The 57,671-nt window shown below is 71.1% G+C and carries 46 protein-coding genes and 2 pseudogenes (1 of these 48 only partly in view); 23 read left to right on the top strand and 25 right to left on the bottom strand.

Annotated elements, in window-relative coordinates; translation table 11 throughout:
- The 3 genes and pseudogenes from IE136_RS17155 to IE136_RS35720 all read left to right on the top strand — a co-directional run.
- Positions 1 to 374, top strand: partial view of a GNAT family N-acetyltransferase gene (locus IE136_RS17155; protein ID WP_158993663.1) — the 3' portion only. 154 nt of this gene lie to the left of the window's left edge; 374 of the gene's 528 nt are visible here — the last part of the coding sequence; its start codon lies beyond the left edge, outside the window; the stop codon is at positions 372 to 374.
- 69 nt (positions 375 to 443) lie between these two features.
- Positions 444 to 669, top strand: a pseudogene (locus IE136_RS35725) (transposase); the annotation flags it as partial.
- 17 nt (positions 670 to 686) lie between these two features.
- Complete coding sequence (locus IE136_RS35720; RefSeq protein WP_229818922.1) at positions 687 to 1,295, top strand: hypothetical protein; 609 nt, start codon at positions 687 to 689, stop codon at positions 1,293 to 1,295.
- 431 nt (positions 1,296 to 1,726) lie between these two features.
- Here the strand turns inward: IE136_RS35720 and IE136_RS17140 are convergent, their stop codons facing one another.
- On the bottom strand, positions 1,727 to 2,020 hold the full coding sequence (locus tag IE136_RS17140) for a hypothetical protein (RefSeq protein ID WP_158993655.1): 294 nt from the start codon (positions 2,018 to 2,020) through the stop codon (positions 1,727 to 1,729).
- 221 nt (positions 2,021 to 2,241) lie between these two features.
- On the opposite strand from IE136_RS17140, the gene IE136_RS17135 reads away from it, so the two are divergent.
- Both IE136_RS17135 and IE136_RS17130 read left to right on the top strand, forming a co-directional pair.
- Positions 2,242 to 2,493 (top strand): DUF4158 domain-containing protein, encoded by a 252-nt coding sequence (locus IE136_RS17135; protein WP_373309080.1) that lies wholly within the window; start codon positions 2,242 to 2,244, stop codon positions 2,491 to 2,493.
- Between the two features lie 626 nt (positions 2,494 to 3,119).
- The gene (locus tag IE136_RS17130) at positions 3,120 to 4,139 is read left to right on the top strand and encodes a LacI family DNA-binding transcriptional regulator (protein ID WP_158993653.1); all 1,020 of its coding nucleotides are present in this window, start codon (positions 3,120 to 3,122) and stop codon (positions 4,137 to 4,139) included.
- 109 nt (positions 4,140 to 4,248) lie between these two features.
- Here IE136_RS17130 and IE136_RS17125 read toward each other — a convergent pair whose 3' ends face one another.
- From IE136_RS17125 to IE136_RS17110, 4 genes are read right to left on the bottom strand one after another with little or no spacing between them, the layout of a single operon-like run.
- Positions 4,249 to 5,604 (bottom strand): GH1 family beta-glucosidase, encoded by a 1,356-nt coding sequence (locus tag IE136_RS17125; protein ID WP_158993651.1) that lies wholly within the window; start codon positions 5,602 to 5,604, stop codon positions 4,249 to 4,251.
- 55 nt (positions 5,605 to 5,659) lie between these two features.
- The gene (locus IE136_RS17120) at positions 5,660 to 6,499 is read right to left on the bottom strand and encodes a carbohydrate ABC transporter permease (RefSeq protein ID WP_158995070.1); all 840 of its coding nucleotides are present in this window, start codon (positions 6,497 to 6,499) and stop codon (positions 5,660 to 5,662) included.
- Between the two features lie 28 nt (positions 6,500 to 6,527).
- Positions 6,528 to 7,523 (bottom strand): carbohydrate ABC transporter permease, encoded by a 996-nt coding sequence (locus tag IE136_RS17115; protein ID WP_189600764.1) that lies wholly within the window; start codon positions 7,521 to 7,523, stop codon positions 6,528 to 6,530.
- Positions 7,524 to 7,537: 14 nt separating this feature from the next.
- Complete coding sequence (locus tag IE136_RS17110; RefSeq protein WP_189600763.1) at positions 7,538 to 8,854, bottom strand: extracellular solute-binding protein; 1,317 nt, start codon at positions 8,852 to 8,854, stop codon at positions 7,538 to 7,540.
- Positions 8,855 to 9,049: 195 nt separating this feature from the next.
- Here IE136_RS17110 and IE136_RS17105 point away from each other — a divergent pair, with 195 nt between their 5' ends.
- The 3 genes from IE136_RS17105 (at position 9,050) to IE136_RS17095 (ending at position 12,166) form a co-directional block, all read left to right on the top strand.
- Entirely contained in the window at positions 9,050 to 10,372 is a 1,323-nt protein-coding gene (locus tag IE136_RS17105) for an ROK family protein (protein WP_158993645.1), read from the top strand.
- A 64-nt stretch (positions 10,373 to 10,436) separates the two neighbouring features.
- On the top strand, positions 10,437 to 11,846 hold the full coding sequence (locus IE136_RS17100) for an FAD-binding oxidoreductase (RefSeq protein ID WP_158993013.1): 1,410 nt from the start codon (positions 10,437 to 10,439) through the stop codon (positions 11,844 to 11,846).
- Between the two features lie 53 nt (positions 11,847 to 11,899).
- Positions 11,900 to 12,166: a hypothetical protein gene (locus tag IE136_RS17095; protein WP_158993015.1), complete on the top strand. Its 267-nt coding sequence runs from the start codon at positions 11,900 to 11,902 to the stop codon at positions 12,164 to 12,166.
- Positions 12,167 to 12,339: 173 nt separating this feature from the next.
- Here the strand turns inward: IE136_RS17095 and IE136_RS17090 are convergent, their stop codons facing one another.
- On the bottom strand, positions 12,340 to 14,217 hold the full coding sequence (locus IE136_RS17090; protein WP_229818902.1) for a hypothetical protein: 1,878 nt from the start codon (positions 14,215 to 14,217) through the stop codon (positions 12,340 to 12,342).
- 103 nt (positions 14,218 to 14,320) lie between these two features.
- Positions 14,321 to 14,533 carry a DUF4287 domain-containing protein gene (locus IE136_RS17085; protein WP_158993017.1) on the bottom strand — a complete coding sequence of 71 codons (213 nt, stop codon included), beginning with the start codon at positions 14,531 to 14,533 and terminating at the stop codon, positions 14,321 to 14,323.
- A gap of 276 nt (positions 14,534 to 14,809) precedes the next feature.
- On the opposite strand from IE136_RS17085, the gene IE136_RS17080 reads away from it, so the two are divergent.
- Positions 14,810 to 15,811, top strand: coding sequence for a LacI family DNA-binding transcriptional regulator (locus tag IE136_RS17080; protein ID WP_229818920.1), 1,002 nt, complete (start codon positions 14,810 to 14,812; stop codon positions 15,809 to 15,811).
- Positions 15,812 to 15,913: 102 nt separating this feature from the next.
- Here the strand turns inward: IE136_RS17080 and IE136_RS17075 are convergent.
- Together IE136_RS17075 and IE136_RS17070 are read right to left on the bottom strand one after the other, a co-directional pair.
- A pseudogene (locus IE136_RS17075) lies at positions 15,914 to 17,688 on the bottom strand (glycoside hydrolase family 6 protein).
- Between the two features lie 15 nt (positions 17,689 to 17,703).
- Positions 17,704 to 19,245 (bottom strand): cellulase family glycosylhydrolase, encoded by a 1,542-nt coding sequence (locus IE136_RS17070; RefSeq protein WP_189600762.1) that lies wholly within the window; start codon positions 19,243 to 19,245, stop codon positions 17,704 to 17,706.
- A gap of 272 nt (positions 19,246 to 19,517) precedes the next feature.
- Here IE136_RS17070 and IE136_RS17065 point away from each other — a divergent pair, with 272 nt between their 5' ends.
- The 8 genes from IE136_RS17065 to IE136_RS17030 all read left to right on the top strand — a co-directional run bounded on the left by IE136_RS17065 (position 19,518) and on the right by IE136_RS17030 (position 32,110).
- Positions 19,518 to 22,427 (top strand): glycoside hydrolase family 48 protein, encoded by a 2,910-nt coding sequence (locus tag IE136_RS17065; protein ID WP_158993025.1) that lies wholly within the window; start codon positions 19,518 to 19,520, stop codon positions 22,425 to 22,427.
- A 204-nt stretch (positions 22,428 to 22,631) separates the two neighbouring features.
- Positions 22,632 to 24,140: an arabinosylfuranosidase ArfA gene (gene arfA / locus IE136_RS17060; RefSeq protein WP_158993027.1), complete on the top strand. Its 1,509-nt coding sequence runs from the start codon at positions 22,632 to 22,634 to the stop codon at positions 24,138 to 24,140.
- 162 nt (positions 24,141 to 24,302) lie between these two features.
- Positions 24,303 to 25,553, top strand: coding sequence for an ABC transporter substrate-binding protein (locus tag IE136_RS17055; RefSeq protein ID WP_158993029.1), 1,251 nt, complete (start codon positions 24,303 to 24,305; stop codon positions 25,551 to 25,553).
- A gap of 11 nt (positions 25,554 to 25,564) precedes the next feature.
- On the top strand, positions 25,565 to 26,557 hold the full coding sequence (locus IE136_RS17050; RefSeq protein ID WP_229818901.1) for a carbohydrate ABC transporter permease: 993 nt from the start codon (positions 25,565 to 25,567) through the stop codon (positions 26,555 to 26,557).
- Positions 26,554 to 27,432 carry a carbohydrate ABC transporter permease gene (locus tag IE136_RS17045; RefSeq protein ID WP_158993033.1) on the top strand — a complete coding sequence of 293 codons (879 nt, stop codon included), beginning with the start codon at positions 26,554 to 26,556 and terminating at the stop codon, positions 27,430 to 27,432. Before IE136_RS17050 ends, IE136_RS17045 begins: the two co-directional genes overlap by 4 nt.
- 13 nt (positions 27,433 to 27,445) lie before the next feature.
- Positions 27,446 to 28,012 carry a hypothetical protein gene (locus tag IE136_RS17040; protein WP_158993035.1) on the top strand — a complete coding sequence of 189 codons (567 nt, stop codon included), beginning with the start codon at positions 27,446 to 27,448 and terminating at the stop codon, positions 28,010 to 28,012.
- A gap of 300 nt (positions 28,013 to 28,312) precedes the next feature.
- On the top strand, positions 28,313 to 31,045 hold the full coding sequence (locus IE136_RS17035; protein WP_189600761.1) for an exo-rhamnogalacturonan lyase family protein: 2,733 nt from the start codon (positions 28,313 to 28,315) through the stop codon (positions 31,043 to 31,045).
- A 12-nt stretch (positions 31,046 to 31,057) separates the two neighbouring features.
- A complete protein-coding gene (locus IE136_RS17030; protein ID WP_158993037.1) occupies positions 31,058 to 32,110 on the top strand; it encodes a rhamnogalacturonan acetylesterase in 1,053 nt (350 codons plus the stop codon).
- 32 nt (positions 32,111 to 32,142) lie between these two features.
- On the opposite strand, the gene IE136_RS17025 is transcribed toward IE136_RS17030, so the two are convergent.
- The 3 genes from IE136_RS17025 to IE136_RS17015 all read right to left on the bottom strand — a co-directional run bounded on the left by IE136_RS17025 (position 32,143) and on the right by IE136_RS17015 (position 36,559).
- On the bottom strand, positions 32,143 to 35,022 hold the full coding sequence (locus tag IE136_RS17025; protein ID WP_189600760.1) for a glycoside hydrolase family 2 TIM barrel-domain containing protein: 2,880 nt from the start codon (positions 35,020 to 35,022) through the stop codon (positions 32,143 to 32,145).
- 176 nt (positions 35,023 to 35,198) lie between these two features.
- Positions 35,199 to 35,408 carry a hypothetical protein gene (locus IE136_RS17020; protein ID WP_158993041.1) on the bottom strand — a complete coding sequence of 70 codons (210 nt, stop codon included), beginning with the start codon at positions 35,406 to 35,408 and terminating at the stop codon, positions 35,199 to 35,201.
- Positions 35,405 to 36,559, bottom strand: a complete 1,155-nt coding sequence (locus tag IE136_RS17015; protein ID WP_158993043.1) for a mandelate racemase/muconate lactonizing enzyme family protein — start codon at positions 36,557 to 36,559, stop codon at positions 35,405 to 35,407. The genes IE136_RS17020 and IE136_RS17015 overlap by 4 nt, the downstream gene beginning before the upstream one ends.
- A gap of 370 nt (positions 36,560 to 36,929) precedes the next feature.
- On the opposite strand from IE136_RS17015, the gene IE136_RS17010 reads away from it, so the two are divergent.
- The 5 genes from IE136_RS17010 (at position 36,930) to IE136_RS16990 (ending at position 40,917) form a co-directional block, all read left to right on the top strand.
- Positions 36,930 to 37,700: an IclR family transcriptional regulator gene (locus tag IE136_RS17010; protein ID WP_189600759.1), complete on the top strand. Its 771-nt coding sequence runs from the start codon at positions 36,930 to 36,932 to the stop codon at positions 37,698 to 37,700.
- Entirely contained in the window at positions 37,697 to 38,551 is an 855-nt protein-coding gene (locus IE136_RS17005; RefSeq protein ID WP_189600758.1) for an SMP-30/gluconolactonase/LRE family protein, read from the top strand. Before IE136_RS17010 ends, IE136_RS17005 begins: the two co-directional genes overlap by 4 nt.
- A gap of 128 nt (positions 38,552 to 38,679) precedes the next feature.
- A complete protein-coding gene (locus IE136_RS17000) occupies positions 38,680 to 39,738 on the top strand; it encodes a LacI family DNA-binding transcriptional regulator (RefSeq protein ID WP_158993048.1) in 1,059 nt (352 codons plus the stop codon).
- Positions 39,722 to 40,252 carry a SigE family RNA polymerase sigma factor gene (locus tag IE136_RS16995; RefSeq protein ID WP_158993050.1) on the top strand — a complete coding sequence of 177 codons (531 nt, stop codon included), beginning with the start codon at positions 39,722 to 39,724 and terminating at the stop codon, positions 40,250 to 40,252. The genes IE136_RS17000 and IE136_RS16995 overlap by 17 nt, the downstream gene beginning before the upstream one ends.
- The gene (locus IE136_RS16990) at positions 40,252 to 40,917 is read left to right on the top strand and encodes a hypothetical protein (protein ID WP_158993052.1); all 666 of its coding nucleotides are present in this window, start codon (positions 40,252 to 40,254) and stop codon (positions 40,915 to 40,917) included. The genes IE136_RS16995 and IE136_RS16990 overlap by 1 nt, the downstream gene beginning before the upstream one ends.
- Positions 40,918 to 40,958: 41 nt before the next feature.
- Here IE136_RS16990 and IE136_RS16985 read toward each other — a convergent pair whose 3' ends face one another.
- The 13 genes from IE136_RS16985 to xylA form a co-directional block, all read right to left on the bottom strand.
- Positions 40,959 to 42,092 (bottom strand): pectinesterase family protein, encoded by a 1,134-nt coding sequence (locus tag IE136_RS16985; protein WP_189600757.1) that lies wholly within the window; start codon positions 42,090 to 42,092, stop codon positions 40,959 to 40,961.
- 120 nt (positions 42,093 to 42,212) lie between these two features.
- Positions 42,213 to 43,505, bottom strand: a complete 1,293-nt coding sequence (locus IE136_RS16980) for a pectate lyase family protein (RefSeq protein ID WP_158993056.1) — start codon at positions 43,503 to 43,505, stop codon at positions 42,213 to 42,215.
- On the bottom strand, positions 43,502 to 44,335 hold the full coding sequence (locus IE136_RS16975) for a rhamnogalacturonan acetylesterase (RefSeq protein WP_373309076.1): 834 nt from the start codon (positions 44,333 to 44,335) through the stop codon (positions 43,502 to 43,504). The genes IE136_RS16980 and IE136_RS16975 overlap by 4 nt, the downstream gene beginning before the upstream one ends.
- Positions 44,332 to 45,672 (bottom strand): ABC transporter substrate-binding protein, encoded by a 1,341-nt coding sequence (locus IE136_RS16970; RefSeq protein WP_189600756.1) that lies wholly within the window; start codon positions 45,670 to 45,672, stop codon positions 44,332 to 44,334. Before IE136_RS16970 ends, IE136_RS16975 begins: the two co-directional genes overlap by 4 nt.
- A complete protein-coding gene (locus tag IE136_RS16965) occupies positions 45,669 to 47,240 on the bottom strand; it encodes a glycoside hydrolase family 43 protein (protein ID WP_229818918.1) in 1,572 nt (523 codons plus the stop codon). The genes IE136_RS16970 and IE136_RS16965 overlap by 4 nt, the downstream gene beginning before the upstream one ends.
- A gap of 143 nt (positions 47,241 to 47,383) precedes the next feature.
- Positions 47,384 to 48,223: a DUF6807 domain-containing protein gene (locus IE136_RS16960; protein WP_189600754.1), complete on the bottom strand. Its 840-nt coding sequence runs from the start codon at positions 48,221 to 48,223 to the stop codon at positions 47,384 to 47,386.
- On the bottom strand, positions 48,220 to 49,422 hold the full coding sequence (locus IE136_RS16955) for a Gfo/Idh/MocA family protein (protein WP_189600753.1): 1,203 nt from the start codon (positions 49,420 to 49,422) through the stop codon (positions 48,220 to 48,222). The genes IE136_RS16960 and IE136_RS16955 overlap by 4 nt, the downstream gene beginning before the upstream one ends.
- Positions 49,419 to 50,345, bottom strand: a complete 927-nt coding sequence (locus IE136_RS16950) for a carbohydrate ABC transporter permease (RefSeq protein WP_229818900.1) — start codon at positions 50,343 to 50,345, stop codon at positions 49,419 to 49,421. Before IE136_RS16950 ends, IE136_RS16955 begins: the two co-directional genes overlap by 4 nt.
- Positions 50,342 to 51,301 carry a carbohydrate ABC transporter permease gene (locus IE136_RS16945; protein ID WP_158993064.1) on the bottom strand — a complete coding sequence of 320 codons (960 nt, stop codon included), beginning with the start codon at positions 51,299 to 51,301 and terminating at the stop codon, positions 50,342 to 50,344. The genes IE136_RS16950 and IE136_RS16945 overlap by 4 nt, the downstream gene beginning before the upstream one ends.
- Before the next feature lie 90 nt (positions 51,302 to 51,391).
- Positions 51,392 to 53,140, bottom strand: a complete 1,749-nt coding sequence (gene araD / locus IE136_RS16940; RefSeq protein ID WP_189600752.1) for an L-arabinonate dehydratase — start codon at positions 53,138 to 53,140, stop codon at positions 51,392 to 51,394.
- Positions 53,137 to 54,045, bottom strand: a complete 909-nt coding sequence (locus IE136_RS16935) for a dihydrodipicolinate synthase family protein (protein WP_189600751.1) — start codon at positions 54,043 to 54,045, stop codon at positions 53,137 to 53,139. Before IE136_RS16935 ends, araD begins: the two co-directional genes overlap by 4 nt.
- Before the next feature lie 4 nt (positions 54,046 to 54,049).
- The gene (locus tag IE136_RS16930; RefSeq protein ID WP_158993070.1) at positions 54,050 to 54,691 is read right to left on the bottom strand and encodes a GntR family transcriptional regulator; all 642 of its coding nucleotides are present in this window, start codon (positions 54,689 to 54,691) and stop codon (positions 54,050 to 54,052) included.
- 254 nt (positions 54,692 to 54,945) lie between these two features.
- On the bottom strand, positions 54,946 to 56,115 hold the full coding sequence (gene xylA / locus IE136_RS16925) for a xylose isomerase (RefSeq protein WP_189600750.1): 1,170 nt from the start codon (positions 56,113 to 56,115) through the stop codon (positions 54,946 to 54,948).
- Positions 56,116 to 56,443: 328 nt separating this feature from the next.
- Between xylA and IE136_RS16920 the strand changes: the two genes are divergently transcribed.
- Positions 56,444 to 57,671: FGGY family carbohydrate kinase (locus tag IE136_RS16920; protein ID WP_189600749.1), on the top strand; the 1,228-nt coding region annotated here is incomplete at its 3' end.

The raw sequence follows: 57,671 nt of genomic DNA, 5'->3' as shown, positions 1-57,671 counted from the left end.
GCCTGCTGTCCGGATACCGGGCCGGCACGGTCTGGCCGGGTGTGGTGCTCGCCGACGACCAGGTGATCGGGCAGGTCACCGTCGGAGGCATCCTGCCGCAGCCGCACCTGCGCCGCGGCTCCGTCGGATACTGGATCGCCAGCGTCGCCCAGAATCAAGGGCACGCCGGGAACGCCGTCGGGCTTGTACTCCGGGTGATGACGGACGAACTCGGGTTGCACCGCGCCGAGGCGTCCACCAATCTGGAGAATCTGCCGTCGCAGCGGGTGTTGCGCCGCAACGGGTTCAGTCCGTACGGCGTCGCGCACTCCTCGATCTTTCTCGATGGGAGCTGGCGGGACGGGCTGCTGTGGGAGCGGCTCCTCAGCGACTAGCTGATCATCTCGGAATCAGTCGCTTGTCAGGCTGGGCAGTTGACGTTGAGGGGCGGCAGAGTTGTGTGGGTGCCGGATGATCTTGTGCCTGCTGACCTGTGGGAACGTAGCCCCATTGCTGCCTCCGCGTCCGTCGAGGCGCCGGAGGTATCCCGGTCGGCTGCCGGCGGATGACCGGGCTGCCCTGCGCGGGATCGTTTACGTGTTCCGCAAGGGCGTGAGCGGGGCGGATGTGCCCACGGAGCGGATCGGCTGCAGCGGAGTGACGGCCTGGCGGCGTCTGCGGGACTGGACACACTGGGTGCCCGGTTCATGCCGACGTACTACAAGGTGGCCACCGCAAGTGACGGCACCGTCATCCAAGCGCAGAAGAACTGCTCGGACGGCACTGACGACATCGACCGAGGAGCCTTCGGCGTCGTCCTTGCGGTGCCCGAAAACAACACCTGGTACCAGGGCACCGTCCTGCCGTCGCCGGCCGGCACGGAGCAGCGGCCCATGCTCTGCGCAGTCGTTCCGGCCGAGGGTTCCGCATACTGCAACGCCCACTTCAGCAGCGGTCCCTACCGCGACTCCAACGGCAATTTGGCCGGTGACGACACGGATCCCCACAACCGCTTCCGTCCGAAGCAGGCCGTGAAGATGCGCGAGAACGTCGACACGCTCACTGCCGGCGGTTACACCACCTGCTACGGCGGCGATCTCAACACCACCACGCAGGACGTCAGCTACCTCAGTACCCTCTACACCGGCCATCAGGAGTGCGGGCAGCCGACTCCGGCCTCACCGCACGCCGGCGAGGCCACGGATGGCGGCAACAAAATCGACTACATCTTCGGACCTCAAGGGCCCTCCTACGCCTGCCGTGTCATAGACAGCGGTCTGTCCGACCACAGGATGATCAACCTGACAACCTCCTGAAGCGCCTCCGAGACAACGACCGGACAGCCTCAAGGTCGGGCAGCGCCTCACGTGCCACCCGACCCGCCCCTCCCCGGTCCGATGGGGCCACCCGCCGTGACAGCAGCCGCTTGCCGCCGCCATCGATCACCACGTGGTGGTGATGAGTCTTACCGGCGTCGATACCGGCCCTGATCGCTGTCATGCGCACTCTCCACCGGTCGCCTGCCACCGGGCACCGCAGACGAGTTCGCTGGCCAGTACCTACTCAGCGATCGGATCGCAATTCCCAATCAACAGCCGAGTCCCGGGGGGAGGACAGCGAATGGTGGGAAGCAACGGACCGCGACCACTGAAAGCCACACCCGACACCGTTGGGTAAGTCGCTGCCCCTTTGGGTGACCCTTGCCGACGAGCACATCCGCGGTTGGACCGCCGCCTCGACCAGGTGCTCAGAGGCGCTGCACTGCACGGTACACACGCAGCTTGTGGCGGACGGTCAGGGGCGGCAGGTCGGTCAGGATGAGGCGTCTGGCGCGGTGTCCGGGGCCGACGGCGTGTATGTCGGCGATCGGCCGACCGATGCAGTCGTCGTAGGGAACGACGTCGCCCACCTGCAATTCCCACGGCATCGCCTCGACCGCGACCGTCCCGAGGGGCGGCCGCGGCAGGCTGGCCGCGATGGCCGGCGGGTCGATGGCGAACGTGTTCACAGACCCCGACACGATGATCCACTGGTGCGTCACCCACGCAGCCTTACCCCGCCGACCGGCCCGCCATTCGAAGCTTGTCGCGCCGGTCCGGCCTCCCGCGTTGCCGCAGCGGTCGTGTGGTCACGGACGCTGTGGCAAGGCGGGAGGGGGTGTCACCACATGATGTCCACGACTCATCACCCTCCACGGCCCCAGCTACCGGCTGAAGAACCGGCTCACCGAGCGCGACCCCAGCGTGGCCCGATCACACGCACCTGCCCCGCGTCACCGTCGTCATCCCGCCGGCCTCCGCAGGGCTGTCCCGTGACGTCATCCGTGTCAAGGAGTACCCCGAGCGGTTGAAGACGACGTCCGAGCACGCGTGGGAGGTCCGCGACGCGTACGGCTACCACCCGTTCGAGGACCACGCCCAGGGCCGGAGGTTCCGGGCGTTCCTGCACGGCCGGGCAGGGGATCGAGCTCAACAAGAAGTGCGCGAACGACCCGGTCGACGTCGCCACGGGTGAGATGCCCCCCTCCCCCACTGAGCCGTCCCTCCCGGGCACTCTCCTCTCATCCGCGCCGCACTCATCTCTCCGATTATCGCTACGGCAACTTCTTCGGCCGTAGTGGGGCCTCCATCCTCGACGAGCGTCTGGAACTCGACACGCAGGGCACCGGGGCGATCTGGGCCCGTGAGGACGGCTCCACCCTGATCTGCCCAGGCCTCCCTCCCCCGGCCGACCCCCGGTCCTCCCTCTGGAAGGCCCCCACCCACTTGCTGGCTGACGAAGCTGACCGATCGAAGCCACAACCGGATCGTCCTCTCGCACCGCTCCGACGGCACCCCAACCGCGGTCACCCACGCATAGGCCCTGACGGCCAACTGCCGTCGACCTTCCCCTACGGCATCCACCCGGAAACCGGTGAAAGGATCAGCCGGTACACCAACTCGCAGGGCGCGGCCACCACGTACGTCCCCGACGACCGCCCGCAGGTCACCGCCCAGATCGATCCCTGGGTCACCCCACTCGGTTCGAGTTCGACGCCACCGGCCACCGGCGTCACCGGCGACATGAGCCTGCGCTTCCTCGAGCGGGTGAAGGCGGGTGGCCCCTGCCGATGGGGGCGTCGCCGACGGTAGGGTTCGGGGGTGAACAGGCAGGCCCCGACGTTGGAGGATGTTGCGCGGGAGGCGGGGGTCTCTCGTGCGACCGTGTCGCGGGTCGTGAACGGTGTGCGCAACGTCGATCCCGACATCCAGGAGCTGGTCCGTCACGCGATCGAGCGCACCGGTTACACCCCCAACCGTGCGGCAAGGTCGCTGGTTACCCGGCGAGCGGAAACCGTGGCCCTCGTCGTCTCCGGGGCGGGAGACGCTTTCGCCGCCCGGGTTTTCGCCGATCCGTTCTTCGGCCGTGTGGTGAGCGGCGCCCTGGGGTACCTCCGGGCCCGCGCGATGCACCCGGTGCTGCTGTTCGCCGAATCGCAGGCGGCCAGGAAGCAGGTGGTCGACTACGTGCGGCAGGGCAGCGCCGACGGGGTGCTGGTGGTGTCGATCCTGGCCGACGACCCGCTGCCCGAGATGCTCCTCTCCGCTCGGATTCCGACCGTCCTGTTCGCCCGTCCCGGCCGGACGGCACCGATCAGTTACGTCGACCTGGACCACTACGCCGGGGGCGAGCTGGCCGGCGCTCATCTGTTGGCACGCGGTTGCCGGCACATCACGGCGATCAGCGCTCCATCGGAGCTCCAAGCCGGCCAGGACCGTCTCACCGGGTTCCGCGACGCTCTGGCCCGCGCGGGCCGACGTCCACCCCCGGTCGTCGAGGGCACCTTCACCCTCGACAGCGGCGCGGCGGCGATGTCCACGCTACTGCGGGAGCATCCCCAGGTGGACGGCGTGTTCGCGGCCAACGACCTGATGGCGCAAGGGGCTTGTCAGGTTCTTCGTGAGCTGGGCAAGAGGGTCCCGGAGGACGTCGCCGTCATAGGCTTCGACGACTCGAGCGTCGCGGTGACGTGCCGGCCGCCCCTGACCACCGTGCGCCAACCCGTGGAGGACATGGCCGCGACGATGGCCAGGCTCCTGAACGAGCAGGTCCAGGGTGCGCGTACAGAGCCCAGGACCGTGATCTTCGAACCGAAGCTGGTCGTACGGGCGTCCGCCTGAGGTGACCGGCGGCAGGCCGCCCGTCACCTCAGCCTGTCACTTCCGTGAACCTCCTGCCGGCGCACGCGCGCCCGTCGGCAGGAGCCGCTCCCGCCCTCCGTGCCGCGGGTCAGGCATGGGTCTGGCGGTGGCCTCGGATGATGTCTGCGTACCGGTGTCCGCTCGACTTGATCGTGCGGGTCTGGGTCGGATAGTCGACGTGGACGAGGCCGAAGCGCTTGTCGTAGCCGTAGGCCCACTCGAAGTTGTCCAGCAGCGACCAGGCGAAGTAGCCCGCCAGCGGGGCGCCTTTGCGCACCGCGCGGGCGCAGGCGCTCAGGTGCTGCTCCAGGTAGCGGGCCCGCTCGGGATCGTCGACGGTTCCGTCGGGACGGACGGTGTCGGGGAACGCGGAGCCGTTCTCGGTGACGTACAGCCGGTGCACGCCGTAGTCGTCGGTCAGCCGCAGCAGGAATTCCTCCAGGCCCCCGGCGTCGATCTGCCAGTCCATGCCGGTGCGCGGCACATCAGTCAGGCGGATCTCCCGGGCGTGCGGGACGGGGCCCGTCGGATCGTCCTCGACGGTGACGGGAAAGTAGTAGTTGAGGCCGTGCCAGTCCAGCGGCGCGGAGATCGTCTCCAGGTCGCCGGGGCGCTCCGGCAGTTCGACGCCGTAGAGCCGGCGCATGTCGGTGGGGAAGCCGCGCCCGTAGACGGGGTCGAGCCACCAGCGGTTGGTGTGCCCGTCCATGCGAGTGGCCGCCGCGATGTCCTCGGGCCGGGTGGAGGCCGCCTCGACGGTGGAGTGGTTGGTGACGAGTCCGACCCGGGCGCCCGGCGCCGCGGCGCGGATCGCCTGCGTGGCCAGTCCGTGGCCGAGGAGGAGGTGGTACGAGGCGTGCACGGCGGCGGGCAGGTCGGTGAGGCCGGGAGCCATCCGGCCCTCCAAGTGGCCGATCCACCCGGAGCAGAGCGGCTCGTTGAGGGTGGCCCAATGGGTGACCCGGTCGCCGAGCCGTCCGGCGACAACGGAGGCGTAGGAGGCGAGGTGTTCGGCGGTCTCGCGCGCGGTCCAGCCGCCGCGGTCCTGCAGGGCCTGCGGGAGGTCCCAGTGGTAGAGGGTGATGTTGGGCGTGATGCCGGCGTCGAGGAGGCCGTCGACGAGCCGGTCGTAGAAGTCGAGGCCGGCCGGGTTCACGAGCCCGTCGCCGGCGGGCAGGACGCGGGGCCAGGCGACGGACATGCGGTAGGTGTCGGTGCCGAGCCGCTTCATGAGCGCGATGTCCTCGGGCCACCGGTGGTAGTGGTCGCAGGCCTCGTCGCCGTGGTCGTCGTTGTCGATCTTGCCGGGGGTGTGGGAGAAGGTGTCCCAGATCGACGGTGCCCGGCCGTCCTCGGCGACGGCGCCTTCGATCTGGTAGGCGGATGTGGCCGTGCCCCAGACGAAGTCGGGGGGAAAGGCGGCGAAGTCTATCGAATCGGACACAGAGGGCCTCTCTGGGGTGATCGGAGGGGTGAGGCGAGGGGGGTGATGTCCACGGTTACTTGACGGCACCGGCGGTGAGTCCGGTGACGAGGTAGCGCTGGAGGAGAAGGAAGCCGGCGACGACCGGGAGGCTCACGACCAGGGAGGCGGCCATGACCTGGTTCCAGTACACGTCGTTCTGGGTGGAGTAGCCCTGGAGGCCGACGGCGAGGGTCCGGGTGGTGTCGTTGGTCATCACGGAGGCGAACAGGACCTCGCCCCACGCGGTCATGAAGGCGTACACGGCGACGGCCACGATGCCCGGGACTGCGGCGGGCACGACGACCCGGAAGAGCGCGCCGAGCGGGCCGCAGCCGTCCACCTTGGCCGCCTCGTCCAGGTCTCGGGGCACCGAGTCGAAGTAGCCGATGAGCATCCAGATGGAGAACGGCAGGGAGAAGGTGAGATACGTGAGGATCAGCCCGCCCCGCGAACCGAACAGGGCGATTCCGGTGGCGTTGCCGATGTTGACGTAGATGAGGAACAGCGGCAGCAGGAACAGGATGCCGGGGAACATCTGGGTCGAGAGCACCGTGACCGTGAAGACGCGCTTGCCCCGGAAGGAGTAGCGGCTGACCGCGTAGGCCGCGAATACGGCGATGGTGACGGAGCAGACGGTCGCCGAACCCGCCACGATCAGGGAGTTCATGAAGTAGTCGGCCAGCGGAACGGTTTCCCAGATGTCGAAGTACGGACGGACGGTGAGTCCCGAGGGGATCCACCGGAACGCCCCCGAGACGTCCTGCAGCGGCTTCAGGGAGCTGGAGACCATGACGTAGACCGGTAGCAGGACGAAGCCGGTGAGCAGCGTCAGGAAGATCCGCCGACTCCACAGGAAGGACCGCGGGGCGGCCATCGGGGAGCGGACCGGCCGCCGGGAGTGACTAGGCATCGGTGGCCTTCCTTCCTCGGGAGGTGAGCAGGAGGTAGGCGCCTGTCACGACGAGCAGGAACAGGAGCAGGAGGACCGACATGGCGGAGCCCGCGCCGAAGTTCCAGGTCTGGAACGAGGACTGGTAGATGTGCAGGGAGATCAGGTCCGCCGCCTCCGGTGCCGCCTTGCCGAAGAGGACGAAGGGGGTGTTGAAGTCGTTGAACGTCCACAGGAAGAGGACGAGGACGAGGACCTGGTTGACCGGGCGCAGCGAGGGCAGCGTGATCCGGCGGACCTGCTGCCAGACGCCCGCGCCGTCCAGCGCCGCGGCCTCGTAGATCTCCCGGGGGATGTTCTGCAGGCCGGCCATCATGATGAGGAAGGCGAAGGGCCAGCCCTTCCAGACCGAGACGACGAGCAGGGTGACGAAGCTGTTCTCGCCGATCAGCCAGAACGGCGGGGTGTCGGTGAGCCCGAGCTGGTCGTGCAGCACGTGGTTCACCAGGCCGTTGTCCCGCTGGAACATGAACGCCCAGGTGATGACGGCGGCGTAGACCGGCAGGGCGTAGGGAACGAGGAAGACCGTGCGCAGGAGGCCCCGGCCGCGGAAGGTCTCCTGCATGAAGATCGCGGCGGCGGTGCCGAGGAGCCAGCACAGCCCGACCGAGGACAGGGTGAACAGGCACGTGGTGGCGAAGGACCGCAGCAGCGCCTCCCCCACAGGGGCGTTGACGTCGATGGCGAGTGAGTAGTTGTCGAACCCCGCCCAGGGCGCGGTGCCCCAGTCGCGGACGTAGAACTGGGTGAGCTCCTTGAAGCTCACGACGATGCCGATCACCATCGGCACCAGGTGGACCAGGAGTTCCAGGATCAGGGCGGGAAGCAGCAGGAGGTACGGCAGGCCGACGCGGCGCAGCCGCCCGGAGCGACGCGGGCCCCGCGCCCCTCCGGGAGAGTTCTTCCGTGCTGTCCGCTCGCCCGTTTCGGGGGCAGCGGTGAGAGTCATCGAGGTGTCCGCACTCACTTCTTCGGCATCTGCTGCTGGGCCTTTTCGAGCTTGGCCCGCACCGACTCCGTGGTCACCGGCCGGCCGGCGGCCGCCTCGGCGAAGAGTTCCTTGACCGCGGTGCCGACCACCGTCTCGAACTGCGACTCCTCGGGAACCTGCGGGAGGGCGGCGGCACTGGTGGCCAGGGTCTCGCGCAGGACAGCGAGTGCGGGGGTGTTGAAGGCCGGGTCCTGTTGGGCGGTCTTGACCGGCGGGATGGAGCCGTATGCCTTGTTGAGAATGACCTGCTCTTCGTCGCTGGTCATGAACTTGACGAACTTCTTGGCGCCGTCGATGTTTTTGGTGTTCTTGAAGACGGCCATGTTGATGCCGGCGACCATGGAGTTGGCGGCGGCGCCCGGGCCGGGCCTACCGGACTGCACCGGTGCGGGCGCCACTCCCCACTCGTCCTCACTCATGCCCTGGGCCTTGAAGGTGGCCGACGCGGTCTGCCACAGGACCATGGCCGTCTTGTCCTTGGCGAAGTCGCTCAGGGACTGATTCTGCGCGTACTCGGCGTTGCCGGGCGCGATGATCTTGTCCTTGGCCATCAGGTCGACGTACTGCTTGACCGCGGCCACGGCGCCGTCGGAGGTGAAGTCGGCCTTGCCGTCAGGGGTGAAGAAGTCCGCGTTGTGCTGCTTGCCGAGGACGAACACCTGGTGGATGTTGTTGGAGAGGTTGGACCCCTCGGCCCCGAGCCCCCACGTACCGTTCTTGGAGAGCTTTTTGCCGGTCTCAGCCATCTCCGCCCATGTGGCGGGCGGCTTCTGGATGCCGGCGTCGGCGAACATCTTCTTGTTGTAGTAGAGCGCGTAAGCCATGGAGTACAGCGGGACGGCCGCCGGATCCTGACCCTGGACGCCGGTGGAGCCGAGGGCGGAATCCACGAAACGGTCCTTGCCGCCGATCGCCTCGAAGTTTTTCGCGTCCCAGGGCAGCAGGGCGCCGCTGGACTGCAGGGAGGCGCTCCAGGTGTTGCCGATGTTCAGGACGTCGGGGCCCTGGCCGGAGGTGGTGGCGGTGAGGATGCGGTTGAGCAGGTCGCCCCAGGGCACGACCTCCAGCTTCACCTCGATGCCGGTCTCCTTCTCGAACTTGTCTAGCTCGGGCTGGAGAACCTTCTTGTCGACCTCGAGATTGGCGCCCTGGTTCGTGGCCCAGTACGTGAGTGTCCTCGGCTGCTCGTTGGAGCCCTCCGAGCCGGACGAGCCGCCGCCGCAGGCGGCCGCGGCGAGGACGAGCGAAAGGGTGACGGCGCCGACGGCTGCGGCTCGGATTCTGCGCATGACTCCAGGGGCCTTCCGGGGAGGTGGACGGTCTTCGCCTGCGGGGAGCGTGGGACGCGAGTAGCGTCCCGCGTTCGGATCCCGAAAATCCCCGCGACTTAATTTAGGATGTGAGTTAAACCTCAAGCGAAGGTCGCGTCAAGGCCCCGGTCACATGTAAGTTGCCCTGAAGGACAACGGAGACGAGGGGGCGGGGTGAAGGTGCGCAGCGGCCGAACTGTGCGTGACCTGCGGCGGGAGAACCGCACCGCGGTGTTGCAACGGTTGTATTTCGACGGGCCCCTGAGCCGCTTCTCGCTCGGCCCGGTCACCGGCCTGAGCTCGGGCTCGGTGAGCAACGTGGTGGCCGAACTGGTCGCCGAGGGGCTGGTGGAGGAGGCCGGCAGTGTCGACTCCGCGGGCGGCCGGCCCCGCACGCTCCTGCGCATCAGCGCGGACAGCGGCTACATGATCGGGGTGGACGTAGGCGAGACCCGGGTGCGGATCGAGCTCTTCGACCTGGCCCTCACCGAACTCGCGCGGGTCGAGAAGCCGCTGGAGACCCAGGGGCCGCGCCGTGTCGACCGCTACGACGTCGGGGTCGTCGTCGGCCACCTTCGCGAGGGCATCGCGGAAGTCCTCGAACGCGCCGGGATCGCGGCGGAACGGCTTCTCGGCGTCGGTGTCGGCGTGCCGGGCATCGTCGCCCGGACCGCCGAGGACGGCGCCGTGGTGCACGGTCAGACCATCGGGTGGGACGCGGTCCCGCTGGAACGGCTCCTGCGCGAGTCGCGGCTCCTGCCCGAGACCGTCCCTTACTACATCGACAACGGCGCCAAGACGCTCGGCCAGGCGGAGATGTGGTTCGGCGCCGGGCGGGGCGCGCAGAACGCGGTGGTGGTGCTCTTCGGCTCCGGTGTGGGCGCCTGCGTCGTCGCGGACGACATGCGGCCCGGCCGCGCCGTCGAGTGGGGGCACCTGACCGTACGGGTACGGGGCCGCCGCTGCCGCTGCGGCGCCCAGGGCTGCCTGGAGGCGTACGCGGGTGCCGAGGCGCTGCTCGAACGCTGGGCCGAGGCGGGCGGACGGCCGCCCGTCGGCGCGGACGAGGAGACCGCGCTGACCGCGATGCTCGCCGCCGCCTATCCCGCACCGGACGCCGACGGAACGACGGCACCAGCCGACGCCACCGCTCTGGCGGTTCTGGAGGAGACCGCCGAGTACCTCGGCGCGGGCTTCTCCGACCTGATCAACCTCTTCCAGCCCGAACGCATCCTGGTCGGCGGCTGGGCCGGCCTCCAGCTCGGCGCCCGCTTCCTCGACACGGTCCGGACCTACGCCACCTCCTACGCCCTGTCGTATCCGGCCTCCCACGTGCGCATCGACCTGGGCACCCTCGGACCGGACGCCGTCACCGTCGGAGCCGCGATCCTGCCCCTCGCCGACTTCTTCGCCCGCGGCGGCCGCCGAGCCGAAGCGGACCCGGAGGAGCAGAGCCCCGCCTGGCAGACGAGTCTGCGGGAGCGGGCGGCGCAGTAGGGGGTGCGGGCGGGGGCCGCCGGTGGGAGGCTGGGAGCAGAGACCGATCGGTCGAGGAGCGATCATGGGCACTGCCCATGCGGAAGCCGCGCGTGCGGACCGGGCCGCCGTCCAGGAGCTGGAGCGGACCTTCGCCGGCCGGCTCGTCCGCCCCCACGAGCCCGCCTACGACGAGGCCCGACGGATCTGGAACGGGTCGATCAGCAAGTTCCCGGCCCTCGTCGCCTACTGCACCGGAGTCGCAGACGTCGTCGCCGCGCTGGATTGCGCGCGACGCGGCGGACTGCCGGTCGCCGTCCGCAGCGGCGGCCACAGCTTCCCCGGCCAGTCGCTGTGCGAGGGCGGGATCGTCATCGACCTCTCGGCCATGAACGGCATCCGCGTGGACCCCGTGCACCGTACGGTCCGGGCCCAGGCCGGTGTGCTGCTCGGCGCGCTCGACCGCGAGACACAGCACTTCGGCCTCGCCGTCCCCTCGGGCATCGTCACGCACACCGGTCTCGCCGGGCTGACGCTCGGCGGCGGAATCGGCTGGCTCATGCGGAAGTACGGCCTCACCGTCGACCAGTTGCTCTCCGCCGACCTCGTCACCGCGGACGGCACCTTCCTCCAGGTGAGCGCGGAGAGCGAACCCGAACTCTTCTGGGGACTGCGGGGCGCGGGCGGCAACTTCGGCGTCGTCACCGAGTTCGAGTTCCGGCTCAACCCGGTGGGCCCCACAGTCCTCGCGGGGCCGGTCCTGTGGCCCCTCGAGGAAGCGTCGCGGGTGCTCCGCTTCTACCGGGACTGGATCACCGACGTCCCCGACGAGCTGACGACCGTCGTCGTACACCGCAAGGCCCCGTCGCTCCCGGCCATCCCGCCGGACCTGCACGGGCGGCCCGTCATCGCCGTCATCAGCTGCTACACGGGCGACATCGAGGAGGGGCAGGAAGTGCTGCGGCCCCTGAAGGCGTTCGGGACACCGCTGCTCGACCTCTGCGTACCGAAGCCGTACACGCAGCACCAGGCCATGTTCGATCCGTCCTTCCCTCACGGCTGGTGGTACTACGTCAAGGCGTGCGATGTCGACCGGCTCACCGACGACGTCGTCGACATCTGTGCGGAGCACGCCCTGCGGGTCGCCTCTCCGCTCTCGACCGGCGGGATCTTCCACCTCGGCGGAGCCGTCGCCCGGGTGGGGGAGGACGAGACCGCGTACAGCGGACGCGGTGTCGGCCACACCTTCAACATCAACGGCAACCGCACCACCGCCGAGGGCTTCGAGGAGGAGCGGGCCTGGGCCCGCGACTGGTGGTCCGCGCTCCGGCCCCACCACGCCGGCGTCTACGTCAACTTCCTCATGGACGAGGGCGCCGACCGGATCGAGCAGGCGTACGGCGCGGCGAAACTCCGGCGGCTACGCGAGCTCAAACGGGAGTTCGACCCCGCCAATGTCTTCCGCTCCAACCAGAACATCGCTCCGGCGGAGTGACCGCAGGGGGTGTGACCGGGCGAGTGTCAGTGGCGGGTGCGATGCTGCCGGGTATGGACGAGCTGATGCGAGGCCGCGTGTACGGCGCGGACCACGACGACCCCCATCCCGGGCCGAGGCCGGGGCACGTCTACCGGGAGCTGGTGGCAGGGCCCCTGGACGGGCTGCTTCTCGACGTCACCGGCTGGACGACGGAGCAGCTCCAGGAGGGCGCCGCCCTCGCCACCGAGATAGGCACCTACGGCCCGGGCGGCAGCGCCCGGTACGGGCCGCGCGAGGGCGACCCGTACCACTGGGACTGGGAGGGTGACACCCGCTAGGCCGTCTCCGTGAAGTCCCGCCTGGCCCGCGGCGCCTGGCACGCACGTTCGCCGCGTTGTCGGGATCGCCCCAGTACGCCCAGAAGGGGGGCGGCCCTCCGCCTTGCGATCGCACGCACCGGACGCCGCGGGCCCTGCCCTGCGGGCAGACGGCGCTACTCTCCGGACGCGACCTAGCACCCCTGGCCTTCCGGCCAGGGGAAGCCGAGGACCTGGGCGTGTTCCCGGCTGCCGCCTCTCACCTCCGCGAAGGTCTTCGGATCGGTCGTCTCCATGCGTTTCAGGACCCGGGCGGCGCGGACGTCCGGAGGCGTGCCGTCGTCCGGGAGGTCCCAGACGAACTGCAGCCACGGTCCGGCCGTGTCCCGCCGCCCGGCGGCGAGTCCCGGCCAGAAGGTGAAGGACAGCGTCGTCGTGTCCGGCTCGGAGAAGGCCGTGCCCACCCAACCGAACCGGCAGTCCCACCGGGTGAGGAGTTCCGGCCGGTCCCGCAGCCCCGCGGCCAGGAGGCGCGCGGTGCTCCGGGCCGGCCAGGCCCAGGAGTGGTCGCTCTCGGCACGAGCGACCTCGGCGTCGTAGGCCGCCGCGTCGAAGCGGTACTCCGGCAGCTCCGACAACGCCTGTCGGTGCGGCGAGGCGGGCGGGCGCCGCCAGTGGTTCCACACGACGTGGTCCCCGTCGCGGCGGACGGTGACATGGAGCGCGCCGCAACAGCCCTCGGTGCAGTACGCCTCGGCGAGCTGCACCTCCCGCGGCTCGGGCGTGGCCCGCAGCCGCCCGCTGTCGAGCAGGTACTCCGGTGCGTTTCCGGGGCCCCGGCCGAACGCCTCCGGCACGAGAGGGCGTCCGTCGACGAGGAACCGGGTCTCGACCGTGTCGGGGTCCGCGGGGTCGCTTACGGCGACCTCGATCCGGAGCCGAGGCGCGCCGGTCCGCTGGTCGCGGGGCCCGAAGGGCTGTCGGGCGGTGCGCCGGATCCAGGCGGCTCGGCGCCGTTCGGCGGGATCGGCTCGCGGTGTGGGCTCACCGCGGGTCAGGGCCGCCCAGGACGGTGCGGTCAGGACGGACTCCAGGCCGTCCAGCAGGGCCTCGCGCCGGCCGGGCGGCCAGGGGAGCAGGTGGCTCGGCCCGCTGTGCAGATCAAGGGCGAGGGAGAGCAGGATCGCGTAGTGGTCCAAGGTCGGCGCAAGAGCGGAGGCCCGTGCGACGAGAGCCTCGTGGACCGCGACCGCCCCCGCGTAGGCGAGGACTTCGGGCCGGTAGTCACGCCGGCTCGCCATCCGGCACAGCAGCCGTCCGGCCTGGGCCAGGACCCGGAGGTCGACCGGATCCGCCCGCACGACCTCGTCGAGCCGCACGGCCTCGGCGATCCTGCGGGCGGTCTCAGGACCCACGGCGCCAGGCGGCAGCGGGGTCGTCAGCAGCCAGGCGTGGGCGGAGTTGTCGTCACGGGCCGCGAGGGCGTCCACCAGGCGACGCAGCTCCCCCTCCTCGATGTACTCGGTCAGCCACACCAGAGCGGCCGTCGGGGCGTCGAGGGCGGTGAGCGCCTGGACGGCGGTGCCGGCGAAGCCGCGCAGCAGCGCGAGCGTCCGGAGATACGGCACGTCCTCCGGCTCGCCGAGGCGGGCCAGGAGCCCGAGGCCGACGCCGACGGCCGCGGCGGTCGTGCCCGCGCGGGTCAGCCGGCGGCCCAGCGCGCGTGCGGCCGTCTCGTCGTCGAGCGGCAGTTGGGCCACGACCGCGCGGACGACGCGGAGAGTACGGTTTCGCGCTCTCAGCTCGCCGAGGCGACGGTGCACCTCACCGGCGGCCCACCGGGTGTCCGGCGCGCCCAGGAGAGGGGAGAGCGCGTCGCCGACGGTCCGGAGCAGCTCTTTGTGGGTGACGCCGGACCGCTCCGGGATCTCCTCCGCGGGCGGCGGTTCGTCGGGCAGGGGGTAGCCGCCACGGGGCAGGCGGCCGTCGGGCTCCGCGCCGTGCCGGCGCAGGGCGTAGGCGTACAGAGAGGGCCGGGAAGTGAGCGCGCCGCGCTTTTCCTGGGCGCTCAACGGGCGGGGTGGGACTCGATTCCGTAGGTCATGCCGGGGATCCTCCCAGGGGTCCGCCGTCCCGTGCCACCGAATTGACCGGCCCGCTCCGCCGCGCGCCGCCTCACTTCCCGCTGTCCTCGGCGAGGGTGTGCGCGACGAGCGCGTTGGCGTGGCCGTGGCCGAGGCCGTGCTCGGCCTTGAGCCATGAGACGAGCTCCATGTGCTTGGTCAGGGGCGAGGAACGGATCAGGTCTTTCCACTCCGCGATCGGGCGACCGTACTTCTTCTCGATCGAGGGGAAGTAGCTGGCAGGTCCCTTGACGGTCTCGGTCATGGCCGGTCTCCTTCGGTCGGTGGTTCGTCGATTCTGTGGGGTGGACCGGAGGCGAGGCGGGAACTCATCGACCGGCGAGCTGTGACGTGGATCACCGCCAAGCGGGTGCCGTCCAGGATGAATCGATTCATGACACTCGTTGGTACCATCCCGTCCGACGAGGCGGACGATTGAACCGGTGAAAGAGGCGGGACGCGACAGGTGAGTCGTACGGCAGGAGCGGCGGGCGCGGTCGCCGGACAAGGCACCGGGCAGGGCCCGGAACAGGGCGCCGGGATCAAGGACGTGGCCCGGGAGGCGGGGGTCTCCGTCGGGACGGTCTCCAACGTGATCAACCGGCCCGACCTCGTCTCGGAGCGCACCCGCCGTCACGTGCGCGAGGTCATCGACCGCCTCGGCTATGTGCGCAGCGAGTCGGCACGCCAGCTGAGGGCGGGGCGCAGCCGCCTGCTCTCCCTGCTCGTCCTCGACATGGGCAACCCTTTCTTCGTCGACCTGGCGCGGGGTGCCGAGCGGACCGCGCGTGCCGCCGGGCTGAGCGTGATGGTCTGCAACAGCGACCAGAGCCCGGCCGCCGAGGCCGAGTACCTCTCCCTCTTCGCCGAACAGCGCGTGCACGGCGTGCTGGTCACCCCGGCCGACCCCAGCGGAAGCAATCTCCAGGAGTTCCGCCGGCACGGCATCCCGTTCGTGCTCGTCGACCGGGTCGCCGGCGGTGTCGGCGGCTGCTCGGTCTCCGTGGACGACGTGGCGGGCGGCGCGATGGCCGTCCGCCATCTGGTGTCCCTCGGCCACCGCTCGATCGCCTACGTCAGTGGTCAGGGCCATCTCCTCCAGGTCCGCGACCGGCGCACCGGTGCGCTGGACGCGCTGGCCGAGGCCGGGCTGCCCCCGGATGCGCTGCGGGAGGTCGACGCCGACCGGCTCGACGTGAACTCCGGCCGGGACGCGGGAGCGCGCCTGCTCGGGATGGCGGAGCGTCCCACCGCAGTCTTCTGCGCCAACGACCTGCTCGCGCTCGGCGTGCTGCAGGCGATGTACGCGGCGGGGGTCCGGGTTCCCGAGGACATCGCCATCGTCGGTTACGACGACATCGAGTTCGCCGCCGCGGCCGCCGTCCCCCTCACCTCCGTACGGCAGCCGGCCGCCACGCTGGGAGCCATGGCGACCGAGCTGCTGCTCGACGAGGCCGGTGAGCAGGGTGCCGCTCACCGGCATCAACAGGTCGTGCTGCGGCCCGAGTTGGTCGTACGGGGATCGAGCCAGATCCGGCGCTGAGCGCGACCGACGGACCGATCCGGCGGACTCACGGACCGGCCGGCGGACCGACCGGCCGGAACCGGGTTCCGGCCGGCCGGGTCCGTCACGCGCGGTCGTGCGTCACAGCGCCGGGTGGGCGTTCTTCAGCAGCTCCTGGAACTGGGCCGAGAACCACTGGCCCGAGAGCGGAGCATCGGGCAGCGATCCCGACATGCTGTTCCCGTTGCGCGCGTTGCCCGTGTAGGTGGGTCGCACATCCGGTCGAAGCCCTTGCCCTCGTTGTTCGGGATCTCCTTGCTGGCGCCGTCCGACTCGCCCGGAGGCTTCATCCACACGTACGCGTCGATGCCCGCGGCCGGGGCGGCCTGCGGCCGTTCGCCGAGCCCCGCGCCTGCCTGGTTGCACCAGTTGCCGAGGTGGATGCGCCGGTCGTAGCGGCCGCCGTTGACGTAGGTGTCCACGTTCGTCAGCGCACCCGGACCGCTCGGCCGGGCCGTGCCGCCCCAGCCGTTGCGGGAGGTGTCGATCAGCATGCCGAGGTTGGGGTCGAAGCCGATGGAGACGAGCTTGGCGCGCATGGCCTGGGCGTACGACAGCTCGTCCGTGTACCGGTTCCAGTCCACCCACTTCGACTGACGCACCGAGACACCGTTGACGGAGTCCTCGATCTTGAAGTGGTTCTCCTTCAGGGCGCTGTAGTTGGCGGTGTTGACGATGAAGCCGTGGACCTTGGAGACCGTGGAGCCCTCGGCGGTCGCGGCCTGCTTGAAGAGTTCGGCGGAGGGGCCGAAGTTGTCGTCCCAGCCGAGCCAGCCGTGGTGGCCGGCGTCCACGTAGTTGTAGACGTTGGCGATCGAGCCCAGCTTGTTGAGCGCGTAGCCGACGCCCTTGATGTAGTTGCCGTTCGCCTTCATCGCATCGCAGTTGGCGGTGGCCGTCGGGCGGCCGGAGACATTGGTGACCAGGTTCGGCAGGGAGTCGATCTCGACCGTCGTCACGATGCGCAGGCCGGCGTACTTGGGGTCGGCGAGGATCGCGGCGATGGGATCGATGTACTCGGTCTTGTAGCGGTCGATCTCGGTCGGGCCCAGTTCGCCGTTGGAGGCGAGCGCGGCGCAGTCGCGGCCCGGGAGGTTGTAGATCACCAGCTGGACGACGAGTTCGCCGGTGCCCTTCTGGACCAGGGCCCGGTCGAGGTGGTCGCGCAGGCCCATACCGCCGTTCACACCGGCGATGGCGGCCGTCCGGTCCAGCCAGACGCCGGTGGGCTGGTTCGAGACCTTGGTCCCGCCCGGCTCGGCCGCGGCCTTGGCGGACCACTCGGGGTTCACGTACACCTTGGCACCGGCGTACGGGTTGTCGGCCTTGGTGCCGGTCGGCGGCGGGGTGGTCGGCGGTGTCGTGGGAGGCGTGGTGGGCGGTGTCGTCGGGGGAGTCGTGGGCGGCTGGGTGGCGCCGTTGCAGGTGACCCCGTTGAGGGTGAAGGTCGCCGGGACGGCGTTCGTCCCGCTGTAGGAGCCGTTGAAGCCGAAGGAGGCCGAACCGCCCGTGGCCAGGCTTCCGTTGTACGAGAGGTTCTTCGCGGTCACGGCGGCGCCGGACTGCGTGATCGTGGCGTTCCAGCCCTGGGTGACCTTCTGGTCGCCCGCGTAGGACCACTCCAGGGTCCAGGCGCTCAGCGGGTCACCGGTGTTGGTGACGACGACATTGGCTCCGAAGCCGGTGTTCCACTGGTTGGTGATCTGGTATTCGACCTTGCAGCCCGCGGCGGCGGCGCCCGCGGTGGTCGTCATCACGGTGGCGGTGGCGCCGGTCGCCGTGATCAGTCCGATGGCCGCCAGCAGGGCGGTGCGGCCGGTGGTGCGGCTCGTGGTGCGGGTGGTCGTGCGGCTCATTTCGAGGGGTGCCTTTCAGTTCAGGGCGCGCAGGTGATCGCGCAGTCCGATGCCGAAACTGGTGGGGGTTCCGCCGTACGAGGTGATCAGGGCCGGTCCCGAGGAGCAGTTCCACGTGTTCCAGGTCCACCCGAGGTAGGACAGGGAGCGGTCGTCGAACCACTTCATGACGCGGTCGATGAAGGCGTGACCGCAGGTGTTCTCGCCGATCTCACCGGCGATCAGGGGGACTCGGGCGGCGACCGGCGCGAGGGTGCTGTCCCAGCAGGCCTCGTTGGAGCAGGTGTTGAAGTTGTAGACGTGCCAGGCGGCGGCGAGATTGCCCGTCGGATCGGTGGGGGCGTGGTCAAGCCACCGGCTCAGGTCGTTGGAGTACGCGATGCCCGGGACGAGGACGAGGTTGCGGGCGCCCGTCGCACGGACGGCGTCCACCAGGTCCTGCATGCCGGCCACCTCGTAGCCGATGCCGGGGCAGCTGCCGCCGTCGCGCCAGCACGTCCAGGCCTGCGCCGCGGTGGAGGTGGCCCGGTCGGGATAGGGCTCGTTGAACAGGTCGAAGACGATGCGGCGGTCGCTCTTGAACGTGTCGGCGACCGAGGTCCAGAACGCCGGGGTGTACCGCGCGTTCGGCATCGGCTTCTGGCAGGAGGCGTGGACGTCGGCGCAGCCGGACGAGTTGCCGGTGTACTGCCCGTAGGTCCAGTGCAGTTCGACGATCGGTGTCATGCCGTGCGCGAGCACCTTGTCGACCAGGCCCTTGACGGCGTTGACGTAGCTGGTGCCCCGGTACTCGGGTTTGATGTTGTCCAGGCCCAGCCAGCACTCCTCGTTGAGCGGGATGCGGACGGTGTTCGCCTTCCAGTCCGCGATGGCGCGGACCGACGCGTCGTCGACCGGGCCGTCGAATATGCCGTGGCCCTGGACGCACATGAACTCGCCGCCGGAGCGGTTGACGCCGAGCAGCCGGCGGGTGGCGCCGTTCTGGTCGGTGAGCCGGTTTCCGGTGACGCTCAGCTCGGGCGCGCCGGAGACGGGGCCGGGCGGATCGGTCGGATCCGTGGGAGTGGGCGTCGGAGTGGGGGTGGGGGTCGGTGTCGGCGTGGGAGTCGGGGTCGGGTCGGTCGGGCCCGGCCCCGGGTCGACGTCGCAGGCCGTGCCGTTGAGCGTGAAAGCGGTCGGCGCGGTGTTGGCGCCCGACCAGGACGCGATGAAGCCGGTGGTGACGCGCGCACCCGTGCCGAGCGAACCGTTCCAGCTCTCGTTGACGGCCGTGGCCCGTGCCCCGGCCTGGGACCACTTGCCGCCCCAGCCCTGGCTGACCTGCTGGCCGGCCGGGAAGTCGAAGCCGAGGCGCCAACCACTGAGCGCGGCGCTGTTGTTGGTCACGGTGACGGACCCCTGGAAGCCGCCGGCCCACTGGCCGACGACCGAGTACTCCACCGAGCACAGAGGTGCGGCCACTGCTCCTGAGGCCGTACCGACGACGGCGAGAGCGGTGCTCGCCATCGTGAGCGCCGCTCCTGCGAGCAGCGCGGACAAACGCGGGGGGTGTCGCATGAGCGACTCCTTGCAGCGAGGGCGCGTACCTCACGACGCGCCGACTGACGGAATCGCTCCCACTGGTGGGCCCAGACCGTAGCGCCAACTCTCCGCAAAAAAAAGAGGGGTTGGCAACTTTCCCTGTCGAATGTCTTCGACTCTTCGCGCACCTTGACGAGGTTCCGCCCCGTCGGCACAGTGGGAGCGCTCCCACTGGTTCAGAGCTTGTGTCCATGGCTTCCCGTTCCATACACACCCCCACCTCCCGAGCCGCGAGGAGAACCACCCTCATGCCCCCGAGCCCGCCCCGAAGACGAGGCACCCTGCTCACCGCGCTGGCCGCGACCCTGTCCCTCCCCCTGGGCCTGACCGCCGTCGGCGGTACCACCGCCCACGCCGCGGCGGTCCAGTGCAGCGTCGACTACACGACCAACGACTGGGGGTCCGGCTTCACCGCCGAGCTGACCCTCACCAACCGCGCCACCACCCCGCTCGACGGCTGGACCCTGACCTACGCCCACGCCGGCAACCAGCAGCTGACCAACGGCTGGAACGGCATTTGGTCCCAGTCCGGGAAGACCGTCACGGTCGCGAACGCGGCCTGGAACCGGACCGTCGCCGCCGGTGCCGCCGTCACGACGGGCGCCCAGTTCACCTACAGCGGGGCCAACACCGCCCCGACCGCCTTCGCCGTCAACGGCACCCCCTGCACCGGCGCCCACCAGCCCCCGATCGCCGTGCTCACCAGCCCGGCCGCGGGCGCGGTCTTCACAGCGGGCGACCCCGTTCCGCTCGCCGCCACGGCGGCCGCCGCCGACCAGGCGACGGTGAGCAGGGTGGAGTTCTACAGCGACACCACCCTGCTCGGCACGGACACCACGGCCCCGTACGCGCTGAGCGCCACCGGCCTCGCCCCCGGCTCCCACTCGCTCTACGCCAAGGCCTACGACAGCCTCGGAGCCTCCGCCGAATCCGCCCCGGCGGGCATCACGGTCGCCGCAGGGGCCGCCCTGGTCGCCACCCCGGCCCAGCTCGGCGTACGCCAAGGCGCGACGGGCACCTTCGATCTGAAGCTCTCCACCCGGCCCTCCGCGAACGTCGCGGTGAGCGTCGCCCGCACCTCGGGCAACACCAACCTCAGCGCCACCCCGGCGACCCTGACCTTCACCCCGGCGAACTGGAACACCGCCCAGAAGGTGACCGTCGCCGCCGCGCCGACCGGCACCGGTTCGGCCGTCTTCACCGCGACCGCCCCCGGCCACGCCAAGGCCGAGGTGACCGTCGCCCAACTGGCGGCCGGTTCCACGTACGACGCCCGCTTCCTCGACCTCCACGGGAAGATCACGAACCCGGCCAACGGCTACTTCTCGCCCGAGGGCATCCCGTACCACTCCGTCGAGACGCTCATCGTCGAGGCCCCCGACCACGGGCACGAGACGACCTCGGAGGCGTACAGCTACCTGATCTGGCTCCAGGCGATGTACGGCAAGATCACCGGCGACTGGACCAAGTTCAACGGCGCGTGGGACACCATGGAGAAGTACATGATCCCCACCCACGCCGACCAGCCCACGACCGGGAGCTACAACGCCTCCAAGCCGGCCACCTACGCGCCCGAGCACGACCTGCCGTCGCAGTACCCGGCCAGGCTCGACTCCGGCGTCACCTCCGGCGTCGACCCGATCGCCGGTGAGCTGAAGAGCGCGTACGGCACCGACGACCTCTACGGCATGCACTGGATCCAGGACGTCGACAACGTCTACGGCTTCGGCAACGAGCCCGGGAAGTGCAACGCCGGACCCGCGGCGAGCGGACCGTCCTACATCAACACCTTCCAGCGCGGCCCGCAGGAGTCGGTCTGGGAGACCGTCACCCATCCCACCTGCGACAACTTCGCCTACGGCGGGAAGAACGGCTATCTCGACCTCTTCACCGGGGACGCCTCCTACGCCAAGCAGTGGAAGTTCACCAACGCCCCCGACGCCGACGCCCGCGCGGTCCAGGCCGCCTACTGGGCCGACATCTGGGCCAAGGAGCAGGGCAAGGGTGCCCAGGTCACCACCACCGTCTCCAAGGCGGCCAAGATGGGCGACTACCTGCGCTACGCCATGTTCGACAAGTACTTCAAGAAGGCCGGGAACTGCGTCGGGCCGACGGTCTGCCCCGCCGGCACCGGCAAGGACAGCGCCCACTACCTGATGTCCTGGTACTACGCGTGGGGCGGAGCCACCGACACCAGTGCCGGCTGGTCCTGGCGGATCGGCTCCAGCCACGCCCACGGCGGCTACCAGAACCCGCTCGCCGCCTACGCGCTGAGCGAGTACGCCCCGCTGAAGCCCAAGTCGGTGACGGGCGCGGCGGACTGGGCGACCAGCCTGGACCGGCAGCTGGAGTTCTACCGCTGGCTCCAGTCCGACGAGGGCGCCATCGCGGGCGGAGCCACCAACAGCTGGCAGGGCCGCTACGCGCAGCCGCCGGCCGGGACCCCCACGTTCCACGGCCTCTTCTACGACGAGAAGCCGGTCTACCACGACCCCGCGTCCAACCAGTGGTTCGGCTTCCAGGCCTGGTCGATGGAGCGGGTGGCCGAGTACTACCGGCAGACCGGTGACGCGGCCGCCAAGACAGTGCTCGACAAGTGGGTCGGCTGGGCGCTGTCGAAGACCACGATCAACCCCGACGGCACCTACCGCATCCCCTCCACCCTTCGGTGGTCCGGGGCGCCCGACACCTGGAACGCCGCGAACCCCGGCGCCAACGCGGGACTCCACGTCACCGTCACCGACTACACCGACGACGTCGGCGTCGCCGCCGCCTACGCCAAGACCCTGACGTACTACGCGGCGAAGTCCGGGCACGCCGAGGCCAAGCGGGTGGCCAAGGCGCTTCTGGACGGGATGTGGACCCACCACCAGGACCCGCTGGGCATCGCCGTCCCGGAGACCCGCGCCGACTACAACCGCTTCGACGACCCGGTGTACGTGCCGTCCGGCTGGACCGGCACCATGCCGAACGGCGACACGGTGAACTCCTCGTCCACCTTCGCCTCGATCCGCTCCTTCTACCAGGACGACCCGGCCTGGCCCAAGATCGAGGCCTATCTGGCGGGCGGCGCCGCGCCCGTCTTCACGTACCACCGCTTCTGGGCCCAGGCGGACATCGCCCTGGCCATGGGCTCGTACGCGGAGCTGCTCGAATAGCAGCGCCCCGCAAGGGCGGTTCCGCGTACGACACGGCCGGCCGGGCCCGGGAAAGCGGGTCCGGCCGGCCCTTCGCGCGGCCAGGGGCCGCGCCGGGCCCCGTGCCTCCGGAGTCCGTGGACCCATTGACGGACACGGAGTCCGAACCTACGGTCCTGTTCGAAGTTGCGATCACAATTCGAGATTTCGAACATATGGAGCCGCATGTCCCGCGACACCGCCCGCTTCGCGCTCGACCCCGACTTCTCCGTCGGCCGTGTCGACCCCCGCCTCTTCGGCTCGTTCGTCGAACACCTCGGTCGCTGCGTGTACACCGGGATCTTCGAACCCGGCCACCCCACCGCTGACGCGGACGGTCTGCGCGTCGACGTCCTGGAACTGGTCCGTGAGCTGGGCGTCACCGCCGTCCGCTACCCGGGCGGCAACTTCGTGTCCGGCCACCGCTGGGAGGACGGCGTCGGACCCGTCGAGGACCGGCCGCGCCGCCTCGACCTCGCCTGGCGCTCCACCGAGACCAACCGCTTCGGCCTCGCCGAGTTCGCCGCCTTCCTGAAGAAGCTCGGGCCCCACGCCGAGCCGATGCTGGCGCTCAACCTCGGCACCCGCGGGGTCACCGAAGCGGTGGAGCTGCTCGAATACGCCAACCACCCCGCCGGCACCGCGCTCTCCGAGCGCCGGATCGCGCACGGGAACGAGGACCCGTTCGGCGTCCGCCTGTGGTGCCTGGGCAACGAGATGGACGGCCCCTGGCAGACCGGCCACAAGACCGCCGCCGAATACGGCAGGCTCGCCGCCGAGACCGCCCGCGCCATGCGCCAGATCGACCCCGGCCTCGAACTGGTCGCGTGCGGCAGCTCCCACCGGACCATGCCCACCTTCGCCGCGTGGGAGGCCACCGTGCTCGCCGAGACATACGAGCTCGTGGACCACGTCTCCCTGCACGCGTACTACGAGGAGACCGACGGCGACCGCGACTCCTTCCTCGCCTCTGCCGTCGACATGGAGTCCTTCATCGAGCAGGTCGTCGTCACGTGCGACCACGTCGGCGCCCGGCTGAAGTCGGAGAAGCGGATCACCCTCTCCTTCGACGAGTGGAACGTCTGGTACCAGCGACGGCCCAACCCGCACCCCGTGGAGGACTGGCAGGAGGCCCCGCGCCTCCTGGAGGACGTCTACACCGTCACCGACGCGGTCGTCGTCGGCTCGCTCCTGATCACCCTGCTGCGCCACGCGGACCGCGTCGCCGTCGCGTGTCTCGCCCAACTCGTCAACGTCATCGCGCCGATCATGACCGAGCCCGGCGGCCCGGCCTGGCGGCAGAGCACCTTCTTCCCCTTCGCCCAGGCCTCGCGCCACGGTCGTGGCACGGTCCTCGACGTGCGCGTGGACGCGCCGACGCACGCGACGCGGCGCTACGGCGACGTCCCGCTGCTGCACGCCACGGCGGTGCGGAACGAGGACGGCGGCGTGACCGTGTTCGCGGTCAACCGGGCCCAGGACCGGGAGCTTCCGCTGGAGGTCGCCCTGCGGGGACTGGAGTTGACCCGGATCGTGGAACACAGCGTGCTCGCGGACCCGGATCCCGAGGCGTGCAACACGGCGGCGGACCCCGGGCGGGTCGTCCCGCGGCTCGTGGACGGCGGCGCACTCGGGGACGGCGTCCTCGAGGTCGCACTGGAACCGCTGTCGTGGAACGTCATCAGACTGGCCTGATCGCCCCTTCCCTCGAAGCGCTTCGGGCGGATGCGTCCGAACCGTTGACGTACGGGGCGACCCTCTCTACGTTGTCCCAGCAAGCGCTTTCCTAAAACGTTTCAATCATCACGCGCGGGAGGACGAACTGTGCGTACCACCAGCACTGTTGACCGACGGGGCATGCTCAAGCTCACCGGCGGTTCACTGGCCGCTCTCGGCCTGACCGCGGCGGGGTGTGGCAGCGGAAGCGGCTCCGGCGACGGATCCGTGACCATCCGGTACGCCTGGTGGGGGTCCGACGACCGCGCCAAGCGGATCAACCAGTCGATCGCGCTCTTCGAGAAGAAGTACCCGAAGATCAAGGTCAAGACGGACTTCCAGCCCTACGCCGACTTCTGGAAGAAGTTCAACACCCAGGCTTCGGGGGGTAATCCCCCCGACGTCTTCCAGAACGCGATCGGGTTCCTGCGCAAGTACGACGAGAAGAACGTCCTGCTCGACCTGCGCGAACAGGTCAAGGCCGGAAACCTCCGCCTCGACGGTTTCCGGGCCGGACTCGAGAAGTTCGGCGAGATCGACGGCAAGCTTCTCGGCGTACCGGTCGGCAGCAACTCGATGGCCCTCGTCATCGACCGGAAGCTCTTCGCCAAGGCGGGCATCACGCCCCGTCCGGGCTGGACCTGGGGAGAGTTCCAGGCCGCCCTCGCCAAGATCCGCGACACCCAGGGCCGGGCCGGCGACAGCGGGATGTACGGCGTGATGTACCTCTACGACCTCCATCTGCGCCAGCACGGCAAGGCGTTCTTCACCAAGGACGGGCTCGGCTTCACCGAGGCCGATCTCACCGACTGGTGGACGCGGGCGTACGCCGGTGTCCGCTCGGGCGTCCACGCGGCCCCCGGGAAGGTCGCCCAGGCCAGGCCGAAGTCGGCCGTCACCGCCGAACTCGCCGCCTCCGAGTTCACCTGGGACAACTTCGCCATCCGTTACACCGCCGAGGGCAAGAGCGAGTACGGGCTCGCGCCCATCCCGACCACAGACGGCAAGCGGACCGGGCAGTACCTCGGTTCGCTGATGCTCAGCGGGTCGAAGCGCACCAAGCACCCCAGGGAAGTGGCCCAGTTCATCGACTTCATGGTCCATGACCCCGAGGTCGCCACCATCATGGGCTTCGACCGCGGTGTCCCGGCCACCACGGCCCAGTACGAGGCGTTCAAGCCCACCGACCCGGTCGCCCGGCAGATCGCCGCGTACGAGCAGCAGTTGGTGGACTCCGGCGTCCTGGAGACGATCACCCCGCACCCGGCGGGCGCCGACGTCTGCGAGGCGGCCTTCCTGCGCCTCGCGGAGGAGATGGCGCTCGGCAAGCGGTCGGTGCCGGACGCGGTGAAGCAGTACTTCACCGAGTCCGAGACGGCCCTCGGCTCCTGATGGGAACGGCCGTGACACACGTACCGCCGGCGCCGCCGGCCGTGGACCCCGCAGCACCGGGCACCGCGGCCGGGGGCGGCTCCGCGACACCCTCGGGAGGCGCCCGGCGCGGCCGTGCCCACCGCGAGAACCTCGCCGGATACCTCTTCATGTCCCCATGGATCGCAGGCTTCGTCCTGCTCACCGCGGGACCCATGATCGCCTCCCTCTACTTCGCCTTCACGGACTACAACCTCTTCGACGCCCCGCGGTGGATCGGCCTGCGGAACTTCACCGAGATGTTCGCCGACCCGCGCTGGCGCACCTCGGTGGAGGTGACGAGCTGGTACGTGATCGTCGGTACACCGCTCAAGCTGGCCGCCGCGCTCGGCGTGGCGCTGCTCCTCAACCAGAAGCGCGCGGGCCAGGGTTTCTACCGGGCCGCGTTCTACGCGCCCTCGCTCATCGGCGCGAGCGTCTCCATCGCCATCGTCTGGCGCGCGATCTTCTCGGACGGTGCCGTCGTCGACCGCGCCCAGCAGGTGTTCGGCCTGGACGCGGGCGGCTGGATCGGTGACCCGGACCGGATCGTCTACAGCCTGGTCGCCCTGACCGTCTGGCAGTTCGGCGCCCCGATGGTGATCTTCCTGGCAGGGCTCAAGCAGGTCCCGCGTGAGCTCTACGAGGCTGCGGAGATGGACGGTGCGGGGACATGGCGCCGGTTCTGGTACATCACCCTGCCGATGATCTCACCGGTGCTCTTCTTCAACGTGCTCCTGGAGACGATCCACTCCTTCCAAATCTTCGGCTCCGCCTACATCCTCGGCGGCCAGGGCAACTCCTGCGGACCGGCCGACGCGACCCTCGTCTACACCTGTTACCTGTACATCCAGGGCTTCGAGAACAGCCGGATGGGCTTCGCCTCGGCGATGGCCTGGATGCTGCTGCTCGCCGTCGGTCTGGTGACCGCGGTGCTGTTCTGGTCCCAGCGGCGCTGGGTGCACTACGAGGAGGCGTCCCGATGACCCTGACGAGCACGTCGAGGCGTACGCGTACGGGGTCGGGGCGTGCCCGTACGGGATCGATCGCCTGGCATCTCGGGGCGCTCGCCGTCCTCGCGGTCGTCCTCTACCCGGTCGTGTGGGTGATCGGCGGCTCGCTGAAGCCGAACGACGAGATCGTCGGCAGTCTGCGGCTGCTGCCCACCGATCCGATACTGGAGAACTACCGCCGGCTCGCCGACGGCATCGCGGACATCCCCGTCTCCACCTTCTTCTCCAACTCGCTCCTGCTGTCACTCGGTTCGGTGGCCGGCGTGGTCCTGTCCTGTTCGCTGGCGGCCTACGCCTTCGCCAGAATCGGCTTCGCCGGGCGCGGGATCCTCTTCTCGGTGATGATCGGCACGCTGCTGCTGCCGTACCACGTGCTGCTCATCCCGCAGTACGTGCTCTTCCAGAAGCTGGAACTCGTCAACACCTACACACCGCTGCTGCTCGGCAAGTACCTGGCCACGGACGCGTTCTTCGTCTTCCTGATGATGCAGTTCATGCGCAACCTGCCCAAGGAGCTGGACGAGGCGGCGCGCCTGGACGGCTGCGGGCACCTGCGGATCTACTGGTCGATCGTCCTGCCGCTCTGCCGTCCCGCCCTCATCACCAGCGCGATCTTCACCTTCATCAACGCGTGGAACGACTTCATGGGGCCGTTGATCTACCTCAACGAGCCCGAGAAGTACACCGTCTCGCTCGGCCTGAAGATGTTCGTCGACCAGGACGGTCTCGCCAACTACGGCGGCATGATCGCCATGTCGCTCGTGGCGCTGCTGCCGGTACTGCTCTTCTTCCTGGCCTTCCAGCGCTATCTGATCGACGGTATGGCCACGTCCGGACTGAAGGGCTGAGGAGGCGGCGTCCATGCTCAAGCCGCAGACACTGGAACGCTTCGGCGTGTTCGCCGAGTGTCTCCTCGTCGGGATCTGGATCACGCTCGCGTCCCTGCCGCTGGTGACCCTTCCCGCGGCGCTGGCCGCGGGGGCGGCGCATCTGCGCCGTTGGACGGGCGACGAGGAGGGCGGCCTGCGCGCGTTCGTGGCGGACCTGCGGTCCGCCGCGCGCCGCGGCTGGCTCGTGGGGGTGGCGGTCTGGGCCGCGCTCGCCCTGGTGTGGCTGGACCTCGCGATCGTACGGGCGGGGCTGCCGGGCGGCCGTACGGTCGGCGTGCTCGGGGTCCTGGCGGCGATCGGTCTGGTCGTCACCGTCCTGCGCGCCTGCGCCGCCTGGCGGCCGGGCTCCTCGTGGCGGTCGCTGCTCGCCGCGTCGGCCCGCCGCACGGTGCGCGACCCGGCCGGTTCCCTCCTCGTCGTCTGCGGCTTCGCCGTGATCGCGGCCTCGGCCTGGTTCGCCGTTCCCCTGGCGGCCCCGGCGCTGGGTGTCGCGATGGCGGCGACCCTCGCGGTGGAGAGGCGCGCGGCGGCCCGCTGAGCGGGCGGCCCGCGCGCCGCCGTCGCGGGGGTCGCCGCGTGCTCGCTGCGGTGGACCGCGAGGCGGTGGACCGCGAGCCGACGCGGCCCGAGCCGACGCGGCCCGAGCCGAGGCGGCCCGCCTCTCCGCCGCGCCCGTGGCGCGTCGTGCGGAAGCCGCCGGTCGTCTCGCTGGGACACCTCCTTGCCGTCGCCCTCCAGGTGCGGTCTCCCCGGCCGGCTCGGGAGCGTCTGGCCGCTTCCACGGCTCGCGGCAACCACCGTCGGGCCCCATGAATGTCATGCTCATGAAAGGACTGCCATGTCTCCGATCCCTCGCAGGTCTCTGCTCAAGGCCGCCGCCGTCGCCGGTGCCGCCGCCCAGTTCAGCTGGGCCATCGGGCGGGGCGACGCACAGGCCGCCGCGAGCGCCGAACCCCCCGCCGCCGAGCGGCCGGCGACCGTCACCTGGCTGGAGGACGGCGGACTGGGGGCGGCGCCCGGGTCCACGTTCGGGGTGCCCTGGCCCAAGGGCGCCCACCCCGCCGACCGGACCTTCGCGCTCACCACGGCCGACGGCACGGAGGTCCCCGTACAGACGTGGACCACCGCCCGCTGGCCCGACGGCTCGCTCAAATGGACCGCGCACGCCGTCGGCCCCGAGGCCGCGGGCGCGCGGAAGTTCACCCTCGCCCCCGGAACCCCGGCCGCCGCCGGCCGGCGGATCACCGTCACCGAGACCGACCGCCGCATCACCGTCGACACCGGCACGATAAGGGCGGTCGTCTCCCGCGACGGCAGGAAGCTCGTCGAGTCCGTGACGCGCGACGGAGTGAAGATCGCCACCGACGGACGGCTCGTCCTGCTGCGCCAGAGCGACCTCGACGAGGGCGACCAGGGCAACGCCAAGTGGGAGCGGTTCGACGGCGAGATCGCCGGCGCCACCCTCGAACAGCGCGGCCCCGTCCGCGCGGTCGTGCGCATCGACGGCAAACACCGGAAGGGCAGCCGAGGCTGGCTGCCGTTCTCCGTCCGTCTCTACTTCTACGCCGGCGCCGAATCCTTCCGGATGGTGCACACGATCACCTACGACGGAGACCAGAACAAGGACTTCGTCCGCGGCCTCGGTGTCCGCTTCACCGTCCCGATGCGCGACGCCGCCTACGACCGCCACATCCGTATCGCGGGTGAGGGCCAGGGCTTCCTCACCGAGGCTGTCAAGGGCATCACCGGTCTGCGCCGCGACCCCGGCTCCGCGGTCCGCACGGCCCAGGTCAAGGGCGAGAAGCTGCCCGACCCGGCCACCTGGGACCAGCGGGTCACCTCCCGCCTCCAGTACATTCCCACCTGGGGCGACTACACCCTCTCCCAGCTCTCCGCCGACGGCTTTTCCCTGCGCAAGCGCACCAAGGCCGGCCACGGCTGGATCCCGGCCGGCGGCGGCCGCCGGGCGAACGGCTTCGGTTACGTCGGCGGGCCGAGCGGCGGGTTCTCCTTCGGGCTACGGGACTTCTGGCAGAAGCACCCGGCGCAGCTCGACATCCGGGGCGCCGCGGGCGACGCCGCCGAGGTCACCCTCTGGCTCTGGTCGCCCGAGGCCCAGCCCATGGACCTCCGCTTCTACCACGACGGCATGGGTCAGGACACCTTCCCCGAACAGCTCGAAGGCCTCAACATCACCTACGAGGACTACGAGCCCGGCTTCGGCACGCCGTACGGCATCGCCCGCACCAGCGAGCTGATGTTCTGGGCCAACGGGGCCACGCCGACCGCCGAGGCGCTCGTCGCGCAGGCCGCCGCCGTGGCCACCCCGCCCCAGCTCGCCGCAAGCCCGGAAGACCTCAGCCGGGCCCGGGTGTTCGGCGGACTCTTCGCCCCCGTCGACCGCTCCACGCCGGCGAAGGCGAAGATCGAGGACCACCTCGACTACCTCTTCACGTACTACAAGGACCAGGCCGAGCAGCGCCGTTGGTACGGCTTCTGGGACTACGGCGACATCATGCACACCTACGACGAGGACCGGCACCAGTGGCGGTACGACGTCGGCGGCTACGCCTGGGACAACTCCGAGCTCTCTCCCGACCTGTGGCTCTGGTACGCCTACCTGCGCTCAGGCCGCTCCGACATCTTCCGGTTCGCCGAGGCGATGACCCGCCACACCGGCGAGGTCGACGTCTACCACCTCGGCACCTGGGCCGGCCTCGGTACCCGGCACGGCGTCCAGCACTTCGCGTGCAGCGCCAAGCAGCAGCGCATCTCCACCGCCGTCTACCGCCGCCCCTACTACTACCTCACCGCCGACGAACGCGTCGGCGACCTCATGCACGCCCTGGTCGACTCCGACGAGACCTTCCTCGTCCTCGATCCGATCCGGAAGATCCGCACCGAGCCCTACACCCCGGACCGTCACGCCCTGTCCGTCGGTTTCGGCACGGACTGGAGCGGTCTCGCCGCCGCCTGGCTCACCGAGTGGGAACGCGGCGGCCCCAAGGCGGAGAAGGCCGAGGCGCGGCTGCGCTCGACCATGGAGACCATCGCCGCCCAGCCCAACGGGTTCGTCCAGGGCACGGGCCTCTACGACCTCGACACCGGGCGGTTCGCCGTCGCCACCGAGCCCGTCGTCGGCGTCTCCCACCTCTCCGCGATGTTCGGCCTGGTCGAGATGTGCGCCGAACTCATCGACCTCGTCGACATGCCCGCCTTCAAGAACGCCTGGCTCGACTACTGCCGCTACTTCAACGCCTCCAAGACGGAACAGGCGGCCCGCTACGGCAAGAACTTCGGCAACCTGCTCCTCTTCCAGGGCCACTCGCGCCAGGACGCCTACGCGGCGGCCCAGTTGAACGACCCCGCGCTCGCCAAGCGCGCCTGGGCCAAGTTCCACGCGAGCGACGGCTACACCTCGGCGATGGTCTGGGACAAGACCCCCGTCCAGGGGCCCGCCGCGCTCGAACCCGGCTACGAGCACCTGTGGATCAGCACCAACACCACCGCCCTCTTCGGGCTCGCCGCCATCCAGAACCTCGCCCTCGTCGGCGACAGCCTCCCCGCGTAAGGAGAAGCACCGATGCGACGCACCGCCCTGCTCACCGTCGCCACGACCGCGGCCGCCCTGCTCACCGCCGCCCCGGCCCATGCCGACGGCGGCCCCTACGGCCAGGGACTCGACCACTGCGCCCCGTCCGCCACCACGCAAGCGCTCGTCTGCCACTTCGACGTCCCGCCCGGCACGTACGACGTCACCGTCACCCTCGGCGGGCGCACCGCCGGCTCGACCTCCGTCACGGGCGAGACCCGGCGCGCCCTGCTGGCCGGGACCGACACCGGCGCGGGGGAGCGGACCCGGCGCTCGTTCACCGTCGACGTCCGCGACCCGGAGGGCGAGCCGACCGGACCCGCCGGAAGCCCCGGCCTCGACCTGACCTTCGGCGGCGCGGCGCAACGGCTCTCCGGTGTCCGGATCACCACGGCCCCGGCCACGCCGCGGCTCTTCCTCGTCGGGGACTCCACCGTCTGCGACCAGCCGGGGGAGCCGTACACCGGCTGGGGGCAGCAACTGCCCCGGTTCCTCACGCGCGGTGTCGCGGTCGCCAACCACGCCGACTCCGGGGAGAGCACTGTCAGCTACCTGGCGAACCCCGCCCTCTTCCCCGCCGTCCAGCCGCTGATCCGGCCCGGCGACCGCGTGCTGATCCAGCTCGCCCACAACGACAAGCAGACCGACGCAGTGACCTACCGCGCCAACCTCACGACCCTCGTCGAAGGGGTACGGGAGCGGGGTGGCCGGCCCGTGCTCGTGACGCCGATCGTGCGCCGCTGGTTCAATGCCGACGGCACGTTGAACAACGGCACCGCCCTGCTCGTCAACGGCCTCGGCGTCGACCACCCCGCCGAGATCCGGCGTCTCGCCGCCGGCCTCGGAACCCCGCTGATCGACCTGACCGCCCTCACCAGGGCGCGGGTCGAGGAGCTGGGACCCGAGGCGTCCAAGGCCCTCTACCTGACTGCGGAGAAGCGGGACAACACCCACACCTCGGTGCGCGGGGCCACGGAGTACGCGGCCCTCGTCCTCGGCGAACTACGCGCCCAGGAGATTCTTCCGGAGCGGCTGATCCGCTGAGGGGGGGCGCACGGTCCGGGTGGCCGTGACGGTCACCCGGACTCCCCGGCGAGCGGCGCGAACGTGAAGGAGAACGTGGCGGGAGCGGCGTGCAGGCGGTGTTCCGGCAGGACGCCCGGGCCGCAGGACTGCGACCCGATGCCGTGCTGGGCGTGGTCCAGATTCAGCCACACCGTGTCACCGGGCACGAGGTCGGCGAGGTGGTCCGCCGCGTCGAGCAGCTCACTCGTCCAACGGCGGGCCGTGAACCAGAACACGGGATCGCCCTCGACGCGCAAGCGGCCCCCACCGTCGCCCAGTTCGACCCACCGGGTGCCGATCCGGGCTCCGTTCTCCTGCGGACGTAGGTAGGGCGTCTGGAGCTCGTCCACGGTGGCCCGCCACCGGCCGAGCCGCGCCGCCGCCCGGGTGTCCGGGTAGGCCTCGCCCGGCCCACCGCCGAACCAGGCCACCCGGTCCCAGGCCGCCGGGAGGCCGAGGCGGACACCGAGCCGGGGGAGGGGCAGCCGCCACTCGCCCTCCGGGGTGACCGAGACCTTCAGCCCCACGCGCGTCCCGTCGGACGTCCAGCGGTAGACGGTGCGCAGACCCACGTCCCGCGCCGCGGGCGCCACCCGGGTACGGACCGTCACCGCCTCGCCGTCCGTCTCCACCGCGTCGACCCGGTGCCGCATCCGGTGCAGCCCCAGCTCGTGCCAGAGCAGTCCATGGCGCTCGTCGGGCTGCCAGGCCGCCCCGTGGTCGTTGTCGGTCGGCGCCCGCCAGACGTCGAGCCGCAGACCGGTGAGCGAGATCCCGCCGAGCGCGACCGGCTCACCCGTGCGGGCGTCGAAAACGGCCGGGCCGAGGGTGATCCGCCGCCCTTCCACCAGCGGCCGCACGCCGCTCGTCTTGACGGCACGGAGGGGTCCCGACACCGGGAGCTGACCCCACGCGATCTCGTGTCCCGCCGGCGCCCACGCCGTGTCCCCGGCGAGCAGCGCCCGTACGGTCCAGGTCCGCTCCCCTTCGCGCTCGTCCTCCGGCGGCGCGGGCAGCCGAACCTCGGCGCTCTCCCCGGCGGCGAGCCCGGGCACCGCGAGCGGGCCGCTCCCGATGCTCTCCCCGTCGACCAGATGCGACCAGACGAAGGAGACGGCGGACAGATCCACGACGTCGTGCAGATTGGTGACGCGTACGCTCCCGGCCGTGGTGCCGGCCTCGATCCGGACGGGCTCGATCACCTTCTTGTACTCGACGAGGCCGGGCGACGGGGTCCGGTCGGGGAAGAGCAGGCCGTCGCAGACGAAGTTGCCGTCATGCAGCTCCTCGCCGAAGTCACCGCCGTAAGCGTGGCCGTACCGGGGGTGGACGAGGCCGTGGTCGATCCACTCCCAGACGAACCCGCCCTGGCAGCGCTCGTACCGCTCGAACAGCCGCTGGTACTCGGCGAGTCCACCCGGACCGTTCCCCATGGCGTGCCCGTACTCGCAGAGGACGAAGGGCAGCTCGCGCCGGGCGGCGGGGCCGTCGTCCTCCCGGCGGCCGATCACCTCGACCTCCGCGTGCGGCGGATACATACGGGAGTACACGTCCGTGTCCGCGCACGACCGGTCGCCCTCGTAGTGGACGAGCCGCAGCGGATCGCGGTCCCGGATCCACGCGGCCATCGCGGTGAGCCCGGCGCCGGTGCCGCACTCGTTGCCCAGTGACCACATGATCACCGAAGGGTGGTTCTTGTCCCGCTCGACCATCCGCTCCGCGCGGTCCAGCAGCGCCGGCGTCCAGCGCGCGTCGTCGACCGGGTTGGCCCGCCAGTCGAGCTCCTCGAAACCATGGGTCTCCAGATCGCACTCGTCGACGACCCACAGGCCGTACGCGTCGCACAGGTCCAGGAAAGCCGGATGGGGCGGGTAGTGGGAGGTGCGGACGGCGTTGATGTTGTGCCGCTTCATCAGCTCCACGTCCCGGCGCATCGTCGCCAGGTCCACCGCACGGCCGGTCTCCGGGTGGAACTCGTGCCGGTTCACGCCCCGGAAGAGAATCCGACGGCCGTTCACCTTGATCACGCCGTCCTCGACACAGACCGTACGGAACCCGATCCGCAGGGGGATCCGCTCGCCCCCGGCGGCCAACTCGCCCTCGTACAGGCGCGGCCTCTCGGCGCTCCACGGCTCGACCCGCACCGTCACGCCCGTCCCCGTCGCCGTGTCGATGCCCAGCTCGGGCACGGTGACGCGGCCGGGCACATCGCACTCCACCCGCAGGGTGCCGGTGGCGGAGGTGTGGTCGTACGAGGCGTGCACGAAGAAGTCGCGGGCCGCGCCCTCGGGACGGTGGAGCAGGGTCACGTCCCGGAACACGCCCGGCAGCCACCACTGGTCCTGGTCCTCCAGGTACGACCCGGAGGACCACTGGTGCACGCGGAGGGCGAGCACGTTGCCGCGCCGCTTCAGCAGCGGCCCCACCGCGAACTCGTGCGGAAGGCGCGAGCCCTTGAACGTGCCCAGTTCCTCGCCGTTGAGCCAGACCCGGGCAGCGGATTCCACACCGTCGAAGCGCAGCACGGCGTCGCCGGTCTCCGGCCAGCCGTCCGGGAGGTCGAAGCCGCGCAGATGGTCACCGGTGGGGTTCTCGGTCGGGACGCGCGGCGGATCGACGGGGAAGGGGTAGCGGACGTTCGTGTACGCGGGGGCGCCGCGGTCCTTGCCCTGGAGGACCCAGTGGCCGGGCACCGTGATCTCGCCCCAGGCGCCGCAGTCGTACCCCTCGGCGGCGAACGACTCGTCCTCGGAGTCGGCGGTGGGGGAGAGACGGAAGCGCCAGGTGCCGCCCAGCGACAGGGAGGCGGCGTCCGAGCGGGCGTACCAGGCGCGGGGCGGCAGGGCGCCCGCGCCGGGGGAGACGTCTTCGTACCAGGGGAGCGTGGACATGGGTCTCCTGCGGGAGGGGAGGGAGAAGGGGTCCGGGGAGGTCAGCGGCACAGAAAGCGTTTGCTCGCCGCACCTCCATCCCATCCCGGGGACGCCCCGCGCACAACCCCGCCCGGCCCCCGGGCTGTTGGACTCTTGGGGCCCAGGTTGGACCGAGTTCTCTCCCTCCCCCTCCGCTAGCGGCCCGCGCGCCGCTTGTTCCCTACGTCGAAGCCGACCTCGGCGAGGAGGACGAGCCCCTTGATGACCTGCTGGTAGTCCGTGCCGGGCTCGGGCACCTGCCGCTCGACGAGCCGGTGTTCGCCGCGCTTATCGACGACGATCGCGCGGCTCGTCCCTCCGGTGCCGCCCACGGCGGTGGAGCCACCCGCCCCGGTGCCGCTCACTCCGGCTTCCTCCGCTCCCAGCCCTCGGCCCACAGGTCGAAACGGGCCCGCTGCTGGGGGAACTCGGCCGCCGCGTCCACGTCCAGCTCGACCCCGAGACCCGGCGCCTGGGACACCTCGAAGCATCCGGTCTCCGGATCCACCTGGGGCGCCCCGCGGACGACCTTCTTGATCTCCGCGTCCGCGAAGTCGTTGAAATGCTCCAGGATCTTGAAGTTTGGTGTGCACGTGGCGAGTTGGAGCGACGCGGCGGTGAGCACCGAACCGCCCACGTTGTGCGGGGCGACCAGCATGTAGTGGGTCTCGGCCGTGGCCGCGAGCTTGCGGGTCTCCAGGATGCCGCCGATGTGGCCGAGATCCGGCTGAATGATGTCGGCGGCCTGCGACTCGAACAGCTCCCGGAACTCGATGCGGTCGTGGATGCGCTCACCGGTCGCGATCGGCATGTCGACCTTGGCGGCCACCTTCTCCAGCGCCTTGAGGTTCTCCGGCGGCACCGGCTCCTCCAGCCAGGCGGGGTTGAAGGGGGCCAGGTCGCGCGCCAGCCGCACCGCCGTGGCGGGGGAGAACCGTCCGTGCATCTCCAGCATCAATTCGGTGTCCGGACCGATCGCGTCCCGGACCGCCTCGATCAGGGACACCGCGTACCGGGTCTGTTCCGCGTCGAGTTCGAAGTGGCCGGTGCCGAACGGGTCGATCTTCAGGGCGCGGTAGCCGCGCGCCACGACCTCCTGCGCCGCCTTGTGGTACGCCTCCGGGGTCCGCTCGGTGGTGTACCAGCCGTTCGCGTAGGCCTTGACGCGGTCGGTCACCCGGCCGCCGAGCAGCTGCCAGACCGGCACGCCGAGTGCCTTGCCCTTGATGTCCCAGCAGGCCATCTCGATGACGGCGATGCCCGACATCACGATCTCGCCGGCCCGCCCGTAGTCGCCGTACTTCATCCGCCGGACGAGATCCTCGACCGCGAACGGGTCGGAGCCCGCGATGTGGTTGGCCTCCGCCTCGCGGAGATAGCCGACCAGCGCGTCGGTGTGGCCGAGCATACGTGTCTCGCCGACGCCGGTCAGTCCCTCGTCGGTGTGCACCTGGACGTAGGTGAGATTCCGCCAGGGGGTGCCGACGACATGTGTGGTGATTCCCGTGATGCGCACGGTGGTTGCCCCTCGGTTCCGGTCGTACCGTTCGTATCGTGGTGTTCGATATTTCGTCACACGTTCGAAATGATGGCGAGACCGTATGCACGCTCCTTGGGGGTGTCAATGCCCCGCGGTCGGGTCGTGGATCCGGCCGCGGGGAGGGGTGCCAGGGAACGGTGGGACGGCCGGCGCCAGGGGTGGTGTCAGCGCCACCCATGCCCCGCGATGCGACGGGGAGGGGGCGGTTCGCGGCGCCGGCGACGACGTACGCCCGGGCGGCCGTGCGAGAAGGGGGCCATTGCCCGCGAACCACCTGATGGCTAACCTGTGTTCGTGATTCCGGTCGGTGATCGAAATATCGAACAGGGGAGGGGGGTGGGCGGTCATGGGCCGGCTCGTTCCAGCGGCGACCAGGGCGTTCGACATCCTCGAACTGTTCCTTTCCGGACCGGAGACCCTCTCCGCACCCGAAGTGATCCGCCGGCTCGACCTGCCACGCACCAGTACCCAGGAACTGCTCACCACCCTCGCCGCCCGTTCCTACCTGGCACCGGTCGCGGGCCGGCCCGGCCGCTACCGGCTCGGCGTCCGCAGCTACCAGCTCGGCAGCCGCTACGCCGAACAGCTCGACCTCGCCGCCGAGGGCCGCAGCACCGCCCGCGAGGTCGCCGACACCTGCGGCGAGACCGTCCATGTCGCCGTCCTGGAGGACACGGACGTCATCTACATCGCCAAGGCGGACTCCACCCACGCCGTCCGCATGGTCCCGGCGGCCGGGCGCCGGCTGCCCGCCCACTGCACCGCCGTCGGCAAGATGCTGCTCGCCTCGCTTCCCGAGGCGGAGCTCGAATCCCGCGTCGCGGGCCGCGAACTGGCCGCCATGACACCCCACAGCATCACCGCACCTGACACCCTGCGGGCCGCCCTCGCCGAGGCCCGTGCCCGGGCCGTCGCCGTCGAGCACCGGGAGTCCAACCCCGAGGCGAGCCGCGTCGCCGCGCCCGTACGGGACCGGACCGGCCGGGTCGTCGCCGCCCTGTCGATCTCCGTCCCCGTCAACCGCTGGAGCGAGGAACGCGAACACGAGCTGACCGCGCTCGCCGCAGAGGGCGCGGCCGGTCTCTCCCTCCGGCTCGGCCACGGGAACGCGCGATGAGCCGTCCGGCGCGCATCGAGGTCGCGGTGCGCGAGTACGCCCTGCTCGGCGAAGGCCCCACCTGGGACCCGGCGCTGTCCCGGCTCGTCTGGGTCGACATCCTCGGCCGCCGGATCCACACCTACGAACCCGGCAGCGGCCGCCGCTCCGTGACCGCCGTGGCGCAGCACATCGGAGCGGCGAAACCCCGCGCGGGAGGCGGCCTCGTGGCCAACCTCCGGGATGGCATCGGACTGTACGACGCGGGCGGCGCGTTCTCGTGGCTGCGGCACGACCCCGTACCGGGCCGGCGCGGCAACGACGCGGCCGTCGCCCCCGACGGCAGCCTGTGGGCCGGCACCATGCGCTACGACGAAAGGCCCGGCGGTGGCAACCTCGTCCGGTTCGCCGCCGACGGCACCGCCACCGCGCTCCTCGACGAGGTCACCATCAGCAACGGCATCGGCTGGAGCCCCGACGCCTCCCTCGCGTACTACGTCGACACCCCCACCCGCCGCGTCGACACCCTGCGCCTGCGCGAGGGACGGATCTCGGAGCGGACCCCGTTCGCGAGCGTCGAGCCGGGCGCCGGGTACCCCGACGGCCTCACCGTCGACGCGGACGGCTGCGTCTGGGTCGCGCTCTGGGACGGGGGACAGCTGCGCCGCTACACCCCGCACGGGTCGCTCGACCGGATCGTCGACCTGCCGGTGGCACGCCCGACCGCGTGCGCCTTCGGCGGACCCGCGCTGCGCGACCTGTACGTCACGACGGCACGCACCGGGCTCAACGATCCGCCCGCGCCCGCCGGTTCGCTCTTCGTCCTGCCGGACGCCGGACACGGAGTGCCGGGCACGCCCTTCGCGGGGTGAGCCCGCGGACCCCCGGCAGGGCGCCCTGCTGGACACGCCGCTGAGCTGCCGCTTAGGGTCGGGGGCCTGGACGTCGGGGACGCCCCGCCGGACCGCCCGAAACCGCTGCGGAGAAGACAGAGAAGTCCATGGTCACCCTCGCCGATGTCGCCCGCCACGCCGGAGTGTCGGCCAGCACGGTCAGCTACGTGCTCAGCGGCAAACGCTCCATCTCCGCGTCAACCCGCGAGCGCATCCGGCGCAGCATCGACGAGCTCGGCTACCGGCCGCACGCCGGCGCCCGCGCCCTGGCCAGCAGCCGGACCCACATCCTGGCGCTGATGATGCCGCTGCGCACCGACCTGTACGTGCCGGTGATGATGGAGATCGCCATGGCCGTCACCACCGCCGCCCGCGCACACGGCTACGACGTCCTGCTCCTCACGGGCGAGGAGGGGCCAGAGGCCGTGCGCCGGGTCGAGGGCAGCGCCATCGCCGACGCCATGATCGTCATGGACGTGGAACTCGACGACCCTCGCCTGCCGTTCCTGCGCCAGGCCGAACGGCCCGCCGTCCTCATCGGACTTCCTGCCGACACCACCGGATTCACCTGCGTCGACCTGGACTTCGAGGCGGCCGGCGCGCGCTGCGTCGACCATCTCGCCGACCTCGGCCACCGGCAGATCGCCGTGCTCGGCGAGCCACCCGCCGTCTACGCCCGGGGCACCGGCTTCGCCGAGCGCACCCTCGCCGGGCTGCGCGCGGCCGCGGCCGGGCGGCGCGTCGGCCTCCTCCACCGCCCCTGCGAGGGAACCCACGCAGCCGTGGCGGCCACCGTGGGCCGCGTCTTCGAGGAACGTCCCTCGACCACCGCGTTCGTCGTGCAGAACGAGGCCGCCGTCGAACCCCTCCTCGCCCTGCTGCGGCACCAGGGCCTCGCGGTGCCCGAGGACATCTCCGTGGTCGCCGTCTGCGCCGCCCAGGTCGCCGCCCACGCCTCCGTACCCCTCACCTCCGTCGGCGTGCCGGCCCAGGAGATGGGACGACACGCCGTGGAACGCCTCGTCGCCCACCTCGACGGGCACGAGGAGACCGGCACGGTGCTCATCGCCCCGGACCTGACCGTACGCGGCAGCTCCGGCCCGGTCGCCGTCCCCGCCCCGCTGTCCGGACGCACCGAGAGAGCAGGCCGTGGACACAGCGGTTGACGACCCCACGACGGAGTTCCACGACTTCTTCGAGCGCCACTACGCGGAACTCGCCCGTCTCGCCCACCTGTTAACCGGTGAGCCGGATGCCGCGGACGATCTCGCGGCGGACGCGATGGTCGCGCTCTGGCACCGCTGGGACCGGGTGCGCGCGGCCGACCACCCCGTCGCCTACGCGCGGGGTGTGGTCGCCAACCTCGTCCGCAGCCGCATCCGGGGAGCCGTACGGGAACGCCGCCGGATCGCGCTCTTCTGGGACCGGCGCTCCGAGCACGTCGACGACCCCGACATACCGGTGGTCGTCGACGTCCGGACCGCCCTGCGGGCGCTGCCGTTCCGCAAGCGAGCCTGTGTCGTCCTGCGCCACGCCTTCGACCTTTCGGAGCGGGACACGGCACAGGCCCTCGGGGTCTCGGTCGGTACGGTCAAGAGCCAGACCTCGAAGGGCATGGCGGAACTGCAGCGGCTGCTCGGCCCCCGGGCCGCCACCGAACTGGTCGGAGGGAGGAACTGATGGACGAGGCCACACTGCGCCGGCAGCTGCGCGAGGCGGCCGAAGCCCACCGCCCCGACCGTGCCCGCATCCTCGCCCGCGTCGAACGCGGCATGGCGGCGGCGCCCCCGGAACCCGCACGGCTCCGCCGGAGCCTTCCGCGCCCGGCGAGCCCCTGGGCGCGGACCCTCGCGGTGGCGGCGGCCGTCGTCGGGGTCCTCATCCTCGGCGGCTTGGTCGCGACCACCGTGCACCGCGCTCCCGCCCCGGTCGCCACGGTGCCCGCGCCGCATCCCCCGCTCCAGGCGGCCGGCGCGATCGACCCCGGCAGCAACCGCTGGTGGGCCCAGAGCAACATCACCCTCACCGTGCCTGCGCCTCTGAGCGCGCTCACCGTCGAGCTGCGGGTCGCCCTGACCGGCGGGATCGCCAGCACCGGACACTGGCGCACCCTGCCCGAGCAGGACTTCACCGTCTCCGTACGCGAGGAGGGCGCCGCGCTCGTCTACCGCTGGACGCTCAAGGAGGGCCGCACGGTCCCGCCCGGGCGGCACGTCTTCGCCGGCCAGTACAACCACGCCGAGGGCGCCCGCGACGTCGCCGCCGACTCGTACACCGTCACCACGACGGACATGCTCCGCCGACAGCAGTCGCTGCGCGGCGACTTCGGCGCACCGGAGCGGTAGACGGCACCACCCGGCCGGCTCCCACCGGCTCGGCCCACTGGTCACCGGTCCGACGGCCGGTCTGAACGGGCCCCGGGGAGCCAGCCGTCGAGGTACGTGGACCTCGTCGCCGATCCGGCCTCCGCGGGGCCGAGTTGCGGACGGTTCTCGGGGACCGGGGCGGCGGCGCCCGGCCCCGTGTTGCGGTACTCGGCGAAACGCTGGGCCTGCCAGGGATACGCGTCCCGCATGTTCGCGTACGGAGCCACCGCGTCGATCCCGGGCCCGAGCACACTGCCGCGGACGACGAGGGACGGCCAGGCCGTCGTGTCCGAACTCGGCACCCAGGGCCGGGCCAGCTTGTAGTAGCCGTCCGGCGCCTCGCTGGTCACCCGGCAGCGGGTGGCCAGGAAGCCGTACGGGTTGGCGCGGACGGTCGACGGGGCGAAGACGAAGCCGTGCGGGGCGGACGCGAGGTCGGTGCGCAGCAGCGTACGGAAGTGGCAGTGCTCGAAGACCGCGCGGGCCCGGCCGAAGACGAAGTCGACGTCGCCCTCGACGTAGCAGTGCGCGAAGTACTGGCGGGCGACCGCGGTCATGACCATGGAGTCGGCGTAGAGCGTGTCCTGGTGACCGAGGAACCGGCAGTGGAAGAAGGCGGACCTGTCTCCCTGCACCTTGAGCGCGACCGCCTGGGTACCGGGGTTCCCCGGGAGATCGGTGCGCAGGAAGTCGTTGGCGAAGGTGATCCACCGAGCGGTGAAGCCGTCCGCCTGGACGGTGGTCGTCGCCGAACCGCTCGTGCCGTAGGGGGTGCCGTCCGGGCGGGTCGTGCCGGCCGCGTTGTCGTACACCACGACGACGTCGCGGGGGTTCTCGCTCGCCCCGATCCAGGTCATCCCGGTGCTGGCCGCACCGACGGAGACCGTTTCGCGGTACGTGCCGGGGGCGAGGACGAGCGTCCAGCCGGAGCCGCTCGTGGCGCTCACCGCCCCCTGGACGCTCGCGTGGTCCCCGAGGCCGCCGGGGTGGACGTACAGGGTGCGCGCGTTGAGCCGGGCGGCGGGCGAGCCGAAGCGGCCGAACGGCCCGGACGATCCGTGGGATCCGGCGACCGCCGGGGCGGCGGTCGGGCCGAGCGAGAGCGCCGCGCCGGCGCCCGCCGTGAGCAGGGCACGGCGACTGAGCGGAGACATGGCAGAGCTCCTTCGCAGGTGAAGGTGAAGGTGAAGGTGAAGGTGAAGGGGAAGAGAAGAGAGGGGGGAGGGGAGGGCGGGGGCGGACCGGTGGTCCCGGCTCGCCGCCCCCGCCCCTGGTCAGCAGTCCTTGCCCGCCCCCGCGCGGTGGCCGACCAGGCCCGGAACGGCTTGCGGAACGTCGACACGGCCGCGCAGCGTCGGCGTCCAGCCGGCCCCGCCCCGCAGGACCTCGCCGGGGAACTCCGCGTTGTGCACGGCGAGGAGGTCGACGGACCTGCCGTTGACGAGGTTGCCCGCCGTCGTGACCGGGGCGTCCTTCCACTTCTTCAGGATCCTGCCCGCACCGACGCCCGCCGGCAGGGTGAACGCGTTCTTCTCGGCGACGAGCTGCGACTCCTGGCCGATGCCGAGGCTGTACGCGTATCCCGTGGCCGGCACCACGAAGTGGTTGTTGTACGCGTCGACCTGACCGAAGCGGACCCGCGGCGCCCGCTCGATCACGTTCCTGAAGAGGTTGTGGTGCAGCGTCACCCGCAGCTTGCCGCGGTCCGTGGCGCCCGCGCTGTCGCTGTTTCCGATCATCAGCGTCTTGTCGTGGTCGGCGAAGACGTTCCAGGACGCCGTGACCAGGTCCGCGCCGCGCACGATGTCCAGCTCGCCGTCGTGCTGCTGATAGACCTCGCCGTAGTACCTCGGCAGCGAACTGTCCGGGTGGGCGCCGTCGGTGAACGTGTTGTGGTCGATCCAGACATGCGTGGAGCCGTACACGACCATGCTGTCGTACTCGGAGTTCCACGCCCCGGTCGCCCCGTCCGTGGGGTCCCACTGCGGGAAGCAGTCGAGCGGGCTCTCGACGGTCAGATTGCGGATCACGACGTTGTCGACGCCCTGGATCTGCAGGCTGCCACCGACGATTCCGGCGCCTCCGCCGACGCCGACGATCGTGGTGTTGGCGGGGACGTACGCCTTGATCGCCTGGCCCTGCGCCTTCGCCGACGCCGCTCGCAGATCCTCCTGCGGTCCGCTCACCTCGGTGTCGAGGCCCCAAACGGCAGGGTCGTAGTCGGCGAGGTAACGGGCGAAGTCGTAGCCGGGGGCCTCGAACGCCGAACACCCCGCGGCGGTCGCGTTCAGCGTCCCTGTGACCTTGACGATCCTGGGCTCGGTGCCCGGGACCTCCAAGGCGGCCCGGAACTCCTCCCAGGTGGTGACGGTGAAGACCCGGGAGGCGACAGCCGCCGCGCCGCCGGTCGTCCCCGTGCCCGCCGAGCCCCAGCCGTCCCCGGCGGGCAGTGTCCGGCGGGCGGGGTCGGGCGCTGCCTGGGCGGTGGCCGGCCCCATGAGGCCGCCCGTCAGGCTCAGGACGAGCGCGGTGGCCCCCGTCAGGCACAGTTTCCCGCGTGCGCTCATGGTCCGGTCTCCTCGGGGTCGGCGTCGGGCCAGGTGATCCACCCGGCCGGGATCTCGTCGTCGAGACGGCGGGTGTCGCGCGGCGCGAGCACCCCGGTGCGCAGCAGCTCGGCCGCGACCAGCCGGGCCACGGCGATCGCCCCCGGCGGGTTGAAGTGGGTGTTGTCCTGCTCGGTCGGCGTCCAGTTGAAGTACGTCTTGGTCGTCTCCGGGCCGAGTTTCTGCCACAGCGCCAGGGACAGCTCCTGGACGTCGAGCAGATCGACACTCTCCTCACGGGCCACCGCGCGCATCGCGGCGGGATAGTCCCCGAGCGTCCTCAGCGCCGTGCCGCCCGCGTCGAACTTCCGCCGCTCGACGGAGGTGGCGAGGACGGGCAGCGCCCCGCGCTCCCGCGCCCCGGCGACGTACCGGCGCAGATTGTCCTGGTAGGACGTCCACGGCTCGGTGTAGCGGGTCGGGTCGGTGATCTTCTGGTCGTTGTGACCGAACTGGATCAGCAGCACGTCACCGGGGCGGATCGCCGTCAGGACGGTGTCGAGCCGGCCCTCGTCGAGGAAGCTCTTGGTGCTGCGCCCGTTGACGGCGTGGTTGGCGACCGCGACGTCCCGGTGGAGGAAGAAGGGGAGCGCCATGCCCCAGCCGGTCTCAGGGGCGGCGTCGGCGTACTTCTGGGCGGCGGTGGAGTCGCCGGCGATGTACAGCGTGCGCATGCGGTGGTGTCCTCGGGAGGGGTGCGGGAGGGCCGCCGCGGCGGGGGCCGCGGCCAGGCCGAGCGCGAGGCCCGCCCCGGCCGCGACCACCTGACGGCGGGTGGGTGCCGGCGTCACTTGTTCTGCGACTTCCACTCGGCCTGCGCCGTGTTGAGCTGCTCGGCCAGGCTGTCCAGGAACTCCTTGGCGGTGGACTTGCCCAGCAGCACTTTCTGGAAGGCGGGCTCGTTGTCGGCCTTGGAGATGGTGTTCCAGTCGGGCAGGTAGTAGGGCAGCTGCACGATCTGCGCCTTGCCGCTGAACAGCACCTCGGCGGCGAGCTTCGTGGGCTCGGCCTTCTGGATCCAGGCGTCCTTCGCCGCCTCGGTGTTGGCCGGGATGGCGCCGGCCGACTCGTTCCACTTGCTGTTCGACCGGTGCGAGGCGGCGAACTCGATGAACTTCCAGGCGGCCGCCTTGTTCTTGCTGGAGGAGAAGAGACCCAGACCGTCGACCGGGTTGGAGACCTGGACCCGGGTGCCGTCGTCCGTCGTCGGGTTGGGGATGCCGCGGAACTTCTCGGTGCCCAGGGCCTTCACATGGTCCTTGTACGAGCCCAGGTTGTGGTTGAGCATGCCGATCTCGCCGCTGTCCCACTGGGCGACCATCTTGGTGAAGTCGTTGTTGACGTCGGCCGCCGGGGTGTTCTTCTTGAAGAGACCGACGTACTTCTCCAGGGCAGCCACGTTCTTCGGATCGTTGACCGTGGTCTTGTCGCCGTTCCAGAAGCTGGTGATGCCGCTCTGGCCGTACATGGCGTCCAGGGCCTGCGCGATGGAGCCGGAGCCGCCGCGAATGGTGTAGCCGAACCGGTTCTTGTCCTTGGCCGTCAGCTTGTCGGCCGCCGTGTAGAACTTCGACCACGTGGTGGGCTCCTCCAGACCCGCCGTCTTGAACAGGTCGGTGCGGTAGTAGAGGACGCCGTTGCTCGCGGAGGTGGGGACGGTGAACAGCTTGCCCTGGCCGCCGGCCGACTTCACGCTGTCGACCATGCCGGCGTTCAGCTTGCCCTTCAGCGCGCTGGACTCGAGGCGCGCGTCGAGCGGCTCCAGGGCGTTCTGCGCGGCGATGCCGGCGAGCATCGCGGCCCCGACGCCGCCGACGTCCGGCAGCCCGCCGCCCTGGATGGCGGTGTCGTACTTGGACTGCACCTCGGTCGACGCGACCCCGACGTACGTCACCTTGATGTCGGGGTTCGCCGCCTCGAAGTCCTTGATGATCTCCTTCCAGACGTCGGTGCGGACACCGCCGTTGTTGTCCCAGAAGGTGATCTCTCCCTTGCCCGACCCTTCGGTGCCCTTGTCGCCCGCCGCGCCGCTGCCGTCGTCGCCGCAGGCGGTGACGGTCAGGGCGAGGACGGTGGCGAGGGCGAGGGCACTGGCGGCTCTGCGCCGCCCGCTGCGGAAGATGGTCATCGTCGGCTCTCTTCTCTCGGGTCTTGCGGGTCACTCGGGGGGATGGGGCTCGTGGGGGTGGGACTCGGGGGGACGGGATTCGGGGTGGTGGCGCTCGGGGTGATGCGGAACGCGGTGAAGTCGGCCGTTCCGGCGGGGCCCGTTCCCGTCGGAGCGGCGGCGAACAGGCCGATCAGCGCCCCCACCCAGCGCCAGGGGGTGGCGGCGAAGACCTGACCGGAGGGGACGAACCCCTCACCGGTGTCGTACGAGAACCGGCAGCGTGCCCCCGCGCCGATCTCGATCCTGAGCCGGGCCCGGTCCGCGGGCGCGGGCCGGCCGAAGGCCGCGTCCCGCTCCCGGTCGGCCGAGACCGGAGCGAAGCGGTGCACCAGGCGGCTCGTGCCGTCCTCCTCGCGCCGCAGCCCGATCCAGCTGTACGCGTCGCCGAGCACCGCCATCCCGGCCCGGGCACCGGGCTCCCGGCTGTCGAGACGCAAATCGACCTCGACGACGCAGGGGTGGGCGGGCAGCCGCTGGGTGAGGACGTGCGGCAGCCGGCGCAGGTCGTCGGTCTCCTGCGTACGGCCGCAGCCGAGCCGCAGGCCGTCGGCGGAGTGCTGGGTCGTCCAGCCCTCCCGTGGATTGGCCGTCCACTGCCACTGCCTCCCGAACCGGCCGCCGGGGAAGTCGTCGTCCGTGGCGGGTACGGACGGCGGTTGCGGCGGCAGCGACGGCTTGGGGTGGACGAGGACCGGAGTCCCCTCGTCGCCCAGGACGGGCCAGCCGTCATCGCCCCAGCGCAGCGGCTGGAGGTGGACGACCCGGCCGTACGCCCCGCGCTCCTGGAAGTGCAGGAACCAGTCCTCGCCCCGCCCGGTGCGGACCCAGCCGCCCTGGTGCGGTCCGTTGACGTCCGTACCGCCCTGTTCCAGGATCACCCGCTCCTCGTAGGGGCCGAAGAAGGACCGCGAGCGGAAGGCGCCCTGCCAGCCCGTGGCGACGCCTCCCGCGGGGGCGAGGATCCAGAACCAGCCGTCGTGCCGGTACAGCTTGGGCCCTTCGAGGGTGAACCAGCCCGGGAGGAGGTCGGCGTCGACGATCGTCTTGCCCTCGTCGAGGAGTTCGGTGCCGTCGGCGCTCATCCGGTGCCCGGTGAGACGGTTGTTGACGCCCGAGCGGGACTTGGCCCAGCCGTGGACGAGGTACGCCTCGCCCGTCTCCTCGTCCCACAGCGGGCAGGCGTCGATCAGGCCCCGGCCCGCCTTCACCAGATGCGGGGTGCTCCATACACCGCGTACGGAACGGGAGTTGATCTGCCAGATGCCGTGGTCCGGGTCGCCCCAGAAGATCCAGAACCGGCCGTCGTGGTGGCGCAGCGAGGGCGCCCACACCCCCCTGTCGTGCTGCGGCGTGGCGAAGGAGGTCTCCGGGAGGAGCCGCTCCAGGGCGTGGCCGACCAGGGTCCAGTTGACCAGGTCGCGGGAGTGCAGGATCGGCAGTCCGGGCGCCCGGCCGAAACTGGACGCGGTCAGGTAGAAGTCCTCGCCGACCCGCACGACGTCCGGGTCGGACCAGTCGGCGGCCAGGACGGGGTTCCGGTACGTCCCGTCGCCGAGGTCGCCGGAGGGCCAGCTGCGCGCCCGGCCGGTCGTACGGTCACCGCTCGTGCGGCCCGTCGTTCCGTCCACGCTCGTTCGGCCCCTCGTGCCGTCGCCGCTCGTCGTGCCCGTCACGTCGTCACCGCCTTGCGTACGAGCGCGGCGGCCGTGTCGCGGTCGAGCCGGCCGTCGGCGACGACGGTGACCACCCGCCGTACCAGCGACCCGCCCGCCGTGACGACCGGCCGTTCGTCGAAGGCCAGCGAGGACCCCACGCCCGGATACTCGGCGGCGCGCACGAACCACGGGTCGCGCCGGGTCTCCTCGGTGGCCCCGGCGAAGACCAGCGTCCAGTTCCGGCCCGCGAGGGCGACCCAGTCGGCGCGGGCGCCGTGCGCGGCCCGCTCGCCCTCCGCGTCCGCGCCGAAGACGTCCGGCGGGGCGCTCTCCAGCGGCGCGCGCCAGAAGAACCCGCCGTAGGCGGCGCCCGGCCGGCCGTTGGTGGCCGGGCTGCCGAAGGACAGCTCCTCGCCCGAGGTGTTGGTCAGCGAGAAGGTGAGGTCCAGTGCCCAGGCGGTGTCGTCGAGCGGGGTGGCCGAGACCGTCCGGTGCTCACGGAGCAGGACACGCTCCCCGGCGACCCAGCTCAGCTCCTCCAGGAACCCGTCCGGGTCGCGCAGCTTGAAGCCCTCGTGCCGCTGCACGCCGTGATTGTCGAGCGCGGTCGGCCCCTGACCGCGGACGAAGGTGCGCCCGCCCCAGAAGTTGAAGCCCGCGACGTCGGGGACGGCGACCCCGGCGCCCAGGTGGTGCGGATGGTCCTCGGGCAGCTCCTCGGTGACCGGGACGCCGCCGAGGGTGGAGACGGGATGGAGGTAGGGGCGTGGGGAGTGGTCGGGCGCGAGCTCCGGCCGCAGGACGTAGCGGGCGACCGTACGGCCGCCGCAGCGCAGCACTGTCGGGGCGTTCATCGGGATACCGCCTTCGCGGTCAGCGGCGCCCAGGGGGCGTCGAGCTCGGAGTAGAGGCTGAGGGTGTCGGCGCTCGCGGCGACCAGGCCGCCGATCCCGTGCACCACCCGGCGCGGCGCGCTCTCGCCTGGCTCGGAGTGCCAGGCGTCCCCCGGGAGCTCCGTCGGGTCCGGGGCGGTCCTGACCGCCTCGACGACCCGCATGAACGCGCCGGTCGCCTCGGGCGGTACGAGCAGCTCGGTGCCGTCCGTGAGATGGGCGACCAGGTTCTCCAGCAGGTCCGTCAGACCGTGCACGGACTCCTCCGGGCCGTGCCCGGCCCGCTGGAGCAGCACCCGGTCCTGCTTGTACCAGAAGGTGATCCGGCCCCGGCTGCCGTGCACGACCACGTACGGGTCAGAGGAGGTCTCGGCGCAGAGCGTCGCCGCCACACTGACCTGGGTTCCGCGGGTGGTCAGAAGCCGGACGCAGGAGGTGTCGTCGGACTCGATGGCGTTGGCCCGCAGCAGCTCCATCTCGATGAACTCGACGTCCTCGGCGCGGGTGCTGCCGGCCAGGGCGAGCGCGGTGGCCACGGCGTGCGCGAGCGGATTGGTCAGGGCGCCGTCGACCACGTCGACCGTGCCGATCTTCCGCCGGCCCGCCCAGGGGGCGCGCCGGAAGTACGCCTCGTCGCGGACCCATGCCCCGGCCCCGCCGACACCGAGGAGTTCGCCGATGGCGCCCTCCTCGATCAGCCGGCGGATCGCGGGAACGGCGTGCGACCCGAGCGACTGGAAGCCGATCTGGCAGGCCACCCCGGCCGCGGCGACCCCGTCGGCCATCCGCCGGAACTCGGCGTACGACGGTGCCGGAGGCTTCTCCAGGAGCAGGTGCGCCCCGTGGCGGGCGGCGATCAGGGCCAGGTCGGTGTGGGTCTGGATCGGGGTGCAGACGACCGCGATCCGGGCGCCGGTGGAGGCGAGCAGCGCGCCGAAGTCGTCGGACTGCTCGGGCTCGCCGAAGCCGTCCAGTTCCTGGGCGTCCAGCGGCCGCAGCTCGCAGATCCCGGCGAGCCGTACCAGGCCGAGGCGTTCGAGCCGGCGGATGTTGACCAGGTGGGAGCGGCCGTGGCCGCGTGCGCCGGCGAGCACGACGGGAAAGGGTTCGCGCGCGGTGCCCGGGGCCGTGCCGGGTGTGGTGTCCGGTGCGGTGCTCATCCCTTCACCGCCCCCGCGCTGAACCCGGTGACCAGCCACTTCTGGATGAAGGCGAACACGATCACCACGGGCAGGGCCGCGATCACACCGCCCGCGGCCAGCGCGCCGAGGTCGACGCTGTCCGCGCCCATAAGGGTGTTGAGGCCGACCGGGATGGTCTGCTTCTCCTGGCTGCTGAGGAACATCAGCGCGAACAGGAAGTGGTTCCAGGAGTGGACGAAGGCGAAGGAGCCGACGGCCACCAGGCCGGGACGCAGCAGCGGCAGCACGACGATACGGAAGGCCGCGAACCGGCTGCAGCCGTCGACCCACGCCGCCTCCTCGAGGGAGTACGGCACGTTCTTGATGAAGCCGCTGATCAGGATCATCGAGAGCGGCAGCTGGAACACCGTCTCCGCGATGATGACGCTGCCCAGCGAGTTGATCATGCTCAGGTTGGCGAAGATCTGGAAGAGCGGGACCAGCAGCAGCGCGCCGGGCACGAACTGGGAGCAGAGCAGGGCGAGCATGAAGCCCTTCTTGATCCGGAAGTCGAACCGGGCCAGCGCGTAACCGCCGGCGAGCGCGACCACCGTGGTCGTCACCAGCGTCGCCAGGCCGATGAGCAGGCTGTTCTGGAAGAAGGTGGCGAAGGCGCGCTCGGTCCACACCTTCTCGAAGTGCGCGGTCGTCATCGGCCACGGCAGCAGCGAGGTGGAGCCCGCCGGGCGGACCGCGAAGAGCACGATCCAGTAGAAGGGGATCAGGGTGAAGAGCAGATATATGCCGAGCGGCAGGTAGATCTGCCAGCGCGGAGCTTCGTCCCAGGCACGCCGTCGCTTGCGGCGCGGTGCAGGAGGGGTGCGGGTCGGGGGTGCGGCGTCCGCTCCGGCCGCGGTGGCCGGCGCCGGCGGTGCCGTCGTCGTGTCGTCCTGGGCTATCACTTGCTCTCGCCTCCGAACTTGCTCAGGCGCAGATAGACCATCGAGCAGAAGAGAAGGATCACGAACGCCACCGTCGTCAGGGCGGAGGCGTAGCCGAAGTTGTGGGCGTCGACGCTGGTGTTGGCGATGTAGAGCGGGAGGGTCGTGGTCTCGCCCGCTGGGCCGCCGCCCGTCAGGGTGTAGAGCAGGTCCACGTTGTTGAACTCCCACACCGCGCGCAGCAGGGTGGAGAGGATGATCGCGTCCTTCAGGTGCGGCAGCGTGATGTGCGCGAACTGCCGTATCCGCCCCGCGCCGTCCACCTCGGCCGCCTCGTACAGGTCCTTCGGTACGGACTGGAGGTCGGCGAGGATGAGGATCGCGAAGAAGGGCACCCCGCGCCACAGATCGGCGACGACCACCGCGGAGAAGACCGTGGACGTGTCGGAGAGCCAGGACGTGCCGTACTCGCCGAGACCCATGTCCGCGAGATAACGGGTGATGCCCGTCTGCGAGTTGTAGAGCAGGACCCAGATCGCCGAGGTGAGCACCCCGGACACGGCCCACGGGGAGAAGACCAGCGCCCTGCCGACCGCCCGGCCGACGAAGGTCTGGTTGACGATCAGGGCGAGCGCGAGTCCGAAGAGGAGCTGCAGCGTCACCTCGACGGCGACCCACTTCAGGCTGAAGGTCAACGTCCCCCAGAAGTGCGGGTCGTCGGTGAAGATCCGGGTGAAGTTGTCGAAGCCGGCGAAGCCGTTCCGCCAGGGCTTCGTGGGGTTGTAGTGCTGCAGGCTGTAGTAGAAGACGCTGAGCACGGGGTAGGCGATGAACCCCAGCATCAGCAGCGCGGCGGGGGCGATCAGCAGATACGGCAGTCGGCGTGGTGCCACTCCCGTGCGGCGGCGACGAGCGGGGGCCTGGGGCGTCTCGGATGTCGCGGGTGCCTTGGGCGGTGGGGTCACGGCTGTGGCCATGACGGCGGCTCCGTTCTCGGGCGCGAAGCGCTTCGCAGACGGTGTTCGATGAATCGAACAGATGGAACTGGGGGTGGACCGGCCCGGGCGTCAGCCCGCGTACGGATCCGCGGTCGTTCCCGGCCTGGCCAGGAACTCGAAGTCGCAACCGGTGTCGGCCTGGGAGATCTGCTCGGCGTACAGCGCGCCGTAGCCGCGCTCGTAACGCTTCGGCGGGGGCGTCCACGCGGCCCGTCGGCGCTCCCACTCCTCCTCGTCGACGTCCACGTGGAGCGTGCGCGCCTCGACGTCCAGGGTGATGAGATCGCCGGTACGGATCAGGGCGAGCGGCCCGCCGACGTACGACTCCGGTGCCACGTGCAGCACACACGTGCCGTAGCTCGTCCCGCTCATCCGGGCGTCGGAGATCCGGACCATGTCCCGCACCCCCTGCTCCAGCAGGTGCCGGGGGATCGGCAGCATGCCGTACTCCGGCATCCCGGGGCCGCCCTTGGGTCCGGCGTTGCGCAGCACCAGGACGTGGTCGGGGGTGATCCCGAGCTCCGGGTCGTCGATGGTCCGCTGCATGGTGCGGTAGTCGTCGAAGACCACCGCCGGGCCGGTGTGCTTGAGGAGGTGCGGCTCGGCGGCGATGTGCTTGATCACCGCGCCGTCCGGGCAGAGGTTGCCGCGCAGCACCGCGACCCCGCCCTCGTCCGCGAGCGGACGGGCGCGCTCCCGGATGACCTCGTCGTCGTGCACGAGCGCCCCGTCGAGCTGCTCCCGCAGCGTCGTGTGCGCGACCGTCGGCCGGTCGAGATGGAGCAGGTCCGTGAGCCGGGAGAGGAAGCCCGGCATGCCGCCGGCGAAGTGGAAGTCCTCCATCAGATACCGGCCGCCGGGGCGGAGGTTGGCGAGCACCGGCACGGTCCGCGCGATCCGGTCGAAGTCGTCCAGGGTCAGCTTCACCCCGGACCGTCCGGCCATGGCGATCAGGTGGATGACGGCGTTCGTCGAACCGCCGAGCGCCAGGACGGCGGCGACCGCGTCCTCGTACGCCTCGCGGGTGAGGATCCGCGAGAGCCGCAGGTCCTGCCGGACCAGTTCGACGATCCGCATCCCCGACGCGGCCGCCATCCGGTCGTGACCGGAGTCGACGGCGGGGATCGAGGAGGCGCCCGGCATCGTCACCCCGAGCGTCTCCGCCGCGGCGGTGAGGGTGGAGGCCGTGCCCATCGTCATGCAGTGGCCGGGGGAGCGGGCGAGCCCGTTCTCCAGCTCGGCCATCTCGCTGTCGCCGATCAGACCGGCCCGCCGGTCGTCCCAGTACTTCCACATGTCCGTACCCGAGCCGAGGGTCTCCCCCCGCCAGTGCCCCGGCAGCATCGGACCCGCGGGCACGAACACCGTCGGCAGGTCCACCGTGGCCGCGCCCATCAGAAGCGCCGGGGTCGACTTGTCGCAGCCGCCCATCAGCACCGCCCCGTCGACGGGGTAGGAGCGCAGCAGCTCCTCGGTCTCCATCGCCAGCAGGTTGCGGTAGAGCATCGGGGTGGGCTTCTGGAAGGTCTCCGAGAGGGTGGAGACGGGAAACTCCAGGGGGAAGCCGCCGGCCTGCCACACGCCCCGCTTCACCGCCTGCGCGCGCTCGCGCAGATGGACGTGGCAGGGGTTGATGTCGGACCAGGTGTTGAGGATGGCGACGACCGGCTTGCCCAGGTGCTCCTCGGGCAGGTAGCCGAGCTGCCGGGTGCGGGCCCGGTGGCTGAACGAGCGCAGCCCGTCCGTTCCGTACCAGCGGTGACTGCGCAGCTCCTCGGGCTTCCTCGCGCCCCCGCCCGCTGTCTCGTGCGCGCTCATGCCTGCCACCCGGCGGCTATCGCGGCGACCTCGGCCCGGTTCTCCTCGGGCAGTTCGCGGCTCGGCGGACGGATGTCGCGGCGGCACAGGCCGAGGGCGGCCAGCGCCTCCTTGACGACGGTGACGTTGTCGGCACTGCCGTTGGCGGCGCGCAGCTCCTCGAAGCGGCGGATCTGCTCCCACACCTTCATGGCGGCGGGATAGTCGCCGGCCCGCAGGGCGGTGAGCATCTCCAGGGACACCGAGGGGGCGACATTGACCAAACCCGAGGTGAAGCCGGTGGCGCCGCTCGCGAAGTACGAGGGGGCGTACGGCTCGGCGAGCCCGGCCACCCAGACGAAGCGGTCGAGGCCGGCGTCCCGGGCGAAGCCGGCGAAGCGCGACGCGTCAGGCACGGCGTACTTCACGCCGATGACGTTGGGGCAGGCCGCGCCGAGCTCCGCGAGCCGCTCGCCGCCGAGCAGCGGATTACGGATGTACGGCACGATGCCGAGCTCCGGCACCGCTTCGGCGATGGCCCGGTGGTAGTCGACCCAGCCGCCCTCCGAGACGTACGGGTGCACCGGCTGGTGGACCATCAGCATGCCCGCCCCGGCGTCCCGGGCGTGGCGGGCGGCTGCCACGGCGGTCGGCACGGCGTGGCCGACGCCGACCAGGACGGCGGCGCGGTCGCCGGCCTCCTCGACGGTCACCTCGGTGACCAGGCGGCGCTCCTCGGGGGTGAGGGCGTAGAACTCGCCGGTGTTGCCGTTCGGCGTGAGCGTGCGCACGCCGGCGTCGAGCAGCCGGCGCAGCAGCGCGCGGTGGGCGGCCGTGTCCAACGAGCCGTCCTCGGCGAACGGCGTCACCGGAATCGCCACGACATCGGCGAGCGCGGCCTTCTCGGTCTCGAAATTCCTGGTCACTCGGTCACTCACCGTCTTCGGGGAAGGCGCGCTCGACGAACGAGGCGATGTGGTCGTGCACGGCCAGGCCCGCGCCGGCGGAGTCGCCGGCCGCGGCGAGCCGCAGGATCTCCTCGTGCTCGGCGGCCTCGCGCTCCCACGAGGGCGTCGTGGCCCAGGCCACGGTGGACACCAGTGCGGCCTGGTCGCGGACCTCGTCCAGCATCCGGCCGAGCAGCGGGTTTCCGCAGGGCAGATAGAGGGCGCGATGGAAGTCCCGGTTGGCCAGGGAGCGTTCGGCCGGATCCTCCGCCGTCGCCGCCCGGTTCAGCGCGTCCCGCGCCTCGTCGAGCGCCGCCCCGGCGGCGACTGTACGGCGTACCGCCTCCGGCTCGAGCAGGAGCCGTACGTCGTAGACCGCGCGGGCCATGTCGGCGTCCACCATCCGTACGGTCGCGCCCTTGTACTGGCTCATCACCACGAGACCGCTTCCGGCCAGCGTCTTCAGGGCCTCGCGCACCGGCGTCTTCGACACCCCGAAGCGGGCGGCGAGCTCGGTCTCCACGAGGGGCTGGCCGGGACTCAGTCCGCCGGTGAGGATGTCGTGTTTGATCGCCTCCAGGACGTACTGGGTGCGGGACGGGATGGGGCTGGGGGCGAAGGCCATGACGCACTCTCAGATCTCATGTATCGCGTCTCATATATGACGTACGAAGTGCAACGCCGATGAAGCTAGGGGGGTGTTCATGTTTCGTCAATGCTTCCGGCAGGATTGGTGGAAAGCGCTTGCTGTCCTGTGGGGCGCGGGGTTGGGTTGGGGGAGGGGCGGGGGCGGGGCGGGGAGGCTGGGAGCGTACGGCGACGGGCGCCCGGTCCATGGCCAGGGCGCCCGTCGTCGTGGTGGGGAGTTCGGCGGTGGGGTCAGCGGACCGCCAGCAGGTGTTCGAGGGCCAGCTGGTCCAGGCGCTCGAAGGCCATGGACCGTTCGGCCGCCGCGTTCACGTCGAAGTCCTCGAAAGCGGCGGGGTCGGCGAGCAGGCCGGCGAGACCGTCCGCGGCGGTGGGGGTCGCGAGCTCGGGGAGGCGGGAGGCCGAGAGTGCCTCCTGGACCTCGGGGTCCGCGCGGAAGGCGGCGGAGCGCTCCTTGAGGATCAGGTAGTTGCGCATGCAGTTCTTCGCGGACTCCCACACGCCGTCGAAGCCGTCGGTGCGCACCGGCTTGAAGTCGAAGTGGCGGGGCCCCTCGTACCCGGCCGTCTCCAACAGGTCCACCAGCCAGAACGCCTGGCGCAGGTCCCCTGCCCCGAAGCGGAAGTCCTGGTCGTACTTGATGCCGGACTGGCCGTTGAGGTCGATGTGGAACAGCTTGCCGGCCCACAGCGCCTGGGCGATGCCGTGCGGGAAGTTGAGGCCCGCCATCTGCTCGTGGCCCGTCTCCGGGTTCACGCCCACCAGTTCGGGCCGCTCCAGGCGCTCGATGAACGCGAGCGCGTGACCGATCGTCGGCAGCAGGATGTCGCCGCGCGGCTCGTTCGGCTTGGGCTCGATCGCGAAGCGCAGGTCGTAGCCCTGCTCGGTGACGTACTGGCCGAGGAGGTCGAAGGCCTCCTTCATGCGGTCGAGTGCGACGCGGACGTCCTTCGCCGCCCCCGACTCGGCGCCCTCCCGGCCGCCCCAGGCCACATAGGTGGTGGCGCCGAGCTCGACTGCGAGGTCGATGTTGCGGATCGTCTTGCGCAGCGCGTAGCGGCGCACGTCGCGGTCGTTGGCGGTGAAGCCGCCGTCCTTGAAGACGGGGTGGGTGAAGAGGTTGGTCGTGGCCATCGGCACCTTGAGGCCGGTGCGCTCCAGGGCGTCGCGGAAGCGCTTGACGACGGCCTCGCGCTCGCCGTCCGGCGCTCCGAAGGGGACGAGGTCGTCGTCGTGGAAGGTCACGCCGTACGCCCCGAGGGCGGCGAGCCGCTCGACCGACTCGACCGGGTCGAGCGCCGGACGGGTGGCGTCGCCGAAGGGGTCGCGGCCCTGCCATCCGACGGTCCAGAGTCCGAAGGTGAACCGGTCTTCGGGGGTGGGGGCGAAGCGTTCTGGCATGATCTGTCCCTCTTTCGGATGGGCGCGGGAGGAGGTGTGCGCGAAACGGGGGCGGCAGGGTCTGGCCGCCGTATTTGTTTTCTGCGATAACTAATACGGTACGGCGCGACAGCGCGCCAGACCCGAAGCACGCGAAACACCCGAAGCACCCGAGTGCGCGCAGCGGCCCGAGTGCTCGAAGAGCCCGAGCCGGGATGAGCCCGAGCCGGGAAGAGTCCGAGCCCGGAAGAGGCCGAGTCCCGAAGACCCGAGTCCCGAAGACCCGAGTCCCGAAGACCCGAGTCCCCAAGGACCCTGGCCCGAAGAGTCCGAGGAAAGGTTGAAGTTCATGGCGGCGACCCGTCCGGCGGCCCCGGTCGTGATCGGCGTGGACAGCTCCACGCAGTCCACCAAGGCGGCCCTCGTGGACGCGACCACCGGCGCCCTGCTCGCCGTCGGCCGTGCCCCGCACACTGTCACCGGCTCCGACGGAGCCCGGGAGAGCGCCCCCGAGGCCTGGTGGCGCGCGCTGCGCGAGGCGGTCGCCGCCGCGCTGGCCGAAGCGCGCGTGCCGGCCTCCGCCGTCGTCGGCATCGCCGTCGCCGGCCAGCAGCACGGCCTGGTCGTCCTCGACGCCGCCGGCCGCCCGCTGCGGCCCGCGCTGCTCTGGAACGACACCCGCTCCGCGCCCCAGGCCGCCGAACTCACCGCCGCGCTCGGCGGCCCCGGCGCCTGGCTCGCCCGGACCGGCTCGGTCCCGGTCGCCTCCATGACGGCGGCCAAATGGCAGTGGCTGCGCGCCCACGAACCCGCCGTCGCGGGGACCGCGGCGGCCGTCCGGCTGCCCCACGACTTCCTCACCGAGCGCCTCTCCGGCATCGCCGTCACCGACCCCGGGGACGCCTCCGGGACCTGCTGGTACAGCACGGAGAAGTCCGCCTACGACCCCGAACTCCTGGACCTCCTCGGCCTGGACCCGGCGGTGCTCCCCGCCGTCGCCCCGAGCGGCGCCACCCGCGTCGGCACGCTCACCGCGGCCGCCGCCCGGGCTCTCGGCCTGCCCGGCACCGTCGCCGTCGCCGCCGGCACGGGGGACAACATGGCCGCCGCCGTCGGACTCGGCCTCGGCGGCGCGGGACTCCTCGACCACCCCGTCGTCAGCCTCGGCACCTCCGGCACCGTGTTCGCCGCGACCCGGACCCGCCCCGCCGCTCCCGGTCTCGCCGGCTTCGCCGCCGCCGACGGCACGTATCTCCCGCTCGGCTGCACCCTCAACTGCACCCTCGCCGTGGACCGGTTCGCCGGCCTCCTCGGACTCGACCGCGAGGACGCCGCTCCCGGCGACGGCGTGGTCGTCCTGCCCTACCTCGACGGCGAACGCACCCCCGACCTGCCCCACGCCACCGGCCTCCTCACCGGCCTGCGCCACACCACCACCCCGCGCGCCATCCTGGGCGCGGCCTACGAGGGCGCCGCCTTCACCGTCCTGCGCGCCCTCGACGAACTCCTCAGCGCCTGCGGTCTCGACCCGGCCGATCCCCGGGTACGGGAGCGGCCGCTGCGCCTGATCGGCGGCG

The organism is Streptomyces lateritius (genome assembly GCF_014649715.1).
In the GTDB taxonomy this organism is placed as follows: domain Bacteria; phylum Actinomycetota; class Actinomycetes; order Streptomycetales; family Streptomycetaceae; genus Streptomyces; species Streptomyces lateritius.
This window is presented reverse-complemented; position numbering and strand designations above follow the sequence as displayed.

What these genes read in the sequence shown, in the direction of transcription:
- IE136_RS35720 (WP_229818922.1), top strand. Translation starts at nt 687, where the DNA reads ATGCCGACGTACTACAAGGTGGCCACCGCAAGTGACGGCACCGTCATC.
- IE136_RS17120 (WP_158995070.1), bottom strand. Translation starts at nt 6,499, where the DNA reads ATGGCCGCCCCGCGGTCCTTCCTGTGGAGTCGGCGGATCTTCCTGACG.
- IE136_RS17115 (WP_189600764.1), bottom strand. Translation starts at nt 7,523, where the DNA reads ATGACTCTCACCGCTGCCCCCGAAACGGGCGAGCGGACAGCACGGAAG.
- IE136_RS17110 (WP_189600763.1), bottom strand. Translation starts at nt 8,854, where the DNA reads ATGCGCAGAATCCGAGCCGCAGCCGTCGGCGCCGTCACCCTTTCGCTC.
- IE136_RS17100 (WP_158993013.1), top strand. Translation starts at nt 10,437, where the DNA reads ATGGGCACTGCCCATGCGGAAGCCGCGCGTGCGGACCGGGCCGCCGTC.
- IE136_RS17095 (WP_158993015.1), top strand. Translation starts at nt 11,900, where the DNA reads ATGGACGAGCTGATGCGAGGCCGCGTGTACGGCGCGGACCACGACGAC.
- IE136_RS17085 (WP_158993017.1), bottom strand. Translation starts at nt 14,533, where the DNA reads ATGACCGAGACCGTCAAGGGACCTGCCAGCTACTTCCCCTCGATCGAG.
- IE136_RS17070 (WP_189600762.1), bottom strand. Translation starts at nt 19,245, where the DNA reads ATGCGACACCCCCCGCGTTTGTCCGCGCTGCTCGCAGGAGCGGCGCTC.
- IE136_RS17065 (WP_158993025.1), top strand. Translation starts at nt 19,518, where the DNA reads ATGCCCCCGAGCCCGCCCCGAAGACGAGGCACCCTGCTCACCGCGCTG.
- arfA (WP_158993027.1), top strand. Translation starts at nt 22,632, where the DNA reads ATGTCCCGCGACACCGCCCGCTTCGCGCTCGACCCCGACTTCTCCGTC.
- IE136_RS17055 (WP_158993029.1), top strand. Translation starts at nt 24,303, where the DNA reads ATGCTCAAGCTCACCGGCGGTTCACTGGCCGCTCTCGGCCTGACCGCG.
- IE136_RS17045 (WP_158993033.1), top strand. Translation starts at nt 26,554, where the DNA reads ATGACCCTGACGAGCACGTCGAGGCGTACGCGTACGGGGTCGGGGCGT.
- IE136_RS17040 (WP_158993035.1), top strand. Translation starts at nt 27,446, where the DNA reads ATGCTCAAGCCGCAGACACTGGAACGCTTCGGCGTGTTCGCCGAGTGT.
- IE136_RS17035 (WP_189600761.1), top strand. Translation starts at nt 28,313, where the DNA reads ATGTCTCCGATCCCTCGCAGGTCTCTGCTCAAGGCCGCCGCCGTCGCC.
- IE136_RS17030 (WP_158993037.1), top strand. Translation starts at nt 31,058, where the DNA reads ATGCGACGCACCGCCCTGCTCACCGTCGCCACGACCGCGGCCGCCCTG.
- IE136_RS17025 (WP_189600760.1), bottom strand. Translation starts at nt 35,022, where the DNA reads ATGTCCACGCTCCCCTGGTACGAAGACGTCTCCCCCGGCGCGGGCGCC.
- IE136_RS17010 (WP_189600759.1), top strand. Translation starts at nt 36,930, where the DNA reads ATGGGCCGGCTCGTTCCAGCGGCGACCAGGGCGTTCGACATCCTCGAA.
- IE136_RS17005 (WP_189600758.1), top strand. Translation starts at nt 37,697, where the DNA reads ATGAGCCGTCCGGCGCGCATCGAGGTCGCGGTGCGCGAGTACGCCCTG.
- IE136_RS17000 (WP_158993048.1), top strand. Translation starts at nt 38,680, where the DNA reads ATGGTCACCCTCGCCGATGTCGCCCGCCACGCCGGAGTGTCGGCCAGC.
- IE136_RS16990 (WP_158993052.1), top strand. Translation starts at nt 40,252, where the DNA reads ATGGACGAGGCCACACTGCGCCGGCAGCTGCGCGAGGCGGCCGAAGCC.
- IE136_RS16985 (WP_189600757.1), bottom strand. Translation starts at nt 42,092, where the DNA reads ATGTCTCCGCTCAGTCGCCGTGCCCTGCTCACGGCGGGCGCCGGCGCG.
- IE136_RS16980 (WP_158993056.1), bottom strand. Translation starts at nt 43,505, where the DNA reads ATGAGCGCACGCGGGAAACTGTGCCTGACGGGGGCCACCGCGCTCGTC.
- IE136_RS16970 (WP_189600756.1), bottom strand. Translation starts at nt 45,672, where the DNA reads ATGACCATCTTCCGCAGCGGGCGGCGCAGAGCCGCCAGTGCCCTCGCC.
- IE136_RS16960 (WP_189600754.1), bottom strand. Translation starts at nt 48,223, where the DNA reads ATGAACGCCCCGACAGTGCTGCGCTGCGGCGGCCGTACGGTCGCCCGC.
- IE136_RS16955 (WP_189600753.1), bottom strand. Translation starts at nt 49,422, where the DNA reads ATGAGCACCGCACCGGACACCACACCCGGCACGGCCCCGGGCACCGCG.
- IE136_RS16945 (WP_158993064.1), bottom strand. Translation starts at nt 51,301, where the DNA reads ATGGCCACAGCCGTGACCCCACCGCCCAAGGCACCCGCGACATCCGAG.
- araD (WP_189600752.1), bottom strand. Translation starts at nt 53,140, where the DNA reads ATGAGCGCGCACGAGACAGCGGGCGGGGGCGCGAGGAAGCCCGAGGAG.
- IE136_RS16930 (WP_158993070.1), bottom strand. Translation starts at nt 54,691, where the DNA reads ATGGCCTTCGCCCCCAGCCCCATCCCGTCCCGCACCCAGTACGTCCTG.
- xylA (WP_189600750.1), bottom strand. Translation starts at nt 56,115, where the DNA reads ATGCCAGAACGCTTCGCCCCCACCCCCGAAGACCGGTTCACCTTCGGA.